This window comes from Paenibacillus humicola (assembly GCF_028826105.1).
Classification (GTDB): Bacteria; Bacillota; Bacilli; order Paenibacillales; family Paenibacillaceae; genus Paenibacillus_Z; species Paenibacillus_Z humicola.
This window is the reverse complement of sequence record NZ_JAQGPL010000001.1, coordinates 245,172-301,963: the sequence shown is the minus strand read 5'-3', so window position 1 is coordinate 301,963 and position 56,792 is coordinate 245,172. Positions and strand designations below refer to the sequence as shown.

Sequence of the window (56,792 nt, the reverse complement as noted above, 5' to 3'; positions counted from 1 at the left end):
GGAAGGGAAGCGTGTACTTCCACATGAGCTGCATTTGGTAATAACCGGGTTCCGCGGATCTTCTCAGCTTACCCGCCCAATCGGCGTGCAGTTTGGCAAGCAGTCTTCCAAAGCCGATCGCCAGCCGTTTTTCGCGAAAAATTTCGGAGATCGACTTGCGAAACGTTGTATAAGGCGGCAATTCTTTTAACAGCTTGACCGCGGGCGGCAGCAATGCCATAAATTCCCCTTTATGCCGGTAAAGCATTAAGTCGACCTCATAGTTCTCGTAATCGAAGCGGTTCAGCATGCCGGCAAGGCTCCGTTCGACGCCGCCGACCTCCATATCGTAAGAGGCAATGAGAAGCTTTTTCATTTCTTAAGCACCTGCCAGTTTCCGCCACGCCCATAGAAAAGGACGAAGCGGCACATATAGAAAATGCAGCGGCTTCGGCAAAGGAAGCGTATCGGCGTCCTCGGGATACGGGAAGAGGAAGCTGGCAATAAAGAGCAGCTTCTGCCTCGGCGTCAGCAAGTCGAACAAATACCGTTTATGATGCCGCTCCACTTCGACGGGAACCGGGGGTGTATGTAAATTAACCATGCGTTCCAAATAAAACAACGTATCTCGTGCCAACCGTCTTGAGCGCCCGGAGCCCGCTAACTTGCCAAGCTCCGGGCCCGCCTCGGCGTCAAGCAACTCCGAAGCCAGCACGATCGCCTGGCCTCCGGAGCGCAGGCAGAGGTTGTCGTGCAACAGACGAACAAGCTTGTCCGGATCCGGTTGCTGCTGCAGGAGCTGTCGGATGTCCAGCAGCCAGCGCAAGCGCGACCAGCCGTGCCGGGCTCCGTGGGAGACGAGGAAAAGAAACAGATCCTCTTTTCCCAAATAGTAGACGTGGCGGCCGATTGACGGACTCGTCCTTCTCCGCTCCCATAAGGCGTCAAAACCGGGATTTTTGGAAGGAGCCGGATTCAGCCGCCAGTGCAGCTCGATCTTGATACGTTTCTGCGGATGCGAGAAGGTCGTATGATGGTGCCTCCATTTCCAATCGTTCAGCAGGGTATGGATATAGTCGTCCTTGACATAGCCCTCAGCAGCAAGCAGCGCCTCGGCCCGCTGCAAATCCGAAATGGGAATAACCAAATCCAGGTCGCAGGAGGTCCGAAGCGAAACGTCACCGTAAAGATCCTTTGCGATAACAGGCCCTTTCAAATTAAGCGCCCGAATATCATGCTCGGCAAACAGTTTTCCAATCCGCTCGATTTCGCCGCACAGCTGCAGCATAAGAAACGTATTCACCCGGTAATCCCGATTAAATGTACGCTTGACGAAAGAAGGAATGCCTGTCGCCGTCAACTGTTTCAGTTTATAATGAAGATACGGTTCGACACGATGATGCCTGGCAAGATCGATGAACGTTTTCCAATTCGTCTCACTCAGCAAATGCTGTTCATTCTCGGCGACGTATTCCATATTTTCCGTTCTCAGGATGACCAGCAGAAGCTGCATCTCTATCGAAAATGCGTCCTGATCGAGAGTGAGTCGGTCTTCCATGGGCCTCTCCTTTGCATCATAACGAACAAAAATGACTTCGGTTGTTCTATTTAACGAACACCCTTACAGCGTACCACTGATCTTGGAATATTGTCAATGTGTAACAGATCAGATGTCCGGTAAAGCGTACAAAAACGAAAGCGAAGCGATTTGGAGGATGGTTTTGTTGAAAGAAATCGTCGTTGTCGGCGCAGGCGGCCATGCGAAAGCCGTAATCGATGTGCTAGAGAAAAGCGGCGGGCACCGCATTGTCGGCGTGCTGGACAGCTATAAGCCGGCAGGGACCGCATTTTTCGGATATGAAGTGCTGGGCGGCTATGAATGGCTTCACCGACATCACGTTTACGGCGGAATCGTGGCGATCGGCGACAATTGGACGCGGGCCAAAGCTGTCACCGATATCCGTACGATTTGCCCGACGTTTAAGTTCGTTACAGCCGTCCATCGGAACGCATCGGTCGCGAAAGGTGTCCGTATCGGCGAAGGCACCGTACTGATGGCCGGTGCCGCAGCTAACAGCGATTCGCAATTGGGCGCCCACTGCATTCTGAATACGCATGCATCGGTCGATCATGACTGTATCGTCGGCGATTTTGCCAGTTTGGCGCCGAACGCGGCGACTGGCGGCAATGTCAGGATCGGAGGCTACAGCGCCATCTCCTTGGGCGCCAGCGTGATCCACTCCATAACGATCGGCGAGCATTCGGTTATCGGCGCGGGTGCAACCGTCCTGTCCGATATCGAAAGCTACAGCGTCGCTTACGGCACGCCGGCCCGGGCAGTGCGTAAACGATCGGCCGGCGAACGTTATTTGTAGCAGCCGGCGGTAAATACCGTATTGGGCGGCGGCAGCTTTCGCAAGAGACAGCCGCTTCCGGCAGCTGATATCGTGCGGCCGCCGCTGATGCGGCCGAGATTCTTATGCGCTCCGCTGCCGCTGTGTCCCCCGAAAGCAGCTCCGTCCAAGACGACGCACTTCGCGGTCGCGCAAAGCAAAATCGCCAGTCATGAATCGGCTGAATGCAGCTTAGCAGGCACGGCTGCTCGCTTCTAGCGGCCGATTTTCGCGGCAGACAGCTGAAGCGTATGCTTGATACAGTCGATGACCCGCTGCTGATCCGCAGCCGTCATGCTGGAACCTGAAGGCAAACATACGCCGGTGCGGAATAACCGCTCGGATATGCTTTCTTCCGCTTGATCCGTATAATAGCGCGCGCCTTTGAAAAGCGGCTGCAGATGGAGCGGCTTCCAAACGGGACGCGCTTCGATATTTTCCGCGGCAAGGGCATCCAGCAGAGCGGTTACACCTGTCCCGGCCCCCTGCTCCTCAATGGTAAGCGCGGTCAGCCACCGGTTCGACCGGGTATTGCCAAGCTCCGGCATAAACTGGAATTCTTGCACATCGGCGAACGCTTCCCGGTAGCGCTCAAAAATAGCCCTTCTCGCATGGACGCGTTCATTCAGCACCTGCATCTGCCCCAAGCCAACACCCGCCAACAGATTGCTCATCCGGTAATTATAGCCCATTGCGCTGTGCTGATAATGAGGAGCCGGGTCGCGCGCCTGAGTGGCGAGAAACCGGGCTTGCCGAAGCGCGGCCTCGTCGTTGGAAACCAGCATGCCTCCGCCGGAGGTGGTAATAATTTTGTTGCCGTTAAACGAATACACGCCGAATCGGCCGATCGATCCGCTTGCTTGTCCCTTATAGGCGGAACCTAGCGATTCGGCTGCATCCTCAATGATCGGCACTCCATAACGGTCGCACAGTGAACCGATCTCCGCCATTTTGGCGCTTTGCCCGTACAAATGGACGACGATAACCGCTTTCGGCAGCTTCCCTTCACGTTTGGCATCGGCGAGCGCCATTCCGAGCGCTTCGGGCGACATATTCCACGTGTCCGGCTCCGAATCGATAAAGACTGGCTCAGCTCCTTCGTACAGGATCGGATTGGCGCTGGCGACGAAGGTGAGCGTCGAGCAAAACACGCGGTCTCCCCGTTCAACCCCCAGCAAACGAAGCGCCAGGTGGATCGCAGCCGTTCCCGAGCTGAGTGCAACCGCGCCTTTGACCCCCGCGTAAGCGGCGATTTCCGACTCAAAAGCGTCGACGTTCGGACCGAGCGGCGCGATCCAGTTGCTCGAGAAAGCTTCCTGAATGTATTCCAGTTCTTTACCGCTCATATGAGGGGCCGATAAGTAAATGCGGTCTTGCGTTGACATAGCGCTCATCCTCTGCTCATCGTTATCGTGATTCGCCGCTCCCTCGGAAAACCGGCATCGTTGCATGGTCGCCGCTGCTGATTCCTTCGGATTTTACGACCTTGATCAAGGTCATCCATAAAATTTTCATGTCAAGAAGAAAGCTCCGGTTGTCAACGTACCATGTATCAAGCCGGAATTTCTCCTCCCACGTAATCGCGTTCCGCCCGTTCACCTGCGCCCAGCCCGTAATGCCCGGCCGGACCAAATGCCGCCTGGCCTGCTCAGCCGTATAAAGCGGCAAATATTCCATCAGGAGCGGCCTCGGACCGACCAGGCTCAGATCGCCGCGAACGACATTCCACAGCTGCGGCAGCTCGTCCAAACTGTACTTGCGCAGAAAAGCGCCGAATGGCGTGAGGCGGATATGATCAGGCAGCAGCTTCCCGGAAGCGTCCTTTTCACCTGTCATCGTCCTGAATTTATATACGTGAACCGGCCTGCCGTACAGCCCCGGCCGCTGCTGTTTGAAGATGACGGGTGAACCGAGCCTTCGCCGGACAAGCATCGCGATGATGAGTGTAACAGGCAGAAAAACGAGAAGCATTGGGACCGTTACCGCCAAATCGAAGAGCCGCTTCATAAATGCGCCCCCCTCTTTTCATCACCGTAAATCGAGAGCCATTCCGAAATGCTCTCTGTAATATTAAACCCTCTGATTGAAAATTGACGGAAGATCGTCTGAGGCTCGGGACTGGCCCTTGTCATGGTTTCAAGAATAAGTTCGGACCAAGCCTTCGGACCTTTGTCAAGTTTAGCATAGGTCATTAATCCAAGCCCCATATCCGTGCTCACTGGCACTGTATCCGCCGCAATGCATGGGGTTCCTGCGCACTGAGCTTCCAACGTAACCATACCAAACCCTTCAAACAAGGACGGAAAAACAAAAATATCAAATGACTTCATCAACTGCGGGATATCGCCTCGTATACCGGCAAATCGCACATACGACTGGATTCCCAGCTCAGCCGCCGTTTCCTCCGCCGTCTTTCGCATTGGACCATCCCCGGCAAAAACGGCATAAAAGGTATGACCGTTTACAAGAAGCTGTTTTAAAATGTGAAGGATAAAAACTTGGTTTTTGGACGACGAGAACGTTCCGACATGTCCGATGACCGACGCGGATTCCGGAATTTCCAGCTGTTTTCTCACATCTATTCTGGAGCCGGGGCCGGTTTGAAGGAATGCTTGAACAGGAATTCCGTTGTGAATCACCCGTACTTTCCCTTCCTTAACAGGCTTATAGCCAAACAGAAACCATCCGGCCTCGTCGCTGCAGGCGCAATAATCGGTCGCTGCAAACTTAATTAAAGCTTTGAGAAATCGCAGCGTTATTGAGGCTTTTATGCCGTTTCCTTTATTCCAGTTCGTGCTGTGCGAATGACAAATGCGTACCGGTATTCGAGCCAGCTTGGCAGCCAAGGCGGGAAGCCCGCTTTGAAAATCGGTATGAATATGAACCGCCTTATAAGGGTAATTCTCCATTGCCTCCCTCAGCAGTTTCACATAAGTGAACGGTCCCGATTTCCCCAAGCTCGGTATATAAATGATTCGCCCCCCCATCGCCATGATTTCCTTATCGTATTCACATTCGTCTTCCCGATGGGATATGAAGTCGAATTGAAGCTTCGAACGGTTCAATTCCCGGTATACGTTCATAAGCAATGTTTCCGTACCACCCCGGTTCATGGCGCTGACGACGTGCAAAACGCGATCGGGTTGATAGCGTTCCATTATATTCAACTCCCTGCCTGCTACCAATGCAAATAATCACTGCCATATTGCACATTAAGCACGATCACATTCTCATAAAAGAAAAAAACCAGATAAACGAAAATCGTGATCAAATAAATCAGTTTCTGGTCTTTCTGCCGAAAAACTTTGATCACCCAGGATACCACAATAATTTGATAGATTGTGAAATAGATGGCCACCCGGGCAAAAATCCAGTTTTGCGTTGAAATGATCATTAGCACAACACCAATTAAGCTTAAATTTACGATAATGTCGATTTTGGGAAATAACAGCCGGAGCTTTTCTCTACCCAAATAAGCCGCTACAAGAGGTACGGCGTAAAAAATAACGCGCAGGATATTGGCGCCGCCTTCTTGAAAATTCTGATACTCGCTATAGCTTGTATCCTGAAGAGCGGAAAAAAGGACATCCTGAAACTGGTTGAATCCCGCTACGATGAGCACTGCTACAACAAGCAATGCGATTGTCGTCCCGGTCCAGGCTTTTCTTCGTACAAGGAAATAAATTGGAATCATAATCAATGCGCTTTGATGGAAGAAGGCGGCAATCAAAACGGTCAACATATACCTTTTCCAGTGGCCCTCCATCAAAAATTTCGTTGCAGCAAAAATGATAGCGGCGGCCATATATTGTCGGATTCCGTTCATGGAAACGATAAACGAGCCGGACGTAATAAAAACATAAACAGCCAATTCGAACAGCCGCGAATATTTATAGAGGACAAGAACAATAAACAGATTGGTAATCAGCGCCACGCTAAAAATAAATGCTTGAGGATCCGTGGTAAAGCTCTTCAGTAGTTTCTGAAAAAGATTAAAGCCGATATCTTTCTGCTGTGCGATGTAATTCCAGCTGAAATCGTTAATCTCATACGTGTGAATATAAAATACCGTATCACCGATATTATTACGCAAACCCGAAACCATAATTAGGACAAAAGCGACGGCAAATGCCATCAGTTTATTCGGGCGCACCAATGCAGGGGTCTGCGGATCGGTTACGGCAAAATATCTTGCGAAGAATGAAAACATGGAAGCAGTGGAGAGCGTTAACCATAAGATTGTCATCGTCAAGTCCCTCTAATCAGGAGCTGAAATTACGTTTTGCTTAGAATAAACCAATATAACAGCAAGCCCGGGAGGCAGGCCACAATCGTAAGCATTTTTGCAGGCGTATCCTTAAACCAATCTTTGTTGCGGGACAGCAGACTGCTTGATACGTAATGAACCGCTTGTCTATATTTGAAAGCTTGTCCTGCAAAGGGAAGCTTCATCAGCTCTTTGCGATAAAAGGCAAACCCGCGCGGGTTATTACGATATTGCTTAAACATATTTAACGAAGAACCGTCCGTTAAATATTCGATGCAGCATAACACTTTGTTCAGAAGGAGAAGCTCGTAATCCCGGTCAATCATGTAATATTTGTAAGCTAGACCAACGTATTTTTCTCCTGAAAAAACGGGATACGGAAACTGGCGTGTCAATGCCGTGCGGTAAACCAATTTTTTGTCCCCCGTCACCCCGTATTTATTGTAAAGATTGAACAAGGTCGATGACTTTAGATGCTCCGGCAATTTCGTGCCTACCCGTTCTCCGTTGCTGTAACAATCCAACCCCACAAAACCGCTGTATTGATCGCTGCCATGGTTTTTCCAAAATGTAACGATATGCTCCACGGCTTGATCCGGCATATAATCGTCGGAATCAATGCAAACGTTCAGTTCGGTGTCGATCAGCTTGTAAGCCGTGTTATGCGCCGCGTGCATGCCCTGGTTATTTTGATACACGTAACGAATCGGCACTTTTTTCTCGGCCGTCCACTGCTCTACCAATATACGCGTTTGATCGGTCGATCCATCATCGATAATTAGCCACTCGAAATCTTTACAGCTTTGACGTATAAGACTTTCGTATAATTGATGAAGGCAATACGCTCGATTAAACGTGGGCGTAAAGACAGTCAACGTACTCATGATTCACCTCAATCCATTTCCAATTATTTATTAGACATCGATGGCTTTCCTTCGAGTTGATCCTATAGTTGAGATAAATAAAAATCTTGCAGCCATCGGGCTGTCCCGCTGATCTCATAGCCGGTGCGGGTGAAATCGTCCGAATATATTGTTCTCGATTTCTGATGTTGGGAGGCATCCCGAATCATTTTTAAACAACGCTTAGGCTCGCGCAGCGAAAAAGATTGGATCAGCCCGAAACCAAGATCAACCTCTGTTGTGATGGTATCGGAAATAATACAGGTCAAGCCGGCTCTTTGAGCCTCAATAAGCGTCAATGGAAGGCCTTCATGAAGCGACGGAAAAACTATTACGTCAAAGCATTGAAGTAAACTGTCGACGTCGTCTCGTATTCCCAGAAAGCACATATCATCTTTAACCTTCAACTTGTCAGCAAATGTCTCCATTTCAGTACGAAGAGGACCGTCTCCTGCCAGCAAAAGCTTGCAATTGCCATGGATCAATTTGAATTCTGCAAAGCGTTCAATTAAATAGGCATGATTCTTTTGAGGCAGGAATCGGCCGACGTGGCCAATGACAAACGTATTTTCCCCGATTCCCAGCTCACTCCTGACATTAGCGCGTTTACCGGGATCAAAAGCGAACCGTACACCTTCAATGCCGTTTTTAATGATTTGAACTTCGGATTCCTTCCCCGGAAACATCCATTCCGAGGCCGTTCGCGAGCACGCCAAATAATTTGTGGCTAATGACGAAATCGACTTTCCCGCGAGCCACTTATAGGCTCGTACAGCTAAACCGCCCTCGCTCATCGTGTTGTGACTGTGCGCGATGCGTACCGGTACCCCTGTTCGTGCTGCAGCTCGTAGAACCAACCCGCTCATTTTGTCCATGTGAGAGTGAATGACTCGGTACTCCTTATGCTCGGCAAAAAAACGATTTAACATCTTAACATATTGAAAGTGGCCTACATCCGAAATATAAGGAATTCGATGAATATATCCTCCAAGCTGCTTAATCTCTTCGTCGAAAATACCAGGTTTGCTTGTCAAAAAATCAAATCGAACTTTCGAACGATCGATATTGCGATATAAATTCATTAACAGCGTCTCCGCCCCGCCGCGGTTCATATTGACGACCGCGTGCAATACAGTCACTGTACCGACCATTCCATTCGCTCCAATTTCGGCTGTCCCATGTACAGCTTATATATATTGCACAGTTCATCTAGGACCTGATTCAGGTTATATTTTTGTACGAGCTTTAAACTCTCTGATCCCATCCTCCGCCTCAATTCGGCAGATTCACACAACAGTCGGATTCGGGCAGAAAAATCTACCGCGTCGTGGGGATTTGCGATATAGCCATTTCGTTGATCGATGATGAGCTCGAGATGACCGCGGTTCCGTGCAGCAACGACCGGAAGCCCGCAAGCCATCGCTTCCATGACGTTGACTGGAAGCCCCTCCCTGAGACTTCCGGAAACGGCAGCATCGCACATCGGAAGGAGCTTGTCGATATCGGCGCGATAGCCGAGAAAATGTATCCGTTCGGCAACACCCAATTCGGCGGTAAGCCGTCTGCATTCATTCAGCATCGGGCCTTCGCCTGCAAGCAGCAGCTTGACCTGCGGCATTTCGTCCTTCAACCGGGCAATCGCTTCGATTAGCACACGCTGATTTTTATTCCGGTTGAACTCGGCTGCACAAAAGAGCAGCTGATCGTCGGGACTATAGGGCGAGTCTTCCCGAAGCCGAAGCTTTTCGGACAGCGAGACCGGTTGAAAGCGATCTGTATCAACCCCGACTCCATGGATATGCGCAATTCGTCCCGCATTAAATCTTCGGCTCACGGCCAGACTGAAATCTTCATTATTAATCGTGATCAGGCAATCCGTCAATCGAGCAAGCAGCTTTTCAATTGGATAATATAATAGCCAATTTTGAAGAGGAGCTCCCTTGCAGAAATGAAAACCGTGTGCGGTATAAATCACCTTCGTTCCGGCTTTCCTCGCTTCCCGAGCGGCCAGTCGGGCAAGCACGCCTCCCATCGGCGTATGGCAGTGAATCAAATCGTAATCCTGCTGTCGAATGATGCTCCGGAGCTGTTTGTACGCCTTCCAATTTCGGGAATGAAAAGGTGAGCGCGAAATTGGAAGGTTAAATTTTAGATCGGCCAAAGGAAGGTCCAGCTCACCGCTTGCTGCAACGTGCACTTCCCATCCGCACTGTTTAAACCATTTCAGCACCGGAAGATGGAAGGCTTTAAAATGATAATCAACGGTTGCGCAAAACAAAACTTTACCGTGCATAAGGCGATCTCCTTCCGGCACGAGGGCTGCATACTCGATCCGACACCTTTTTGACTCCTAACCCGTTACAGTCATCAGATCATGAGTCTTCGGCCTGTTGTTCGCAATATCCAGCAGCAGCTGCCTGAGCTCAAGTATGGGGAGCGTTTGATAAATACTGAGCATTTCCTCGATTTCTGCGAAATTCACTTCGGACGATTTGCCGATGTAAATTTTCGGGTAGACCTGGTTGTCGCGGATCTCACCGGCACTCAGGAGCTCTTCATACAGCTTCTCGCCCGGCCTCATACCCGTAAATTGAATGCCGATCTCTTCCACCGAGTAGCCCGACATGCGAATTACATTTTTAGCCAAGTCGACGATTTTTACCGGCTCCCCCATATCGAGCACGAATATTTCGCCTCCGCGCGCTAGCGCCCCCGCCTGAATGACAAGTCTCGAGGCTTCGGGAATAGTCATAAAATAACGGACCATATCGGGATGCGTCACTGTAACCGGCCCACCGTTCTCAATTTGTTTCCGGAAAAGCGGAATGACGCTGCCACGGCTCCCAAGCACGTTACCGAAACGGACCGCAACAAAGTTCGTCTGGCTGCTCCGGTCGATGTGCTGGATGATCATCTCGGCGATGCGTTTTGTGGCACCCATTACACTGGTCGGGTTAACCGCCTTGTCCGTTGAAATCATGACGAACGTTCCAACCTTCGCCAAATCGGCGGCTTTCGCGGCATTGAGAGTGCCGATGACATTATTCTTGACTGCTTCCTCCGGATTGCGCTGCATGAGCGGTACATGCTTGTGAGCTGCTGCATGGTAAACGACATCAGGCTTATGTTCATCCATGACGCTGACAATTTTGCTTTCATCCTGCAAATCCGCAATCTCAGTGTAAAATTGAATGCCGGAGTCGCGAAACATTGCTTTGAGTTCGATTTCGATCGAATAAATACTGTTTTCGCCATGGCCAAGCAGTACAAGCTTCTTCGGTTTGAAGCGGGAAATTTGCCGACACACTTCCGATCCGATCGAACCGCCTGCGCCCGTGACGAGCACGACCTTCCCCGTCACATAACCTGAGATGCTTTCTAAATCGAGCTCCACTGGCTCGCGGCCGAGCAAATCCTCGACTAGGACATCGCGGAACTGGCTGACCGATAATTTCCCGCTGGCCAGATCCTCCAGCATTGGGATGATTTGCGTTTTAGCCGACGTTTTGGCACATTCGTCGTAGATCGTTTTGAGCTGGTCTTTGCTGAGTGACGGGATGGCAATAACGATGTGCTCGATTTTAAACGTCCGGCACGTCAGTTCGATGCTCGCCGAGCTTCCGACGACCGGGAGTCCAAGAATATCCAGATGATGCTTACTGGGATTATCGTCAATAAATGCAACTGGAAGCATGTCGTTCTCCATGTTCGAAAGCAGCTGTCTGGCCACCATCGTCCCGGCCGCTCCTGCTCCTATAATGAGCGTTCGCTTACGGTACCCTTCCTTTTTCGAAAACAACCGCCCCCTGATTACTCGCCAGAAAAACCGGGAGCCTCCGATTAGCAGCATATGCAGCATCCAGGTCACAACCATCATGCGGAAATAAATATCCTGAATTAGAATAACCTGGACGAGTGCCCCCACCGCAATAGATAAGCTGACCGCCTTCGTGATGATGATTAGTTCACCCACGCTTGCGTACTCCCATGCTTTTTTGTACAGCTTGTACATAAACGCGAACAGATGATGACTGATTAGCAGAGCAGCAGAGGTGCAAACAATTGGGAATGAGAGCAAATCCAGCGAGGCGGTCACTAAAAAGCGGCTGAAAAAGATCGCAGAAAGCACAATGAACGAATCCATTGCAACTAACAGGGCCAGCCTTTGTTTATAAGCCAATTTTCGCCTCCCCCTTCTATTGTTTCGTTTTATCGAAAGCAATTGTGCTTTATAAAGAACGGCATTTCAAAAAAATTAGCCGGATACAGCTTGATTTAGAATTGCTCCGACCAAATTTGTTTTGCAAAACTCCAGTGCTTTCTTGGCTTCGATTGCACGAATCTGGTTTGTTTTTCCACATTTTATCACCAGAACGACGCCGTCGCATTTTCCAGCCAATGCATTGGCGTCTGCCGTACCGAGTACCGAAGGACAATCCATAACAATGAGATCGTAGTCCTTCTCCGCTTCCTCGAGCAGCGCATTCATCGATATCGAATCCAGCAGTTCCGACGCATCGTAAACAAGAGAGCCGCAAGTCAGTACAGACAATCCATCGATTTCCGTCTGGATGGCGGCCTCTTCCCTCCCCGATTGACCCATAAGAATATCCGTGAGTCCAGGTGCGGCATCGCTCTTAAATATGTAATGAAGGATCGGATTCTTTACATTGGCATCAACAAGCAATACGCGGTCCCCGCGCTGTGCCATCGATACCGCCAGATTGACGGCTGCCGTCGATTTACCCTCACCTTCTGAAGGGGAGGTGACAGCCAATGACTTCAGCTTTCTTCCGTTTGAAGCATAGCGAATATTGTTTCGAATCATTCGGTATTGTTCCGCCGCGACCGACCCCGGATGGCTGTCTGCAATCAGACAGCCGCTAATTGTAAAATGCGCTGGTTTGGACTGCTTACGAGCCAATCGTCTCACCTCGAATGTGCGTCTTCCTTTTCCGCTTATTTTTGCCGGACAAATCCTTCTTCCCCATTTCCTGAACCGTGCCCAGAACCGGAAGTCCCAGTAACCGTTCAATATCCCGGGATGATTTTACCGAATCATCCAGGGAGTCTAACAGAAACGTGAGACCGATTCCGAGAGCAATTCCGGCAAACAAGCCGATATAGATTGCTCTGTTGCTTCGAGGGTTAATCGGAGTAGGATCGGGCTCGGCCTTCGTTATAATTTGAATGCTTCGGAAACTAAATGTTGACGCAGCCTGGTCAGCAAAGGCAGACGCAGCTGCATTGGCAATGTCTGCCGCGGTTTTAGGATCCGGGTCTATGGCTGTAATAAGCGTGATTAAAGAATTGTCCAGACTCGATATCCGAATCTGGTTTCTGAGTGAATCGGGAGAGCGGTGTAAATTTAGTTCTTGAATGACTTGCTCCATGACAACCGGTTCCCTGGAGAACACCTTCAACGTACTAAGCATATCCGCACTGTCTGTTCGAATAACCATCCGGGCGGAAGAGGCATATAAAGGCGTCTCGGGAAGCGAACTGTAGACGGTGCCCAGGATTACGAACAAAAGCGTTGATATAACGACAAGCCAATACCGTTTCTTAACGGTATGAACAATTTCCTTCACGTTGATTTCCTTTACAGGTCCTTTACGACCCGGTGGATTTAACTCCGAAAACGCCTCGTTCATGATTTCACCCGCTCACCATGTTGTTTCTCTTAACGAACAATACCCTATCATTTTAGTTCTTTATATCGAACATGTCAAGCAAGCTGAACATGTCAAGCAAGCTGGAAGTAGATTGGTATCATGCTATAATAAAAGAACGAATACGACTGAGTAATGGGGTTACTTATGGATCCGAATGTAAAACTGTCAAGAAGGGCTTTTCTCAAAAAAAGCTGGTTTTGGATAGGAGCGCTGCTTGGCGCATCCGTAACCGGTCTCGGTTATTCGCATTTTATAGAACCTCGAATGATTAGCGTTGTTAATCGAACGCTTGCTTTTCGGCGGATTCCCGTGAGCTTTGCAGGCAAGCGGGTCATTCATTTCAGCGATGTTCATCTCGATTTTTATTTCGGCTTGGACCGTATGCAAAGATTGATCGAACAGATACAGGCGCTTTCCCCCGATATGATCTGTTTCACCGGAGACCTTTATCACAATCACGTTGGGAAAAGCGGGGCCGCATGCTCGATGCTGCTCAATCGTTTGAAAGCTCCTTTAGGCAAATGGGCTGTGCTCGGCAATCACGATTACGATGCCGGGGTCTCCAATGTGGAAAAAGTGCTTGTTGATGGCGGATTTACTCTTCTGACAAATCGTTCGGCAGTGATTGAACAAGGGAGCGATCGGATCCAAATCGCCGGAATTGACGATTTTTTTTTCGGGTCTCCGAACTACCGAACCGTCTTTGAACGGGTCGATTTAAATCGATTCACGATGCTGCTTGCGCACGAACCCGATTTTGCAGACCAAACGATTCGTTATCCCGTCGACCTGCAATTGTCAGGTCATAGTCATGGCGGTCAGGTTCGTCTGCCTTTAATCGGCCCTTTGGTGCTGCCCGAAATGGCGCGGAAATACCCGCAAGGATTATATAGGCTGGGAGAAGGCAAGCTTCTCCTCTACACAAACCGAGGTATCGGCATGTCGAACTATCCGTTCCGTTTCTTGTGCCGTCCCGAAATCACCGTTCTTACGTTATCGCGTCTAAACGAGGAGCGCCCCTAATTCACCAAAGGGGCGCTCTTGCTATCACTTCAGGATATTGTTACTCCTGATATCATTTGGCTTCGTCAATAAGGCGGCATTGATTAAACTATTGTTCTCCAGCAAATAGGGGGGCGCTCCGATCCCGGCATAAATCGTCGATATCCCGATTGTTTTTATATTGGCGTTTATACGATTGCCGATGAACGTTGCGCTCAGGATAGCGGACGGTCTGCTCTGTGCGCCATTGTTGTTTAGTTTAATCAATTCCGTTTTAGCCGAAGTCATATGCATCGCGTGAACGGTGTTATTCTCCAGCCAAACCCGCTTTACCGCTTGAATATTTAACGCCTGCGTATTTCCAGCCAGCTCGAATGTCGAATCCTTGATGACCAGGTTTGTTTTCGGGTTGTTTGCGGTCATACTGACGGCCGATATGGCGTTCGAATGAAAAGTGCAGCCTTGAAAAACGTATTTCCCTGGCTGGCTGACGTTAAGCGCGCCGAATTGTCCTTTCTCCGACCCCTGGAATTCACAGTTCGTGTACGTCCCCGGAGGTAGATCAAGGGAGAAATTCGTGTTGTAACCCGTCACCTTAAAGCCTTCAAAAATACTGCCTTCTGCGGAAGTTCCCGTAAAGGCACGCAGTGTCGGCTCGCCCTCAATCGATGTATTTTGAAGTAGCACCGGCTGCCCGAGAATTCGGAGTCCCGACTGGGATTTGCTATGATTAACCAATTTGATGTCCGAGCCTTTGACGCCAAACTTTGTGTTCGTATTGATCAGCAGCAAGGAATCCGAAAGTTCCATGCCGTTAATGGCAATCGTGGAGCCTGTAAAATGAGCGCTTCCATCATTCATCGTATTATCGATGAACACACCGTCTTTTTCGGCAATTAATCCGGTTCCGTCAAAATGATTGCGAACCGCCTTCGCTCCGCTGAACGGCTTGGAAACCGCCAATCCAATTTTTCCGCTGGAAGCCAAATGGTTATTCTCCACCCTGGCATTTCGGCCATCGAACAATACGATATCATATGCGGCGTTATTATAAAATTCATTGTTGACTATATTTATGTTGCTGTTTAAAAATCCGTTAACCGCGTATCCCCCTTCCACATCAATACCGGATTGAGGAGCGGTTCCTTTAATATCGTGAAAGGTGCTGCCGGTAATCGTCACGTTATTCGCTCCGCCGACGGTAATTCCCTGCCGCCGGTTATAGGCAAACTCCGAGTTTTTCACCACAACGTTGCTTGTCTGCTTGCGGTACCAATATTCAATATGAGCGCCTTTAGCTGAAGCTAAAGAGGTGTTGAACACCAGGTAACAGGACGCAGCGCCGTCAGGAATTGTGATCGAATCGCGCACTTTCGTGCTTACCTTTTTCAAAAAACCGCCATTCGCCTTGTAAAAGTAAATTTCGAATTGGGATGGAAGGCCAATGGCATTTGAAAGCTCAAAATGGGGATCCTTTTGTAATAAAGGGTCATTCAATTTGAATGAAGCAGCTGTTCGAATTTTTTTGCCGTTTGCAGTTACACGGCCAAGTTCGTCAATGGAACCGGCAACAAAATCGCCCGCATTGACCCCCTTGAGTCCTTTTCCGTAACCGTCCAGTATTAGGCCGTCCCCTGTAAAATTTAAAGCCTTTATCCCGTCAATCGTCAGATTTTCGGCACCCGCGGTATGGATACCGAAGCCGAATTCATGCGTTCCATAGCTTGAAGGAGCATCCTTCTTCGAATAATCGTGCGTATCTTTATCCCCGCGATAGGTTCCGCCGATCAGCGTGACATCATGGACCCCATATGCAATACTCATGATTTCATAATTTTCTTTTCCGTTCGTTTCCTTTTGAAGCACGGCGTCCGGTGGAAGCACGAACTGCATATTGGATACCATGCCGATGGAGCCGTCTTTGTCAATCAGATAGGTTCCCGAGGGCAGCTTGAAAGTGCCATATCCGTTTTTACTTGCCCACTCTAAGGCATCATTAATCCCTTTCGTCGTATCCGCTGCATCCGTACCGTCGTTATGTATGCCCCATCTAGAAAGCTCAACCACGTACGCTTTAGCAATGCCGGTTTCCGTCGTCCCTTCGCCGTATACATGAGTCACTCCGCTGCTGGGATAATCCGAAATCACCAAAAGTAAGGCAAGTGATAGGATGACAAGCATTAAAAATGATTTTCGTTTCATTCGTTTTCTCCTCTTCCGTTTTAACCCGCTTTTATTTTCTGCCGACCAGCAAAACGGCCAGCGGGCTTTTTTTGATCAGCATCACGATACAACCGGAAACAACAACCGTTAATGCTGTCGTTACAATAATCCCTAAACCATTCGAGAAGGGTAGAAGACTGACTTGCTCAATTCCCCTTATAACCGCAACATGAACTAGATAAATGCCGAATGAATGCTCGTACAGCCAAGAAAACAGATTCGATCTTCGTTTCATGCCCAGCTTCATTAATAACGCGATTGCGGAACAGGAAAACAGGACAACCGTAACCCTGAAATAACTATACAGTTCGTCACGCTGAAAAAAATCCATATTAAGGTAGGCATCAATTAACAACATTATCGTAAAAATTGCGAAAATCCCAATGAAGCGATAAAGCGGCACAAATTTTATCCATTTAACGAACGTCGGATAATGTTTGGCAGCAAGCAGCCCCGAAACAAAATATAAAAGCCACAACAGGAAAGTGGATTGAAAAGCTAAATTGCTCCAACCGAGCCATTCTGTCGGAATTTTACTCGCTATGATGAGAACCTGATAGATGCTGCAAACGAACAGCGTTACAAAAAATAATGAACCGACCGCTAGCTTTCCTATTCGGAGCCTTAAGAGCGCAGGGAGCAGAAGGAGCAGCTGAATAAGCAGAGGGATATAATAGAGCTGGTAGAACGGCCCGTTTCCGGTAATAAAAATCATAACGATTCCCTTAAAGTTTATGGGAAGCGGAGGAAACAGAAGAATGCCAATCATCGACCAAACGATGTACGGGATCACAAGTTCAACGGCCCTTCGTTTTAATAGAGCTGAATAACGGTTTCTTTTGCAGCTATAATAAACCAGAATCCCTGACACGAATAAAAACGCAGGTACACAAAACCTGCTGAGCTGATTGAATATCACGCTAATAAAAAGAGAAAACGGATCTGTCGATAGTTTCGTCATCGCAATCGTTGAAACGTGGATGGCAACGACGCCAATAATGCTGATCGCTCTCACAAAATCCAGCTCGGCCAACTTGTCCCGGTTCTGCAAATTCAATTTCCACCCTCCGTTCCGTTCAAATTCCGCCGCGTTCAGCCGGAAGCGCCTTTTTTAACAGGGATAACAATAACGCCTTGAAGTAAGCGAACTCTTTGTTATTCCAAAATAAAAGAAGGTAAATGGCATTAATCAATACGATATTGATCAGGCAATTTGCGACGAATGCCGAGAAGCTGTGATCGTGCTTTAGTGAATTTGTAGCCAAATAAGTGGCCGCTAGAGGAATGACGCCAATGGCCAAGTATTTGATATACATCTTGAAATATAGGCCGAGTCTCACTTTAAAAACATATTTGTACACCATTTTGGGCTTTACCCAGAAAACAACGCCGATGTTGCTGATCAAGGTCCCGATAAAAACCCCTGCCAGTCCGATCTTCTGTACCAGAATAACGGAAGCCAGGAGGTTAATTCCTGCCTCGAACACAGGAGCGAAGCGATCCTGATGATAGATTCCCCCGCCTTCCTTAAAGCGTTCGACTGAGCCGCGCATCAGGAAAAAATAAAAGTTGATCAATAGTACATTGATCGTCAATGGATCCAAAATTTGCTGATCGCCCAGCCATAGGTAGATAAAAGGGCTTAAAGTGTTGTATAACGAGATGGTCGCGAAGGATACGATCCAAAAATTTAAAAAAAACAACCGCCGGTGGGCATCGTACGCTCCAGCTTCATCTCCTGTCGCCAGCAGATTCCCGACGCTTGCCGTTACGCCTTGAAGCGCGTAAGATATCATTCCCTGCAAGGAGCCAATGACCAGCATATAGCTGTTATAAATCCCTACAACCGTCAAGCTGAGGTAAGAGGAGATGACCAAATTATCCGTTCCGAGCACGAGAATGCCGCCAAGTTTGTGCAGAAACAATGCTCGGATGTTACGCGACAGCGATCGCTTCTCTTCGGTTTCCAAACTTCCTTCGGTCGAATTCATCCACGAAAAACGACGCTTCACATAAAGGTTTAAAACCATAAAATAAACGGCATTAACCGCAATCTGAATCCAGAGATACAGACAAAAGTTTGGGTAGTGGACTAAAATGAGGTATTGAAGAACGGCAATCGCCAACTTGCTTATGACGGTTGCAATCGAAACGATATAACCGTCTTGTGCCACTTGAATAAGGCATAACTTATACGAAAATAAATAACTAAGCAGGGTATTCGCTAAAAATAACAGAAAATACATCTGCGCGTCGGCGATGTCCACTTCCTGCCTAATAAACAAACGGAGGAAAGGGAGTAATACCAGCCCCGCCATAAGAATAATGCCGCCGACAGCAAAATAAAAGTTCCGGTAATATCGCATATAGCCCATGACTTTCTCCCGTCGGCCTTCGGCAAACGGTTTGTATAACGAAAAAATAATTGCGCTGCCGATGCCCAGGTCAACAATAGAGAGCAAGCCGATAATGCTCGTATATAAGGAGCTGAGACCAAGTATTTCATTGCCAAGCGCCGTCAGCATCGCCTTGCGGACAAAGAACGCCGGGAAGGAACCGATGATAAACGTCAACAGGTTAACGAGCACATTTATGCTAGCTTTCTTGACTCTCACTCTATTTCCTCATTTCATCCCCGCGAATTACGCCTCGATAAGTTTGTAGACTTTAAAAATTTCCTCTTCTGTCCCAATCTGTTCGGCGGCCAGATGATTGCATAAATCGCGTCTTAGACCACCGTCATCGATTAACTCCTGAATGCCTGCCGATATTTCACCGGGTGTCATCCCGACTATTAAACCGTTTTCCCGGTTTTTCAATTGATTATGGACGGTTGTAAAATTTGTCGCCACAATGGGCTTCCTCAATACCCTGGCCTCTGCAATCGCGAGTCCGAAGCCTTCATACCGGGAGGGCTGTACATAAATATCGCATTGTTTCAGAAACCCGTAAGGGTTGTGGTACGTCCCCAGAAGTACGACGCGCTCCTCCAGACGAAGTCTGCGAATCATTTCGATCAGCTTGTCCCGCCAAGGTCCTTCTCCGATGATATACCATTTTAAATCATATCCCCGGTCGACAAGCAGACGGCATGCCTCTACCGCCAAATCGTACCCTTTGACTTCAACCAGACGTCCGATTGTAAGCAGCCGCAGACCCCGGAATCCGTCATTAAAGCTTTCTCCCTGCAAGGCCATGGACCGGATCAATTCGGGCGATACAATATCGTAAACAACCGTCGTTTTCTTTTGCGCCAATGGCATCTCGCGGACAAACACCTCTTTATTGACGTCGGAAACGGCAACGACTTGGTCATACTGCTCATAGTAAGGAGCATCGAACGAATTGTTATACGGGGCGGTCTTGTAATCCGTATTAACCCAGCAGAACTTTTTCCGTGACCGGACCTTTTCCGCAACAAAATAAGTGGGCATGCCTTGACTGTACGCAATGGCGGCATCATATTCACCGGCTAACCCTCCTACCCCCTTCGATAACCACTTCCAACTGATTTGGGAACGGTGCATGCGACTTGTTTTAGAAGGATTACGAAGGGCGAGCGATGCTCCAATCCGGGTATACAGCACTTCAAACTCTTTTTTTTTGATCAATTCAGGAATACCCGCGGCCATTTTCCCCAAAAAAGAAGGGGTCTCGAGAACCCGGACGCTCTTTGGAATTAAAGGCAAATACAGTCCCTTTTTTGAAAACATCAGCAGGTCGACCTCGTAGCGATTAAAATCAAATAACGACAACAGCGAAATGAGGCTTTTTTCCGCGCCGCCACTGCTTAAGGAATCGATCACGAACAGGATTTTCTTCATAGAAGATTCCGACCACCCATCAAGATTCTAATAAACTCGCCAAATACCGTTTGGAGAATGCGATCTTCTCCTCCAGCCGCTTTTTCTTCTCCTTAAAATCGATTCGTTCCGTGAGCCGTTCGCTCCGGGTTCCTTCGCCAATAAGCCGGGAACTTAAATTTAAGTCGTTCAGTAAATCTCTCATCCGCGTGTTGATTGCTTCTGTCCGGTTCACGATAAAAAATTCCGTTTCATAAATAATCGAAAATACGACCGCATGGTACGAGTTGGAGATGACAAGCTTGGCATCCCGGATCAGCGAAACGAAGGTGGAGGGGCCGTCATAGGTAAAATATCGGTCCGCATATCCAAGCTTGTTGGGATTGACGAGAAAAATCCGGTACCCGTATTTTTTCTTCAGCTTCAAAGCGATATCTTTGATCATTTGGCTGTTGTCGAAGTCGTAAATCAGTATGTAAGGTTCATCGAAGCGCTCCGCCCCGACTTGGTCCCATTCGCTGCTTGTCAATAAAAATGCAGGATCCAGCACATTGACCGCATCTTTTACACCCAATTCCTCCAGAATTTTAATTCCGCTTGATTCACGGACGCCGATACCGTTCAATCGTTCTACCCGCTTCTTTACCAGGGGCTTGTACTCGTCCGCGATTGTATCGGTTGCAAAGCTTGCGGCGTAGGACATTTTCGTTATCCCGTCGGGGATAAAATCAAGATAGAATGCCGGGTCCTTTCCATTTCGATGAAGACTGTTCCATATTTGGTCGCTGCCGCAAATGTATGCTTCAGCCTGCGGTGGAGCAGACTTCAGTTCCTCGTACGATGAATAGCGTGCAGGCGTTAGTTTCAAATATTGCTTGGTAAACGCGTCAAAGCTGCGCTTTCGCTTCAACCCTCTAATTCGAAACGGCAGCTTCAGCGTAATGTAAATCAACCGCGTGAACAGATTTCGTTCCCACTTCGGGCTGTTCACATTCGTCAATTTGTATTGGCTGCTTAAATAGCCCGGTCTATAATCGATAATTTCCACTTCATGTCCGCATTTCATTAAATACTTCATCAAAGCATAAGCCTGCAGCGAAGCGCCATGATTATAGACGTTATGGCAGGTTATGGTGCAGATTTTCATAATTCACGTCCTGACAGGTATGATAAAAACGAAGATTGTTCTTTTTAAAGAACGCAATAGTATTTTATAACGTAACATCCGCTTACATCAAGGTTTATTTCTTCAACAACTCGAAGTCGGATATTTGACAATAAATATAGCCGAAGATTAAAAATTTCAAATCGAGACAAACTATGGTCAAATCCATCGCAAAGGAGATCACTCATGCAGCAAAATCAGAACCAAACGCAAAATCAAACGCAGCCGCAAGCGGTGATGCAGACGCCGCCCCAAGTCGTGACGATTAAAGACGCGCAGTACCTGAAGGACCAATTGTCGTGGGAGCTGCTGGCGATGAAGAAATGCCGGCATTTTGCAGCCGAATGCTCCGACTCCGAAATCGCTCAGGCGATCGACCAGGCCGGCCAAATGCATCAGCGTCATTACGAACTGCTGCTTCGGCATTTGCAGAATGACAATGTGCAGCAAATGAAAAACGTTCCGCAGCCCCAATCCCAACAATAGACAGGAGGCGCCGCAAATGAACCAAAATCAAAATCAAAATCAAAACCAAATGCAAAATCAGAGCCAGAGCCAAAATCCGTCTCAGACGACGATTAAAAATCCGAAGCCGCCTTACGAGCCGCAGGTCAAAGGACCCGAGCTGAACGACCGCGACCGGCTCAACGATATTTTGGCGACGGAAAAATATTTGACCGACAGCTTCAACGTATCGGTCCGGGAAGCAAGCCATGCCGCTCTTCACGAGGACCTGATGATGATTTTGACGGAAACCCACCAGTGCCAGTACGGCCTGTTCGAGCTGATGTTCCGCAAAGGCCACTACAAGCTGGAAGCGGAGCAGCAGCAAAAAATTGATCAGGCTTACCAGCAGTTCAGCGGCTATTCCAGCCAATTCCCGTATCCGGGCGGCGCTCCGCTTCAATAGCCATACGTTGTCCGCCCACAAGGCGTCTCCGTAATGTGAATAACCTTGCCGGGGATATGTGGATAACAATTGAAAATTCCCGAAATTCTGGGGATATTTGCTGTGAAATTTGTGAATAAACCTGTTGATAACTTCGTTTCCGCGATAAATCCAGTCCCCCTTGGCGAAGCACTGGCTGGTCATTCGCGGAACGGAATATGGATCGGCAACGGGACATGCGGGATGCGCCGCCGCATAAAACCGGCAGGCGCTGTCTTTTGGCGGCGGAACGAGTTTCATTCCTTTCGATCCATCGCGTGAGGAAGGCGAAGAGATAACCTTTTCAATCATTGAAGAAGGCTTCGGACGCCCCGAGAGGGGTATCGAAGCCTTCATTCGATTACGGGCACCATGGCACCTCGCGCAAAATGACCCGCGGGAATCCGCTTACACAAACTCGTACCCGATTTGCGTCAACACGGAGTAATCTGGTAATTCGCTTATTTAAGCCGATGTCCATGAGTATGCCGGCGACCAGTTCAGCACCTGTTTCGCCAAATTGTTGCTGACGACCGCCTCCCGGCCTTCGAATGAGACGCGACGGTCCTTCAGCTCCGGAAAAAACCGGTCCAACAGCCGTTCGGTCGGCCAATCGCTTAGCGTGTCGTCACTCGTAATATTCAGGGCATGGAACCCGCCGCCGTCAAATCGAAGCGCGGCAATACCCGCCTGTGCAGCATCGCGGATGTCAATGTAGCTCCACAAAATGCGGGTGTACCGCTCCGGGTCGGTAACCGCGTGTTTTTCATATTCGTGAGGCGCGACGATCATGGAATACCGCAGCGCGATGACCTGCATGCCCGTACGGCGGTGAAACATCGCCCCCGCCAGCTCGCCGGCCTGTTTCGACAGCCCGTAGCATTCCTGCGGCAGCAGCGGATGCGCCTCGTCCACCGGCACATACTGCGGCGCGAAAGGCTTCGACGCCCATGCGAAGCCGTATGCCGACTCGCTTGAGCAGGCCGCGACCTTCGGGATGCCGAGCAGTGAAGCCGCCTCGAGTATGTGATAGGTGGACAGGACGTTGTTAGCGAAAATATGGGTGTTCGTATACCCGAGCGGCGCGGGGATCGCAGCCAGGTGCAGGACGGCGCCAGCCCCCTGCAGACCGCTCACGACTTGGCCGAAATCGGACAGGTCGGTTTGAATTTGCCTGCAGTTCAGCTTATCGGACCGCCTCTCATCCAATGAGACAACGCGGAAGCCCTGGTTCAACAATTCCTCGACTACCCGGACGCCCAGCTTCCCGCTTCCTCCCGTAACGGCGATGGTCTGCATGCAATCGCTCCTTCTCCGTTTTCTCAAATGCGCTTCTATTTTAAACCCGCGGAGGTAAAGGAACAAGGTGGTATTTTTTGAAACTATCGGTAGGGAAGGGATGATGTGAACCGGATCGGGCACAGTTTTGTTTGTCCTGCAAGAAGCTGTGGACACTACAAACTGTGGATATGTGGATATATTCGTGGAGAACCTTGACTTTCATGGGCCTTCTTACTGTGGGCGATGTGTATAACTCTGTGCATAATTCCGAATTGTTTCCGGCAGCCGCGGCGCGGAGTTCAACTTTGCCGATTTTCGTGGTACGCTTTTCATATATGCAGCATAACGGAAAGGGAGTGCGGACATGGGCTTGCCCGAAATCGGCGAAGCCGAGTTAATCGCGATGATGCGCGCAGGGACAGGCAAAGCCGCCGTCCTGTTCCACACCCCGTTCTGCGGGACGTGCAAGCTGGCGGAACGGATGCTCGAAATCGCGAAGGCGGCGTCCGTATCCGCCGACCTTTATAAGCTCAACATTAACTTCGCGCCGGCCGTTACGGCCGAGTGGAAAATTTCTTCCGTTCCGTCTCTGGCTCTCCTGAAAGACGGCAAGCTGCTCCGGCTGGAGTACACGATGCAGTCGGTCGATTATTTGTATGCGCTGCTGAAAACGCTGGACTGACTCCCGGCGCTTTCCATAGCAGCGGAATACAATTGACGACGGTCTCAACAAAGTTATCCTCAAACTTGTGCACATGCACGCTCGAACGGCAGCCCTTTACCTGGTGCAGTTTTACGCATTTATTCACTTATCCACAGTTTCAATCATCCACATGCTCGGAATGGAATCCCATTAAATGTTAACGCTGTGTATGAATTAGGCCGACTCCGCCCTAAAAGGAAGGCCGACACGGAACCGGACCTCATAAATAATGGAGAGCGCTCAATAAAAAAGGCTCGTCGTCCCGGATGTCCAAGCAGCCGGCATTGAATTCCGGCACACCGCCGTCGCCTTTTTTTGCATTAGTGCACGTCTTGGCAAAACGCCGCCGCTTTACGGGCACTGTGTTCCGGCTCGCCGCCCTTTTGCCGGCGTTGCGTTCCGGCTGAAGAGCGGCGAATCCCCATTGCGGGCGTTCCCTAAGAACGCCCGATTTGTTCTCCAGCCGGAACCGGGCTTACGATACGGCGCGTCTCCCTCTTTGGGCGGACGAAATCAGCAGCAAAATGCCGGAAAGCAAATGCAGCATCCATCCGACGATGGGGATCCATGCCAAAGCCGAAGTGATGACGCCAAGCACGGAGCCGTAGAACGGCTCTTTATTAAACCAGGAAAGCGTTAGGGTCACGAGGTGGAGAATAAACATGAAGCCCAGGAGCGAGTAACCGCTGGCGATGACGAGGCTGCCCCCAAGCAGCGGAATGGCTAATGCGAGCTCGAACAGTCCCGTAATCACCTTTAAGATTCTGGAGCTTGTCATGATGATCCCTCCAAATGGTTGTTGGCCTCCATTGTAACAAATCCGACACATTTTCAATAGCCTATTTTCGCTTCCTTAGGGATTATGATCCAACCTCTGTCTGCTTCTTATTCACATGAATGGAGATCGGCAGCTATTCTTTTCCCGCTTCAGCCGAGATTCGGCCACTGCCAAGGCAAAAGCCGGACGGCCTCGAACGGACGCCGGCAGCGCCAAAAGGGCGATTTTCTTCGGATCGAAGAAAAACCGCCCCTTGGGGACTAATGATTGTGGAGCCTAGCAGGATAAAGCGTTCGCCCGCTATACCCCTTTCGTCATGCCGCCGTCGACCAGGACCGTCTGGCCGGTCATGTAGCTGTTGGCCGGCGATGCCAGGAATGCCGCGTATCGCGCGAATTCCTCCGGGTTTCCGTAGCGGCCGAGCGGGATTTCCCGTTCGATGTCGGAACGGAACGACTCGTAACCGACGCCGGCCTTGGCGGCCCGGCCCTGGTCGAGTCCCCGTACGCGGTCCGTATCGAAGCGGCCGGGAGCCAGCGTATTGATCAGGATGCCGTCGCCCGACAGCTCGTCGGACAGCGTCTTGATCATGCCCTGCACGCCGAGCCGGAGCGTATTGCTGAGCAGCAGGCCCGGAATCGGCTGCTTAATCGAAGACGACGAAACGTAAACGATGCGTCCGCTGCCCGCCGGAAAATGAGGCAGCGTATGCCGGATCAGGCGGATGACGCTCATCAGATTAAGCTGAATCGCCGCCTCCCACTGCTCCTCCGTAATCGTCTTAAATGTTCCCGCCGGCGGACCTCCCGCGTTGCAGATCAGCGCGTCGATATGACCGAAGCGGTCGACGCTCGCCCCGATGAAACGCTCAATGTCGGTTGCGGAAGCCACATCGGCCTGAACAGCCAGCACCTCTCGCCCCGTTTCCCGTTCGATTTCCGCCGCGGTCTGCCGCAGCGTCTCCTCGTCCCTTGCGCAAATGGCGACATTCGCCCCTTCCCGCGCAAGCCGCATCGCGCACGCTTTGCCGAGTCCTTTGCTCGCCGCCGTGACGAGCGCAACTTTCCCTTGCAATCCTAAATCCATCTTCGCATGTCTCCCTTCCCTGCTATTCTACCAAAATTGCCGCCAGCTGGCTGGCCGTATCGCGCATAACCTGCCGGGGATAATGAAGGAATGCGGGCGGCGTAGCCGTCACGGTCCCGGCAAATCCCGTTTCCTTGAGCGCCGCCGCGACCGCCGGCCAATTCACGTCTCCCGCCAGCAGCGGCAGGGCGCCCGCGCCTTCGCGCATGTCTTTGGCCTGGACGGCCGCGAGCCTGCCGGCCATCAGCCGGATCCACTGCTCGGGAAACCCGAGCGGCAGCACGTTGCCGATATCCAGATAGACGCGCAGCGCCGGACTGTCCGCCTCGTCGATAAACCGCCGGAATTCGAGCGGGCTGAGCAGGAACCGGTTCCCCGGCACGTTCTCGACGCCGATCACGACGCCGGCGGCCGACGCCTCGGCCGCAAGCCGGCGCAGGCTGTCCATCGCGCGCGCGTACGCTTCATCGTACCCGGTGTCCGGCGTCACCATGCCGGGAACGACGAGAACCGTCCGTGCCCCAAGCCGATGCGCCGCCTCGATCATGAACCGGATCAGGTTCTCGGACTTTGCCCGCTCGTCGCGGCTGCCCGAGGTCAGCCGCCATTCGTTCAGCTGCGCGGTCGAGAGCGACGCGATTTCGACGCCCGCTTCATCGGCGCTGCGCCGGACCGCGTCCAGCTCCCCGCCCGTCATGCCGGGCTTCAAGTAGCTCTCCGGCTCCGGCCCGGCATTGCACTCCACAGCCGTGAAGCCGGCCTCGCGCGCCTCGGCCATCCACCGTTCCAGCGGCCAGAAGCGCCGGAACGCCCAGTCGTTGACCGCTTTACGCATGGCCGCCTTGTCCCGCGTCCTCCAGCCGGCCCGCCTGCTCCAGCCACCAGGCGGCGATATCGCTCCGCCGCATGAAGGCGACGCCCGGCCTCGCCAGCGCGTAGGCGATGAAGTCACGCAGCGCCGATGCGCGAGCAGCCTGCCCCATGATGCGGGCATGCAGGCCGATCGACATCATTTTCGGCGCCTCCTCGCCCTCTTCCCACAGCAGATCGAGCGCCCGCCGGCACGTCGCCAGAAAATGGTCCGGCGTGCCGAAGCCTTGGGCCAGCACGAAACGGGTGTCATTGTACGTTTTCGTATACGGAATGACGAGGTGGCGCCTGCCGCCGACCGACGTGAAATAAGGCAGGTCGTCGTTATAGGCGTCGGAATCGTAGATGAATCCGCCTTCCTCCACAAGCAGCTCCCGCGTGTGAACGCTCGGGCCGTAGCGGCTGTTCCAGCCGACCGGACGCGTCCCGGTCAGCCGTTCGATGCCTTCCACCGCCTTCGCGATCTCCGCGCGTTCCTCGTCCCGCGTCATCGTCCAAACCTCGGACCACCGCCAGCCGTGCGCCATCGTATCGTGGCCCGACTCGCGAATCCAGGCGGCCACCTCCGGATTGCGCTCCAGCGCGACCGCGCACGCCGATACGGTAACCGGCACCTGCTGCTGCTCGAAAATCCGCGCGAGCCGCCAAACACCCGCCCGGCTGCCGTATTCGTACACCGATTCGGCCGCTAAATCGCGGATGCCCGGATCCGTCGGCGCGCTGTCGTACTCGGTAAAGCCCTCCTGCCGGTTGTCGCCGGATGGAAGCGAATATTCCGCCCCCTCCTCGTAATTAAGCACCAGATTGACCGCTACGCGCGCGCCGCCGGGCCATCCGACCCGGGGCGCATAGCGTCCGTAGCCGACGAAATCGCGCGTTCCGCCAGGCATCCTTTTATCCGCAAACTCGCTCACACGCTCACCCTCTCTTCGCTTCCTGCCAGGCGATGCCTCCGCCGATCCGGCGTTTTTGCACGAAGCCGTTTTTATACGCCTGCGGATCGAGCTGGATGATGAACGCGCCCGGCTCCTCCCGCTCGATGATCCGGACCGTGTCCGCGGACCACCGCCGACGGACGACGGCCATGACGAGCCGCCGCTCTCCCTCGCCGCCCGCGACGGGCCACTCCGTCACGCCGACGCCCGCTTCGCGCAGCTTGTCCGCCAGACGCGAACCCGGCTTTGCCACAACTTGATACATGGAATACCCGAAGGCCAGCTTGCCTTCAAGCCAGCTTCCTGCGAGCGAGCCGACCGCATACCCGAGCCCGAAGGCCAGAAAACGCATCGGATCGTGCAGCTGCGTGACGACGAGCCCGAGAGCGAGCACGTTCAGCATTTGTTCGAAAAAGCTGGCCGCCGCGGCGATGTAACGGCTGCCCCGGACCAGAATGATCCACCGGCAGGTCATGACCGTTACGAACAGCGCTTCGAGGCCGAAAATAATCAGTAATTCGCCGACAACCGAGGACATACGCCCGCACCGCCCTATGATTCGATCAGATCAATCCTTTTTTGGTCAGAAAATCCTTGGCGACCTTCTCCTCGGATTCGCCCTTGTCGTCGACCAGGTAGTTCATTTCCTGCATTTCGGGGTCCGTGATTTGGCCGGCCAGCGCATTCAGCGCATCTTCCAGCTCCGGATATTTCTCGAGCGTGTCCATGCGGACGATCGGCGCCGCATTGTAAGGCGGGAAGAAAAACTTGTCGTCCTTCAAAATAACCATGTTGTTCGATTTCAGCTGCCCGTCGGTCGCAAACGCGTTGGTCACCTGGATCTGATTTTGGTTGATCGACGTATAGCGGAGGCCGCTGTCCATCGCCTTCACGTCCTTGAACTTGAAGCCATACCGCTCCTGCAGTCCCTTCCAGCCGTCCGGCTGGCGGTTCATGAACTCATGGTCGACGCCCAGCGTCAGCTCGCCCGCCACTTTGGCCAGGTCGGAGTAGGTTTGCAGGTGATATTTGTCGGCGACTGCCTGGGGCACCGCCAGCGTAAACGTATTGTTGAAGCCGAGCGGCTTCGTCAGCTTCAGCTTCAGCTCGTCCTGAAGGCGGCCGTTCACCAAGTCGTACACCTTCCGCGGATCGCTGACGGGGTCGGTGATTTTCAGATAGCTGCTGTAGATCGTGCCGTCGTATTCCGCGTACAGGTCGATATCGCCTTGGGTGATCGCCTTGTACGTGATGTCGGTGGCGCCCAGGTTCGATTTGTGCTCTACCTTCAGATCCGTCTTCGCTTCGATCAGCTGCTTCAGCATTTCGCCGAGCACGATGCTTTCGGTGAAATTTTTCGACCCGACGACGATTTTACCCGAAGATCCGCTTCCGGAGCCGCTGCCTCCGCACCCCGCCGCCACGACGGCGACAATCGCAACGAGCAGCGCGACCCATGTCGTTTTTCTCCGCATTGTTTCTTTTCCTCCCCAAAAAGTTGTCTATTATACGCCGGGCTTCGCTGCTAGCGCAGACCGGGCGGTATAACCTTGCGTTCGAGCGCGTGCAGCAGACGATCCGCGGCAAAAGCAAGCAGCGCACAGACGAGCGCTCCGCATACGATCATGCTCGTATTGGTGCGGTTGATGCCCGTGAAAATAATCGTGCCGAGCCCGCCCGCCCCCGCCAGCGACATGACGGCCGCCGTGCCGATCGAGACGACGGTGGCGATACGCACGCCGGTGAGCGCGACCGGGAAGACGATCGGCAGCTCAACCTTGAAGAGCGTCTGCCAGACGGTCATGCCCATGCCCTTGGCCGCCTCCACGAGACCGGCATCCACCGTGCGAAGTCCGGTGTAGACCGACTGCACGATCGGCAGCAGCGTATAGAAGAACAGGACGGAGACCGCCGTCGTCGTGCCGAGGCCGAAAAAAATCATCATAAATCCGATAAACGCGAGCGTCGGGATCGTTTGAAACGTGTTGACGATCCAGAGCACCGGCCCCGCCAGCGCTCTCCAGCGGAAAATGGCGATCGCGAGCGGAACGCCGGCCAGCAGGCCGAATGCGACGGCCAGCAGCGCCATGCGCAGATGCTCCAGGCTCAGCTCTGCGATTTGCCCGTAATTGTCGGCGATATAGGAAATAAACTGTTCCATCGGTGCGGCCCCCTTTCGATTCGTGACGCGGACGTTCTCATGCCTTGGCCGCCGCCTCCGTGCGGTTTAGCTTGCGGCCGAGGAAGCCGAGCATGGCATCGGCCGCCAGCGCGATTACCGTCACCGGGATGCCCCCGGCGAGAATGTACCGGTTGGAAAGCGTCGTAAACCCGGCCATAATCAGGTCGCCAAGACCTCCCGCGCCGATATAGGCGCCAAGCGTCGCCCAGCCGACGACCATGACGCTCGAGATGCGGATGCCGCTCAGGATGACCGGCAGACAGGCCGGAATTTCCACCTTAAAGAGCAGCTGCAGCGACGTCATCCCCATACCCTTGCCCGCTTCGATCATCGCCGGCGGAATGCTGCGGACGCCGGTATACGTGCTGCGCATGATCGGCAGCAGCGCATAGAAGAACAAGGCGGCGATCGTCGGTTTCGTGCCGATGCCGATCAGCGGGATCATGAGCGCCAGCATCGCGAGCGACGGTATCGTTTGAATCATGCCGACGACGTTCATGATCAGCTCCGAAACGCGCGGCACGCGCGTAAGCAGAATGCCCGCCGGGAGCGCGACCAGGATGGCCAGCGCCAAAGCGGCGCCGGACAAATACAGGTGCTGCCACGATTTGACCAGCATTTCCGACCATAATTCCTGCGTGCTCATTGCCAGTCCCTCCCCTTTTTCGTTAGGATATCTGCTCCTGATCCTGATTCTGCTCCTGACCCTGTTCCCGGTTCAGCCGTTCGACCAGCCGCTCCCGCGTCAAAAGGCCGACCGGCCGGCCGGACTCGTCCCGTACCGTCAGAAGGGCGGCATCCGCGACGAACATCGTCCGCATCGCCTCCTGCACCGTGCAGCCCGCCTCAATCGACGGGCAGCGCTCCGGATCCGGACGGGAAGCGTCCCGCCCGCCGAGCGGAAGCATCAGCTCCCGGATGCCGGCGTCGGCCGTCTCTTCCTTCGGCCGGTACCGGCCCATAAAGCGCTCGACGAATTCGTCCGCAGGCCGCTTTAGCAAATCGTCCGGAGTTCCGTGCTGCAAAATCGTCCCGTCCTTCATCAGCACGATCCGGTCGGCCAGCTTCAGCGCTTCCTCCATATCGTGGGTGACGAACACGATCGTCTTCGACAGCTTGACCTGCAGCTGCTTGACCTCCGCCTGCAAAATGTCCCGTGTGATCGGGTCGAGCGCCCCGAACGGCTCGTCCATCAGAATGAGGTCCGGCTGGGCGGCCAGCGCCCGCAGGACGCCGACCCGCTGCTGCTGGCCGCCGGACAGCTGGCCCGGATACCGGTCGCGGTACTGGTCCGCGTCCATGCCGACCAGCGGCAGCAGATCGTCCACGCGCTGCCGGCGCTTCTCCTTCGGCCAGCCGAGCAGCTTCAGCACGACCGCGATATTTTCGCCGATCGTCATGTTCGGGAACAGGCCGATCTGCTGGATGACATAACCGATGCCCCGGCGGAGCTGCACGGGATCCTGCTTCATGATATCTTTGCCGCTGACATAGATCGTGCCCGATGTCGGCTCCTGCAGCCGGTTGATCATTTTAAGCGTCGTCGTTTTGCCGCAGCCGCTCGGACCGATCAGGCAGACGAATTCGCCGGGCTCGACCTCCAAATGAAGCCCTTTGACCGCCGTACCTCCCCCCGGATATACTTTGCTGACGTTGTCAAACCGGATCATATGGCACCATCCTTTCTAGAAATCGTTATCGTAAGGCTTACGGTGGATAAAAAGCCCCTGCCCCGGCGTGCCGACGAACCGGCCGCGTTCCACGACCGGCTGCCCGCGAACCATTGTCAGAACCGGGCCTCCCTGCACTTTGTGCCCCTCGTAGACGCTGTAGTCCACGTTCATGTGGTGGGTTTTCGCCGATAAGGTTCGCTTCAGCCGCGGGTCCCAGACGACCAGGTCGGCGTCGCTCCCTTTCGCGATCGTCCCTTTGCGCGGATACAGTCCAAACAGCTTGGCGGCAAAGGTGGATGTCAGCCTGACGAAATCGCGAATATCCATTCCCCGCTCGACGACGCCGTAATGGTACAGGAGCGACATCCGGTCCTCGATGCCCGGCCCGCCGTTCGGAATGCCGGTGAAATCGGCCGGATCGGCCAGCTTCTGCTCCATCCGGTACGAGCTGTGGTCGGAGCCGATCGACTGCAGAGCGCCGCCGCGGATGCCGGACCACAAGGCCGGCTGATGCTCCTTCTCCCGCGGGGGAGGCGACCAGACGTATTTGACCGCTTCGTCGAGCTCCCGGTCCAAATAGCCGCTGTCGATGAACAAATACTGCGGGCACGTTTCGCCGTATACCGGCTGCCCGGCCGCCTGCGCCCGGCGGATTTCGTCCAGCGACTGCCGGCATGAGACGTGGGCGATATAGAGAGGCGTGCCGGTCAGCTCCGCCAGCCGGATAATGCGCGACGCCGCCTCGCCTTCCAGCTCCGGCGGCCGGGTCAGCGCATGATGCCGGGGAGCGTTCTCCCCGCTCGCCAGCGCCCTCGCGATCAGCAGCTCGATCACGTCGCCGTTCTCGCAGTGGGCGAGCGCGACGCCCCCCGCTTCGCGGATGCCTTCCAACGCGAGGTACAACTCGTCGTCCCTGAGCTGCAGCGAATCTCGGTAAGCCATAAACAGCTTAAACGAGGTGACGCCTTCCGCCGCCGCCGCTTTCATATCCCGAAGCACCGCTTCCGAAGCGGAGCGCACTACCAGATGAAAGCCGTAATCGACGACGGCCTTGCCGGCCGCCCGGTTCTTCCACGTGCCGACCGCGTCCAGCATCGGCTCGTCCCGGTCCGGCCGGCAAAAATCGATCACCGTCGTCGTCCCGCCCGCGGCGGCGGCGATTGTCCCGGACAGCCAGTCGTCGGCGGTAACGGTGTCCTCCCAGCGCGAGTCGAGATGGGTATGCGGGTCGATCCCGCCCGGAAGCACCCAGCAGCCGCCGGCATCGACAATCCGGACATCCGGCGACCGCTGCGCCAGATCGGAGCCAATCTCCGCAATCCGGCCGCCGTCGATCAAAATATCCGTTTTCTTCACCTCGTCCGGCGTCACGACAACGCCTCCTGCGATAATCGTTCGAGCCTGTCCCATAAGCTGTCTCTCCTTTGTGTCCGCAAACTTCATATGAAGGCCGGCTGTTCGTTCAAATAGAGCTGAATGAGATGCTGCAAATTTTCCTTACCCGAGCGGATATGCGTTTCCATCGCGCGCTCCGCCTCTTCCGCCCTGCCCTCCAGCATGCAGTCCAGAAGCTTTAAATGGTCCTGCACGATACTTTGGGCCCAGTCCTTCCGGTTATAGTCGATCCGGCGGATGATATGGATCTGCTGATTCGTCCGCTGGATCTGCTGATGCAGAAAGTGATTCCCGCTTGCGGCCGCGACCGCCTCGTGGAACGCTTCGTCGTCGGCGATCATATAGAGGCCGACCGTTTCCTCCCACGTCTGCGGCATGGTCACCCATTTGTCGCGAAGCCGGAGCAGTCCGGTCCGATCCGGCTGGCCGCTCGCCAGGCGGACGGCCATCTTCTCCAGGGTGACGAGCACCTCGAACATGTCGCCGATTTCCTTGACGGTGAAGCTGCGCACGTAATAGCCCTGGTTCGGAATCATGACGACCCAGCCTTCCTGCTCCAGCCGGCGGAGCGCTTCCCGCACCGGCGTCCGGCTGCATTCGAAATGGGCGGAAAGCTTCGCTTCCGTCAGCCGCTGGTTCGGCTTGACGTGCAGATGAACGATCTGGTGCTTCAAATATTCGAAAATGTTGTTTTTGGCGGCTTCAAGTTCCACAAGCTTCATCTCCTTTAAGCGCGATCGAAGGAACTGGATAATGTTGCATACGATATGGGATACATAATTGTATACAACCGAGAGCAGCAATATGGATGTCATATAAAATAACATATATGACTATGTAAATCTAGTGGCAATGTCATTTTATCGCGAAATTTGTCGTTTGTAAACGGTTAAATCGTTTTCTATCTGACATAAATTTTTCCTTTTTGATGCGTCCGTCGGATTCATGTCATCAAAACTATCATTAAATCCAGATTTCCCCATGGACCTGACCGACCGTACAACAAAAAATGGAACGTCTATGGCCCGTCCCGCTCATCCTCGGGCCTTAAGAGTCCCGCCTAGCGGCAGGACCCGAGACTTTCTGCGTTTGGTCGGATGTTCCGACGGCCGATCCGCTTATTGTGCCAACGCCTCCGCGCTCTGGCGCTTTCCGTATTTGCACTTCAAAGCGCGCGCATCCCGCATCTCCACTTATTAGTATAAAAACGAATACTATAGCACATGAATGTGCGTACTTACCATTTCGAGATGCACGCGTTATAGTTACAAATGTAGACGACAACCAATCGAAACACCTATACAAGGAGGAAATGAAGATGATGAAAGAAACGATGAAAGCGGTAGGGTTAACAAATTATTTGCCGATCGATCATCCGGAAAGCCTGATCGACGTCCTGCTGGAGAAGCCGGTTCCGGCCGGCCGGGACATTCTCGTCAAGGTGAACGCGGTTTCCGTCAACCCGGTCGACACCAAGGTGCGCTCGCCGAAGGACCGGACGGAAAGCGCCCCGCGGGTGCTCGGCTGGGACGTCGCCGGCGTCGTCGTGCAGGCTGGGCCGGATGCGACGCTGTTCAAGCCCGGCGACGAGGTGTTTTATGCAGGCAGCATCGCACGGCCGGGCGGCAACAGCGAGTTCCACCTCGTCGACGAGCGCATCGTCGGCCGGAAGCCGGAGACGCTTGATTTTGCACAGGCCGCGGCGCTTCCGCTGACGTCAATTACCGCGTGGGAAGGCTTGTTCGACCGGCTCGGCATTTCGGTTAATCCCGCCGATAACGCCGGCAAAACGATCCTGATCATCGGCGCCGCCGGCGGCGTCGGCTCGATCGCGACGCAGCTGGCCAAATACGCCGGACTGACGGTCATCGGCACCGCTTCCCGCCCCGAATCGGCCAAGTGGGTCAAGGAGCTCGGCGCGGATCATATCATCAGCCACTACGAAGATTTCGTGCCGCAGCTGAAGGCAATCGGTTACGAGCACGCCGATTACATCTTCTGCCTGAACAGCACGGAGAAGCATTGGAAGCGGATGGCGGACGCCATTGCGCCGCAAGGCAAAGTGTGTTCGATCGTGGAAACCGACGAGCCGCTCAACATCACGCTGTTCATGCAGAAAAGCGCCACGTTCGTCTGGGAATTGATGTTTACCCGCCCGCTCTTCCAGACGGCGGACATGATCAAGCAGCACGAGCTGCTCGGCAAAGTGGCGCGGCTGGTCGACGCAGGCGTCATCCGGACGACGACAAGCGAAACGATCGCGCCGATTAACGCCGCGAATTTGCGCAAAGCGCACGCGATGCTGGAATCGGGCCGGACAGTCGGCAAAGTGGTGCTCGAGCGTTTCGAGTAAAGGCCCGGGCGGCTCGGCGTACGACTGCTGGGTGAGCAGATGGCCGTTCTTCCCTCGCCGAGCGGCCCTCAACGGCCGATACATACCGTTTGGATTCCGGCCGTTCCGTCCGCCGGACTCGATTGCGACGAACAACGTGTACAGCCTTCGTGAACAACCTTCGCCGGACGAAATAAAGCCTTCAACCTCTCGACTTCGCTTTATTCGAGGATTAAAGGCTTTTTCGTGTGAGAATAGGGTTGCCGACAGGCGGGCAGCGCGCCCGCTAGATAACCAGCATCGCCGCGCCAACCGCGCCGATGACCAGAATGACCGTCTGGAACGCGCTTTGCCGGATGCGCGGAACGACCTTGGCGCCGACGAGCGTGCCGGCCGCAATGACCGGCAGCGTCCAAGCGTTTATCGACAGCGAGCGCCCCGTAATCATGCCCAGCTGGACGAAGAACGGCACCTTGATCAGATTGACGGCCAGGTAGAACCAGGCCCCCGTCCCGACCACCGCCTCCTTCGGCAGCTTTTTGCCGAGCAAATAGATCGACATGACGACGCCGGATACGTTGCCGATCATCGTCGCGAATCCGGCGAGCACTCCCATCCCGGAGGTGAACAGCCGCGATTTCGGCATAGCGCGGTCGAACCGCACGCCCGCCCGGTCCTTCAGCAGCTGGAACGCAATCAGCACCAGCAGCATGATGCCGAGGAACCGGCGGATCAGACCGTCGTTGGCAAAATACAGCAGCGCATAGCCGCAGCCGAGGCCGATCAGCACCCAAGGAGCCAGCGAAACGAGGTGCTTCCACACCACATGGCGGCGGTACAGAATAACGGCCGCGAGATCGGCCGCGATCAGCATCGGAAGCAGCGTGCCGACGGCTTCCTTCGCGGGAAACACCTGCGTCATCAGCATCGCGTTGAAGATGCCGAGCGTGGCAATGCCGGTTTTCGCGAACCCGCAGCATAATGCGGCCGCCAGCACGATCGCAATCTGAAACAGCGATAATTCCGCCATCGCCGGCTCAGGTACCGATTCGCTTGAACTTGCGCACCTGTTCGGTGATCGCCACTTCCGTCGGCAGGCGCTCCACGCTCGACGCTCCGAAGAAGCCGGCGACGCCCCGGGTGCGGCTCAGCACATAAGCCGCATCCTCCGGCTCGGAAATCGGACCGCCGTGGCAGATGACGATGACGTCCGGATTCACCGATTTGCCTGCATCGCTGATCCGCTGGACGACGTCGACGGCTTCGTCCAGCGTCAGCGCCGTAGAGGCGCCGATGCTCCCTTTGGTCGTCAGCCCCACGTGCGCGACCAGCACGTCCGCGCCGGCCGCCGCCATTTTCCGCGCTTCATCCTCGTTGAACACGTAAGGCGTCGTCAGCAGATCCAGCTCGTGCGCCTTGCGGATCATCTCCACCTCGAGGTCGTAGCCCATGCCCGTTTCCTCGAGGTTTTGCCGGAACACACCGTCGCACAGGCCGACGGTCGGGAAATTTTGCACGCCGGAGAAGCCCATTTCCTTCAGCTGCTTCAAGTAGACGTCCATCACCCGGAACGGGTCGGTGCCGCACACGCCCGCCAGAACGGGCGTATGCTTCACGATCGGCAGTACCTCGGCCGCCATTTCAACAACGATTTTGTTGGCGTCGCCGTAGGGCATCAGACCGGCGAGCGAGCCGCGGCCCGCCATCCGGTAACGCCCCGAATTATAAATGATAATCATGTCGGCGCCGCCCGCTTCCGCGCATTTGGCCGACAGGCCGGTTCCCGCGCCGGCTCCCACCAGCGTGCCGCCGTCCGCCAGCTGCGCCTTCAGTCGGAGCAGCGCTTCCGTTCTCGATATCGCCATGTTCAACTCTCCTTTATTCGCCGACCGTCTGACGGTCCGGGGACGAATACGCGATGATCATCCGGCAGGGCTCCCAGCTCGTGACCCTCGCATTGTGCGGCACCCCGCGCGGGATCCGCAGCATCATGCCCGGCTCCAGGTGGAAGGTCTCGTCGCCGAGCGTATGATCGCATTCGCCGGAGAGGACGAAGATGACCTCCTCGCAGTTGGGGTGATAATGCCGGGTGTTTTCTTCTCCCGCGTTAATGTACACCATGCCGAACGTCATTTCCGCATCCGGATCGATATCTTTGCCGCAGAGCCACTGGATTTTGCCCCAGCCCATGTCGAGCACGCGGTGCTCCTCGTTTTTGCGGAGGCTTGTAATCGTCGCCATATTCGTTTCTCCCTTTCCTGTTGGATTGCTGGCCGAATGCCGCTGTTTACGTTTATTTGTTTTGGGCAAGCCTAGCCTGATAAGCTTCGTTGATCTCCTTCGTAATCTGCTGGTAGGTCGGGTCGTTCTGAATGCTCTGGATCAGCTTATCCCAGTCCTCGATCTTCGCTTTGCCCATGATGACCTGCGTCTTCATGTCGTTCATCTTCTTGGTGTAATCGGCGCCCATCTTGATGTCCGTCTGCGAGACCAGGCCGATTGCCACGTCCGGCTTCGCGACCTTCGCGCGCTCGTCGATGACCTGCTTGTTCCGCTCGAACACTTCCTTCGTCATGCCCGGCGCGAACGCGTACATATAAGGATCGTAATGCATGAAAATTTTGCCGAAGGCGCCGACGCCCACGCTGTCCTGAACCGCCTTTTCCGTCGTCACCTTGATCCCGTTCTCCTCGTTGTAGTGCACGCCTTTGATGCCGTACAGCGCCAGCGTGCCGCCTTCCTCCGACGCGCCGAAATCGAGCAGAGACAAAATTTTCTTCACCTTCTCCTCGGGCACCTTCTTCGGAATCGCGAGCACCCCGATATAGCCGCGGTACTGCGGTACGTACGGGACGCCATTGTAGGAGAGGGACGAAAGCGGCAGCCAATCCACCTTCGGATCGCGCTTCCATTGGTCGTACGTCCAGCGCCACTGCGCCTCGATCGTCTCCGCCGTCGAGCCGGCGCTTCCGCTCGTGGCCATATCCCAGTATTGGCTGTCCTTCATGACCGCGTAATCCGGCGGGACGAGCCCTTCCGCATACAGCTTATGCTTGAACAGGATCGATTCCCGCATGCCCGGATCGAAGTTGGCGTCGATCAGCTTGCCGCCGACGTCCTTCCAACGTCCGTTCGAGCCGGTGAAGACGCCGTCGAGCACGTCGCTTCCGCGCATCGTGTAGCCGTAGGTGGGCGTTTTGCCGTCCGGCTTTTTCTCCTTGAACGCTTTGAGCATGTTGTAAAAATCGTCGATCGTCTTCGGAACCGGAAGTCCGAGCTTATCCAGCCAGTCCTTGCGGACGTTGACGAAGACGAACCCGTTCAGCGGGCGCGCCACCGGGATGACATAATTTTTGCCGTCGATCTTCGTATTGTCCCAGACCGATTTCGGGTATTCCATCAGGTTCGGGTAGCTGCTGAGGAAAGGCGACAAATCCCAGAACGCCCCCTGCTTCACCATCTGCTGGAACAGCGGATTGGTCACGTCGTCCAGCTTCAGCAGGTCCGGAAGGTCGCCGGAGCTGAGCACGACGTTCAGCCGGTCCAGGTAATCGGAGGAGTTAGCCGCCGAAACCCACGTGATGTCCAGCTTCGTATTCGTCCGCTTCTCGAATTCCTTCAGCACCGGATTATCCGCGGAAGGCGGCTGCGCGATCGTGAAATCCGACATGATCTTGATCGTCGTCGGCGCCTCCTGCTTGCTGCCGCCATCCGTTCCGCCGGATGCCGCATTCCCGTCGCCGTTTCCGCCTCCGGAGCCTCCGCATGCGGATAATAACGTGCCAAGCACAAGTGTCATCAGCAGCGCGATTGTGATTTTTCTGTGTTTCAACCGGACACCCATTCTCATTTTGGTCAAGCCCCCATCGTTTCGAATGAAAGACGATTGCCTTGCATTGCGCGTTTGACTTTCTTCCTGCGGTTAGCCTTTGACCGAGCCCAGCATGACGCCTTTCGTAAAATGCTTCTGCAGAAACGGATAGACGCACAGGATCGGCAGCGTGGAAATGACGACGGCCGCCATCTTGATCGTCTGCGTCGGAATCTGCTGATCCGACACCATCTCCACGGCCGTGGCGCCGCCCGTCGAGGTCGAAGAATCGACGAGCATGTTGCGCAGCACGATTTGCAAAGGCACCTTGGCGAAATCGTTAATATAGAGCACGGCGGTAAAAAACGTATTCCAGTACGCCACGGCGTAGAACAGGCCGAAGGCGGCGAGCGCCGGCGCCGAGAGCGGCAGCACGATCCGGAAGAAGGTGCCGAGATCCGTGCTCCCGTCGATCATCGCGGCCTCCTCAAGCTCGACCGGAATGTTGTCGAAGAAGCTTTTCATCAGGATGACGTACCAGCCGCTCGTCAGCACGGGCACGATGAGCGACCAGACGCTGTTGATCAGACCGAGCTCCCGGACGACGAGATAGGGGGGGATGAAGCCCGGGTTGAACAAGAGCGTCAGCACGATCCCAATCAGAATGAAGCGCCGTCCGCGCAGCCGCTTCCGCGACAGGCCGAAGGCGATCGCCGATGTGACCATCAGACTGAGCGCCGTGCCGACCGTCGCCAGGAAGGTGCTGACCCCCGTCGCTTTCAAAAAAGCGGAGGTCGAGAACAAATAATCGTACGCCGACGTCGACCAGTGGACCGGAAACAGGATAAACCCGTTCTTGTCGGCGAATTCGTGCGGGTCCGTGAAAGAAACGACAAATACGTAATACAGCGGGAACAGCGTAATCGCTCCGATAATGCCGAGAACGCCGTAATTGCACGTATTAAACAGGCGCGATCCCAGGCTTTCTTTCATGCTGCGGCCTCCTTTCTTCTCGGTGTGCGGCCTGAAACGGTCAAAACACGCCTTCCTCGCCGAACTTTTTGGCAAGCCGGTTCGCCAGCACGACGAGGACGAGGCCGATGACCGATTTGAACAGCCCGACCGCCGTACTGTAGCTGAATTGGCCATTCTGGATGCCGTTCCGGTAGACGTAGGTTTCGAACACGTCGGCCACGTCCGTCACCGCTCCGTTCATCATCAGAAAAATTTGCTCGAAGCCGACGTCCATAATGCTCCCCAGCCGCAAAATGAGCAGGACGATGATGACGTTGCGGATGGCCGGAAGCGTAATGTGCCATGTCTGCCGGAGCCGGTTCGCGCCGTCGATTTTCGCCGCCTCGTACAGCTGCGGATCGACCGCCGTAATCGCCGCGAGAATAATGATCGTCCCCCAGCCCGTTTCCTTCCAGATGTTCTGCAGCGTCAGCAGCACCCAGAACAAATTTTTGTTGGTCAGGAAATCGATCGGGTGGAACCCGGCCTTCTCCAGCAGCATGTTGACGATGCCCGACGACTGCGACAGCAGGAGGAACGTGATGCCCGCGATGATGACCCACGACAGGAAGTGGGGCAAATAAACGATCGACTGAATCGTCCGTTTGAACGCGCGCTGGGCGACCTCGTTCAGCAGAAGCGACAGCAGAATCGGCAGCGGGAAGAAAAAGATCAGGTTGAGCAGGCTGATCATCATCGTGTTGCGGAACAGCAGCGCGAAGTCGGGATTCGAGAAGAAGCGGACGAAATGCTCGAGGCCGACCCACTGGCTGTGCAGCATCCCCATGTAAGGGGAATAATCCTGGAACGCGATGATGACGCCCCACATCGGAATGTATTTGAACATGATGAAATACAGGACGCCGGGTAAAATAAGCAGGTATAAATATTTGTCGCGCCTGACGTCGAGCCACAGTCTTTTACGCGCCGTGTTCTCGCCGGAATCGGCGGTCCGGTTCAGCTTGGCGGTCTGAGCGTCCACGGCCATTACCTCCCGATTGCGTTGTCATGAAGCTCCAGTCCTTTTCTCAGAAAAGAAAGGCAGGTCGCCATCCCGTCCATGATTCCGCCCCCGCTCTCCTCGTCGGCGGATATCCAGCCCGTATAGCCGGTGTCCCGGATGGCCTTGAAAATCGGTCCGAAATCGATCGCTCCCCGTCCGAGCACCCGCCACTCGCCGTCTTCGAAATCCTTCATGTGGAAGTTGTCGATAAACGGCGCGAACGCCGTGATGACTTCGGCCACGTCCTCGATACCCGACTTCACCAAATGCGCGGTATCGATCGTGAGACCGACGGCGCGGTCCTTCACCCGCTCGAAGAAAATATCGAAGTCGTCGCGGTACATGACCGGCTGGTCGTAATGATGGTGGAGCGACAGGGCGATTCCGCGCTGCGCCGCCGACTTGCCGAGCTCCGAGAGTATATCGGCATAGCGGCGAATATCGTCCGCGGTCACGTTCTTGCGGGATACGCCGTGACAGTATACGACCCGTTCGGTGCCGATCCGCTCGGCGAAGGCGAATAACGATTCGAGCTGCGCGCGGCTTGCCTCGTCGAGCGAGCCGCCCGTTATCAGCGCAGCGCCGGCGCCCGGCAGCGTCCCATAACGTGCCATGAAGCGCCCGGGATCGGCCAGATAAGGCGCGTACTGCCCGGCCTTCAGCTGCAGCCCGTCATAGCCGGCGGAGCGGTATCCGCCAAACAGCTGAGTGGTTTCTTCGTCCGTCTGCGTCGGCCTGGAGAAGGCGTACTTCACGCTCATACGAGCACTCCATGGTCAAGCGTAACGGTGCGCTTCTCCTCGGCCGAACGGTAGGCGGCATCGAGAATCGCGACCGTCTTCAGATTGTCCCGGGCGCTGTTGGGCGCTTCAGCTCCGGTTTCGAGCGACGTCAGCAGATGATTGAGGCCTTCGAACGTGGCGATTTCCCGGGAGATGTCGTTGCTCCACGTCCGTTCCGGCGCTTTCTGCCCTTTGCGGAACAGCTCCACGGAGCGGTGGCCGCAGACAAGCGTGCCGGTTTCGCCGATGACAATCATTTCCGTACGCGGATGGGCCGACGAGAAGCTTTGCACATACGTGGCGAACGCGCCGTTCTCGAACGCGACCTGTACGGTGGCATCCGTTTCCCCGGCGCATTCGACCGCCGAAGAGGAGCTCATCAGGCTCGTCACCGAAACCGCCTCCGAGCCGAGAATTTGCCGGAAGCCGTCAAACCAGTGAATCCCCATGACCGAGAGCGCGTGACGCTCGCACTGCAGGCGCCAGCCGGTGTCCTGACGGAAGAAGAGGTTGTTGAAAATAATTTGGGTCACCTTGCCGATCTGCCCTTCCGCCACGATGCCCTTCACAACGTCGAACGTAAAATGCCGGCGGAAGTTCTGGTTCACGGATACCGGCACCTTCAGTCCGGCCGCCTTCTCGGTAATATCGATCGCGTCGCTCAGCGTATCGGAGAACGGCTTCTCGACGAACAGCGGAAGGCGCGCGTCCAGCAGCGGAAACACCACCTGCTTGCGGATGGACGTCGGCGTGCAGACGACAGCGGCGTCGACGCCGCTTTCCCGGATAAAATCGTTCAGATCGGAGAAGCGCAGCGGGATGCCGTATTGATCCGCCTTGCGCGTTAGCGCCTCCGCGTTCAAATCGCAAATCGCGGCCACTTCCACCCGCTCCGGATGTGCCTTATACCCTTCCAAATGGAGCTCCGTCACGCCGCCGGCGCCGATAAGACCTACTTTGAATTTCCTCATAACCCGCTTCATCCTCCCGGAAAATAAAAATGATTGCTGCCGCCGCTAAGCCTGCGGCCGGCCGGACAGCATCGCAAGCAGCAGCTCCGCCGCCCTGTCCGCAAACGCCGGATCGTTGATGTTGCAGTCCATCTCGTGGACCGGAATGCCGCTCTTCACATGGCGCTTGATGGCATCGAAGCAGGCGCGGTCGGCGGCCGGGTCCCAGAACGGCTGTCCCGGACTGTCCAGCAGCGATACGCCGCCGAGCGGCAGCAGGAACGCGACTGGCCCCACGCTCGCATTCGCCTTTTCCGCCAAAATGGCGCCGATCCGCGCATTCTCTTCGGCGGTCGTGCGCATGAGCGTAATATTCGAATTCCACACATACAGGTTCCGATCCGCATAGCGTTCCGGCACCGTCTCGCGGGCATGGAAGTTGACCATGTCCACGCACCCGGGCACGATGACCTGCGGGATGCCCCGCCGTGCCGCCGCGTCGCCCCGTTCCCGCCCCGCCGCAAACACGCCGCCGGCGATTTCGTCGGCCCATTCGGTCGTCGTGATGTCAAGCACGCCGCTGATGTAGCCGCCTTCAACCAGGCTTTCGAGCGTCTGCCCGCCCACGCCGGTACAGTGGAAGACGAGCACCTCGGTATCCTCTCCCTCGAGCCGCGACCGGGCCCGCTCGACGCAGGACGTCGTATTGCCGAACATGCTGGCCGCGATCAGCCGCTTGTCCCTGCCCCCGGCGGCGTCGGCCTCGGCCATGCCGCAGATCGCCCCCGCCGCCCGGCTGAAGATTTGCCGGCTGATTCGGTTGACGCCCGCGACGTCGACCACGGCCGGCATCATCACGATATCCTTCGTGCCGATGTAGCCCCGCGTGTCGCCGGCCGCGACGGTGGAGACGATCAGCTTCGGGAATCCGACGGGCAGCGCCCGCATGGCGCTGCTCGCAACCGCCGTCCCGGCCGTGCCGCCCATCCCGATGAGGCCGTCGATTTCGCCCCGGTGCACCGCTTCCGGCACGACCTTGGCGGCTCCCGCCGCCATCGCAAGCATCGCCTTCCCGCGGTCGCCCTGCGCAACCAGCTCCGCGAGGCTGGCGCCTCCCGCTTCGGCGATCGTCTCGCGGCCGATGTCGGGCGCCAGCCCCGGCTCGCCGATCACGCCCGTATCGAACACGCGGACGCGGAAGCCTTTCCGTTCGATCTCGCCCTTCAGGAAGGCGAACTCTGCGCCTTTCGTATCCATCGCCCCGATCATCCCGATCGTCCGCTGCATATAACCCCTCCTTTTCCCGTTTCGTATCCATCCTTTCGGACGCCCTTGAATCAACCAGGTATATTATGAGTTGATTAGACTTAATTAAATTCAACCTAGTTGAATCAAGATCATCTTACACCATCCGCATCTATTGTGCAACCGCTTTCTTCTACTATTTTAATGCTGGACTTCTTGCTTATAAACATGTATATTTAGGAAATATGCCAGTAAATTCGGCCATTTCCTTGCTAACTCAACCAGGTTGATTTATATTATACTTATAATCATCGCCTGTTGAGAGAAAGAGGGAAACCATGGAATTAGGGAAACGAATCCGGCTGATCCGCAAGGAACAGAAGCGAACCCAGGAAGAAATCGCGAAAATGTGCGGGTTCACGAAAAGCATGCTGTCCAAAATCGAAAGCGGCGGCGCGATGCCCGCGGTCTCCACGCTCATGAAAATCGCGGAAGCGCTCGGCGTGAAGGTCTCGGATCTCCTGGAGGAGCAGTCCAGCAACGATACTGTGATGGTTTCGGCGGGGCAGTACGAGGATATTTCAAAATGGATCAAGACGAACAAAGGCTACTCGTTCTTCGCCTTCGCTTCGACCCGTCACAATAAAATCATGCAGCCTTACATTTTCGTGGCCCGCCGCGGCGAAATCAACGCGCATACCTTCTCTCACGCGGGCGAGGAATTCATTTATGTCATCTCCGGCACGATGCGCTACAAGGTAGGCAATACCGAATATGAGATGAACGCGGGCGACAGCCTGTATTTCAACTCCCTGCAGGAGCACATGGTCGTCCCGCTGTCGGAAGAAGTGAAATATTTGGCCGTCTTCACCGAGCATCAGTTCAAATCCGGCGACGAGCCGACGTAATGCGCGCTGCCGGCGAAAACGGCAAGAGGCCTTCCAATCCCAGCGGATTTGGAAGGCCTCTAACGTTTCCGGCGTTCGTGCCGCCGCCGCTTAAGCGAACGACGAGAAGAGCTCCATGCCCAGATAGGCGAACAGCAGCCCGAGCAGGACGGAAGACGCGGCGTAAACCCCGGCTTTTCCCTTTTCCCCATTTAGCGCCAGCAGGCACGTTTCGAAGCCGAAGGTGGAGAAGGTCGTATAGGCTCCGCAAAATCCCGTTCCGGCGACCAGCCACAGCGTATCGGATATCTCATGCTGCGCATGCAGCGAGAACAGCGCCCCCAGAATAAAAGAACCGGTGATGTTAATCACCCAGGTGCCCCACGGAAATCCGGCGGCTTTCCCTCCGGAAGCGAGCCATCTGCCGAGGTAAAAACGGGAAAACGTTCCCGCGATACCGCCGAGACCGATAAGCCAGATCATGCCGTTCCCTCCTTCCTTCGCGGCCGGGCAAGCCGGATGCCGGCGTACGTCAGCAGCAGCCCGCCGGCGATGCTGGCCAGCACGTATAACACGGCGGCAGCCCATTCTCCCTGCTGCAGCAGGCCGGCCGTCTGGACCGAGAATGTGGAGAACGTGGTGAAAGCTCCCGTCATGCCGGTTCCGAGTCCGAGCCGGATTTCCGGACGGAGCCGCCACCGCTCCGCCGTTACGGTGAACAACCACCCCAGAAACAGACAGCCCAATAAATTAATGATCAGCGTGCCAAGCGGGAAACCGTTCGAAGCCGAGGGAATCGCTTCGCCGAGCGCATACCGCAGCACGGTTCCGATAAAGCCGCCGGCCGCAAGCGCAGCCACATTCATCGTCAACGTCCTTTCCTCCAAAAAATAAACGCCCGCCGGCACAAAAAAAACTCCTACCAGCACAAAAAAACTGGTAGGAGTCATCAGCGCAAGGCGGTTATGGCGAACTCCATCGCCGATTCAGTTCAGATTCATTTTAGTCCAAAAACCGAAATCGCGTCAACAATTGTTTACATTCTATACGAATAAGTCTATCGTCCGCGATGAACGGACTTGATATACTGATCATAAGGCATCCAGACTGCTTTCCCCGATCGCTAAAAATAAGGAGATGAAGCCGTAATGAAAGCGAAATCTTTACAGATCCCAAGCGCCGGCGCCGTCATCGAGCGCACCGTCATCGAGCGCCGCGAGCTTCGCGAGCATGATGTCCTGATCGATATCAAATATTCGGGGATTTGCCACTCCGACATTCACCAGGGCGAAGGGGACTGGGGCGACGGCATTTTTCCGATGGTTCCCGGACACGAAATCGTCGGACTCGTCGCCGCGGTCGGCCCCGGCGTCACGACATTTTCCGCCGGCGACCGGGTCGGCGTCGGCTGCTTCGTCGATTCCTGCGGCGAATGCGAGTACTGCCTGGCCGGCGAGGAGCAGTATTGCAAAAAAGGCGTCGTCTCGACCTACAACGCGATGGACTATGACGGGAACCCCACGTACGGCGGATACAGCCAGAACATCGTCGTCACCGAGCGTTTCGTCGTCCGCGTACCGGACAAGCTCAACCTGGACGTCGCCGCGCCGCTGCTGTGCGCCGGCATTACGACCTACTCGCCGCTTAGACATTGGCACGCCGGTCCGGGCAAGAAGGTCGCCGTCGTCGGCATGGGCGGACTCGGGCACCTCGGGGTGCAGTTCGCGCATGCGCTGGGCGCGGAAGTAACCGTGCTCAGCACCTCCTTAAGCAAACAGGAGGAAGCGTTTAAGCTGGGCGCCGACCATTACTATGCCACCCGCGACCCGGAGACATTCACCAAATTGGCCGGCTCGTTCGACCTCATCCTAAATACGGTATCGGCCAACCTTGATATGGACGCTTACCTGTCGCTGCTGCGCATAGACGGAACGATCGTGAACGTGGGCGCCCCTGCCAAACCCGATACCTACAGCGCGTTCTCGCTCATTATGGCCCGGCGCAGCCTCGCCGGATCGCTCGTGGGCGGAATCCGGGAAACGCAGGAGATGCTCGATTTCTGCGCCGAGCACGGAATTGCCCCGTTGATCGAAGTTATCGGGGCCGATCCGGAAGAGGTCCAGCATGCCTGGAAGCGCGTCAAGCAATCGGATGTCCGCTACCGATTCGTAATCGACACCGCGCAGCTGAACCGCGACTGATCAAGAAGCCCGCCGCAAAATAAACGAAACCCGCCGGTCAGACGGTGAAGTCTGACGGCGGGTTTTCGTTATTTCAGCGCCCCGGCACCGATGTCGTTCAATACGTCAGGTTCCACTGGGCTCGGATCGCGTCCAGCGTGCCCATAATCGCGACCGTCTCGCCGATCGGCATGACCGGGCTCTCCGCCGCCCCCGTGCGCAGGCATTCCATCGCTTCGAGCGCCTGGAAATTTTGCCCACGGAACGTCCGGTCATCCCGGAACGTGACGGGTTCCTCGTTGTGCACGTGAAGCGTCGCCGTCTTCGCCGCCAAAAAGTCGGGCACATGAATTTTGCCCTTCGTGCCGTACAACCAGGCGTCGTTGACCATCTGCAGCCGGACGGCGCCATGCAGCGCGGCCCTCCCGCCGCCTTCGTAGTCGAAAATGACCGAATACTGCTCGTCCACGCCGGTTTCCCCGATATGGGCGGAGCTGACGATCCACACCGGCTGCGCCCCGAACACCATCGAAGCGAACGAAACCGGATAAATGCCGGCATCGAGCAGCGTGCCGCCGCCGAGCTCCTTGTTCAGCAGGCGGCCTTCCGGATTCCAGCCGGCATCGAAGCCGAACTCGGCTTTGAGCAGCTTGACCTCGCCGATCCGCCCTTCCGCCAGCCATTCCCTGACCTTGACGATCGCCGGCAGAAACCGGGTCCACATCGCCTCCATCACGAACAGGCCGCGCGCTTTGGCCTCGTCCGCGATTTCCCGCGCTTCGTCCGCATTCATCGTAAACGGCTTTTCGCACAGCACGGCTTTGCCGCCGCGCAGGCAGGCCAGCACGCTGTCTTTATGAGTCGGATGAACGGTGCCGACGTAGACGATATCGATTTCCGGATCCTGCGCCAGCTCCTCGTAGCTGCCGTAAGCCCGCGGAATGCCGAATTTGGCCGCAAACGCCTCCGCTTTTTCCTTGGACCGCGCCGCCGCGGCGCACACCTTGGCGCCGGGAGCGTTTACAAGCTCGCCCGTAAAGCTGTTCGATATGCCGCCGAGCCCCAATATGCCCCAGCGAATGATGCGTTGTTCCTGTTCCGCCATGATCTCCATCCCTCCGCCCCATATTTTAAAAGCTTGCTAGTTCCTGTGTTGTCCAGAGCCGCATCAGCGGCCCGTTCCGTCCGTAAACCGGATCGGTCGAAGGCAGCGGAACCGCCCGGATTTCCTCCAGCGCGCGCGGCCGCTCGCCTTCCGCTCCCTTGCGCAGATTGCAGCTCATGCCGTCCGGATAGGCGCCGGCCACGAGCAAATCGCCGCTCGCGGACAGCCTTTTATGCCCCGTCCCCGCGGGCAGGATGACGACGTCGCCCTTTTGCAGCTTCACCGTCTCGCCCCGCTCCCCGCCGAGTTGAACGACGGCATATCCGCGTACGATGCCAAGTACCTCATGCGCATCGCTGTGGTAATGATGAAAGGAATAAATGCCGTTCGTCCAGCTGTTCCGCCAGTTATTCAGGTTAAAGATGCGCTCGATCGACTCCGCTTCCTCCGTCAAAGCGCCAGGGTAAAGCACGACGGGCAGCCCGCTGTTCGGAATTGTCCCGTCATCCTGGAATCTCCAGATTTTCGCCTCCGTTTGCCGCATCACGAATCCCTCCCATTCCTGTCGGACCTAGAGTTCGTTACGACTCTATTAAAATGTACCCTAACCGCCTTTAATAGAAAAGAGGCCGCGGTGAAATTGTCCGAAGCGGCGGCTCCGGACAGCAAAAAAGCCGCTCCCGCAAGCGGGAACGGCTTTTCGCCTCAATCGATTTTGGTGACGTTCTCGGCCTGCGGTCCGCGATTGCCCTGCACCACGTTAAACTGCACCCGCTGGCCTTCATCGAGCGATTTGAATCCTTCGCCCTCGATTGCGCTGTAGTGGACGAAGACGTCATTGCCGCCTTCAACCTCGATAAACCCAAAGCCTTTTTCGTTATTGAACCATTTTACTGTACCTGTTTGCACTGCATAACCTCCAAAATAGTTTAACGGTTTTATTATGCCGTTAAATAAAATATTTATACCTCCGCACCTAATCCATCCGCTTCCTGCATCCAGCAATTGGCGTTCTGTTTTTTCAGATATCGTCTTCGGGTATGCTACAATGAAAGACAGCGGCAATCGTTTTCCGTGAGTACAATCGGTGTCATACAAAGGAGCTTGTTAATGAGCGATTGCTTAAAAAATAAAGGCTGGCGAAAATTGATCTCTCCTTACGAGAAATCGTGCCTCAAGCGGAGCGTCTGGCAAATATCCAGCACCTTTGCCTTCTTCTTTCTTTCCTGGTTCGCCGCCTATTGGAGTCTTTCCGTTTCCTACTGGCTTACGCTTATATTGTCCATCGTATCCGGCGGCTTCTTGGTCCGGATCTTTATTATTTTCCATGACTGCTGCCACGGCTCCTTGTTCTCGAATCGGATCGCGAACGAGGTGATCGGCACCGTTTCGGGCATATTGACCTGTTGTCCGTTCTACCAGTGGAGGCACAGCCATTCCATCCATCACGCCACCAACGGCAACCTGGACCGGAGGGGGACAGGCGACATTTGGACCTTGACCGTTCAGGAATATTTGGCTTTGCCGCCGATCAAACGGCTGGGCTACCGGCTGTACCGGAACCCGCTCATTCTGTTCGGACTGGGTCCGGTGTACGTCTTCTTGATTCAATACCGGTTCAATCGGAGCCAAGCCCGGATGAAAGAACGTCTGAATACGTATGCCGTGAACGCCGGCATTCTTTTCCTTGCCGGAACGTTATGCTGGGCAATCGGCTGGAAAGCGTTCGTATTGGTTCAGGGACCTGCCTTTCTGTTCTCCGGGCTGGCCGGCTTCTGGCTGTTCTACGTTCAGCACCAATTCGAGCATACGTATTTTGAAAAAAACGAAGACTGGGACCACGTTGATGCAGCTCTTGCAGGGAGCTCCTTCTACAAGCTTCCGCGCATTCTGCATTGGTTTACCGGGAACGTCGGCTATCATCATATTCATCACCTCAGCCCCCGCGTCCCGAACTACTATCTGGAACGGGCTCACGAGGAGAATACGATGCTCCAAAGCGCGTATCCCATCACCTTGCGGTCCAGTTTTCGATCGATTCGTTACCGGATTTGGGATGAGAACCGGAAGAAGCTGATGGGCTTCGGCTACATTAAACGATTCAAAATGAAAAACGAGAGTATCTGACCCCGCATTTACGGCAAGCTTCCTATCGGGAGTCCGTCTCGCGATACGTAAAATAATCGAAATCCGCGTGCGTTCTGCGGCCGCTCAGGTCCTGCGCGCAAACCCCGATAAAGGCTCCGGTGAAGCCCTGGTCGAAGCGGAAGCCGGCCGTCACCGATTCGGCGTGCTCGTCGGAAATTTTGCTCGCGTCGAGCACCGGACCGACGGCCGTCCAGCTTTTGCCGTCGGGAGAGTAATGAAACTGCAGCCGCTCATGATCCAGCGACGCCTTCAGATAGACGCGCTCCCAGCCTTCCACCGAGACCGGAGCTTCCAGCGGCTCGTCGTATTTGCCGCGGTCGCTCGACATGATGCCGAGGCATTTTCCCCGTTCTTCGTCGCGGCTGATATACAGGTAATAATAATTTTTCGTATTGTAATAATAAACGAGCCCGGCCAATTGCTGGTACGTCTCCGGCTCAAATTCCACGGCCGTCTCCGCTTCGGCGGCGAACGCCTGCTGCCTGCGGGCGATCAGGCTCTGCCGCTGCGTCGAATAGAGCGACTCCCTCCCCTTCAGCCGCAGATAGCCCGGGCGCTCCTTGAGCGTCGCCCAGTCATCGCCGACCGGCTCCCGCAGGGAATTCAGGTGGATGCCAAGCGTATCGCCGTCGAAATGGTCCGTTTCCTGCTCCGGCGCAAACGGATGCTCCGGCAGGTCGGGGGCCTGCACCTCCGCATGCGGGCTGTTGCCGCCGCCGGCCAGCCGGAGCCAGCCGTCCGCCATCCACTCCATGCGCTGCAGCGCCGTTTCCCGGCCGAGGTTGCAGTTCATCGACGGCCGCAGCGGCCGCCCGCACAGATGGGCGATGTACAGCTCGCCTCCCTGCGTTTCGACCAGACTGGCGTGACCGGCCCGCTGAAGCTCAAGCTCCGGCTTTCCGGCCGACGTCAGCACCGGACCCTCCGGGTCGACCTCGTAAGGGCCGAACAGCGATAGCGAGCGCGCGACGGTGACGGCGTGTCCGGCGCGGGTGCCCCCCTCGGCGGTCATCAGGTAATAGAAGCCGTTATGCTTATACAGGTGCGGACCTTCGGTCAGCCCGAGCGGCGTTCCGCGGAATAGATTATAGACCGGTCCCGTCAGCCGCCGTTCCGGTACGGAATATTCCTGCATCAGGATGCCGCCGAAATGATTTTTCCCTTTCCGGTGATCCCATACCATATTGAGCAGCCACTTGCGGCCGTCGTCGTCGTGGAACAGGGACGGGTCGAAGCCGCTGCTGTTCAAATAAACCGGGTCGGACCACGGGCCTTCGATCGAATCGGCGGTGACCAGATAGTTATGCGCGTCCTTGAACGGGCCCAGGTGGCTTTTCACGTCGGTGTAAATCAAGTAAAACATGCCGTCCGCATAGGTTAAGCACGGCGCCCACACGCCGCCGGAATCGGGATCGCCGACCATATTCAGCTGGCTCGTGCGCGTTAACGGATGGGTGAGCAGCCGCCAATTCCGCAGATCCCTCGAATGATGGATCTGCACGCCGGGAAACCACTCGAACGTCGAGGTTGCGATATAATAGTCGTCTCCCACCCGAAGGATGGACGGGTCGGGATTAAATCCGCGCAAAATCGGATTCATAATGCTGGACATCGTAAACAGCCCCTTTTCCGCAGTGTAACCGCTTTACTCAAATGATAGGTGATCATACTAGAATTATCAAGGTCCCGCTTGCTGGAATTCAAGCGCTCAAAATAAGTTCTCGGCTCATCTTGAAAACTACCGGCCTGCTATGTCACAATCAATGAGGGACGAACTAGACAACGCAATCGATAGAATCGATTCCAAAACGAGGAGGACATGAATCTTGAGAACGATCAAGCTCGGAGTCAGCGAACTGGAGGTTCCGGTGATCGCGGTCGGCTGCATGCGTATTAATTCGCTCGATAAGGCCGGGGCGGAACGCTTTGTGCAGACGTCACTGGAGCAGGGCGCGAACTTTTTCGATCATGCCGATATTTACGGCGGCGGCACCTGCGAGGAAATTTTTGCGGATGCTATTCATATGAACGCGGATATCCGCGAGAACATTATTTTGCAGTCCAAATGCGGCATACGCAAAGGGATGTTCGATTTTTCCAAGGACCATATCCTGTCGTCGGTCGACGGCATCCTGAAGCGGCTGAAAACCGATTACCTCGATATTCTGCTGCTGCACCGTCCGGATGCGCTCGTCGAGCCCGACGAAGTGGCGGAAGCGTTCGACACCCTGCACAGCTCGGGCAAGGTGCGCCATTTCGGCGTGTCCAACCAAAACCCGATGCAGATGGAGCTTCTGAAGAAATCGGTGAAGCAGCCGATCGTCGCCAATCAGCTGCAGCTCAGCATCACGAATGCCACGATGATCTCAAGCGGCATTAACGTGAATATGGAGAACGCCTCGGCCGTAGGCCGGGACGGCAGCGTGCTCGATTACTGCCGCCTGAACGATATTACGATCCAGCCGTGGTCGCCGTTCCAGTTCGGCTTCTTCGAGGGCGTGTTCCTCGACAATCCGAAATTCCCGGAGCTTAACAAGAAGATCAACGAAGTGGCGGAGAAATACAGCGTGACCAACACGACGATCGCAATCGCGTGGCTTCTGCGCCATCCGGCCCAAATGCAGCCGGTCACCGGCACGATGAACCTCGAGCGTCTGAAGGACTGCTGCAAAGCGGCCGACATTCGCCTGACCCGCGAAGAATGGTACGAAATTTACCGCGCTGCGGGCAACGTGCTGCCGTAAGCTTCGCGCCGCGGCCGGTAAACGCTCTTAGGCTTAGCCGGCAGGCGCGCCTTAAACGCAGCAAAGCTGAGCAACCTCCCGTCTGTGAAGACGGAGGTTGCTTTTGTTTTGGCCGAATTTTGGAACAGCCTTGGTATCCGACCCCATCAAATTGAATCGTCTCCAGAAAACCGTTCCTCCCCTGCCGCTCCTTACGTTTCCGCCAAAGCGACGAACAAGTCGATTTCGTTGTCCGGCTCCTCCGGCCGGTAGCGCTCGTCCCAGACTTCGATATCGAAACCGGCCGGCCGCCGCGCCTGCTGCCGCATCCATTCCCCGTACAGCTTATCGTAAGACGTGCCAAGCTGGGATTCAGGGCCCCTGTGCGTATACGCCAAATAATCGCTGGCCGGGAACGACCGTAACGTGAGGCCTTCCGGCAATGTCGAATGCTCCGCAACCTGGTACCCGATCAGCTGGGTAAAGGCAACCGTATGCGGATTAAATCCCGGCTTCATCGGATAAACCTGGATAAGCAGGACCGCGTCCGATACCCGATGCGATAGCGTGTCCCGGCAAGCCAATACGCGGTCATACGCCTTCTTGCCCAGCTCTTGTTCCTCGATCTGCGGCAGCGTCGCCTCATAAGCAACACCCGCCACCATGAACGAATCTCTCTTAACCACGGCAGGTTCTGCAAACATGTTCATCACCCTTTTCGCATAATTTTTTTTGGCGTCATCCTTCGGATTCCGGGTCGGCCAGGCCGCAATTTTTCATCCACAGGAGCAGCCCCTTTAGTGAATCCAGGTTTCCGTATGATACGCTTTCATAAAATCGAGCAGCTTCTCGAGCACCTCGACGCCTGCCGTCTCCGCTTCTTTCGCCGTTTGCAGCAGATGGATCGCCTTATCCGCTTCCGCCGGATCCTTCGGCGAGCCCCCTTGCGGAAAAGGAAACATCCGGCGCAGCTCATTGAAAGCCTCAGCCGCGGCGGCAAAATGCCGGCCCGCTTCCGCCGCCCTGCCCTGCACCGTGCGTTCCACCACGTTGGAGCCGTTCCACTGCCTCGCCAGCAGCTCCAGAAAGCGGACCGCATGCTCCCTTGCATCCGCGACGACCGCCGTATTATAGGCGTTGCCCTGCTCATCCGCGGCTCGACGCTCCATGGCCCCAATCCAGGCGTCATACCCCGCAAGACCGATGGCAAAGCGGTTTTCAAAAATATGCGTCCATTCCCGTCCCCGCTCGTGATCGACGATCATGTCGAGCGCCATGCGCAGCATCTCGTATTTGGAATGCGGCAGGCTTTCCACGATTGTGGTCACGAACAGCAGATCGATTTTCGGATGGGCGAATTCCTCGTACGTGATCGTCCCGTCCTTGGCATTATCCTTCCCGTAGAAAAGACGGCGCTCGTCGTCATAACCGTAAATAAGTCCGAATTCCGGAGTAAACAGGTCGAATGTGATGGCGGGAACGCCCCGGTCGATCGATGCCTGCACCAGCGCGATCGTTTTCTCGACCTTGTCCGGAGGGACAGGACATACCGGATCGGCCAGACAGCCGGTAAAACCGAGATTGCACAGATTGCGCCTCAGAATATACCCGCCGGGAAACGAGGTCGGGCCTGCAATGTTAATGCTGACCGGGTCGATGTTCATCCGGAACGCGTGCCCGGTGTAGCCCATCACTTCCGATAACGAGAGGTATTTCTTGTCCGTATAGCTGACCGCGCCGTATATGGCTGCGGCCGCAGACGTCCATGTGCGCGTCCAATCCTTGTCGTCAGGCAAACGAATTCGGCCTCCTTCAGCCTTATAAATGAGGGGGAGAGAGCACCTTACGCCGCGGCAAACCGAGCTCGGAGCGTCTTTGCACGTACAGCGAGATGGTTTGGCGAATACGCTCCTTCTGCAGCTTCGCACGGGAGCGGGACAGCGAATTATAGACGCCTGCACTCGTCGTCTGGAACATTGCCGCGATTTCGGCTGGCTGCAGCTCGCCGAAGAAACGCGCTTCGAAGATGGCCCGCTCCCGCCCGCTCAGGCAGTGCAGGATCAGCCGGATATTTTCGAGCAGCTCCCGGCGCATCAGATGCTCCTCCGGATTCAAGCTGTGTCCGGCTTCCTCCGAAGCGTGGCGAGCCAGATGGAACAAAATGCTGTCGACATCGCTCCAGTCCACATGACCGGCGGACCGGTCCTCATCCTCCGCCGCGTTCGCCGGGGCGAAGCTGGTAAACGGGCGTTCCCGGCCGAACGGCCCGCCGCGCCTCAGCTTCATGTTTGCCTGGTTGCGCACGATGCGGTGAAACCAGGGCCGAAACCGGCTTGTATCCGCCAATGTGCCGAGATGCAGGAAAGCCCGGATCAGCGCCTCCTGCACGATATCCTCCGCCAGATGCGCGTCCTTCGTCAGTCCTCCCGCGAGTCCGAGCGCCTGTGCGCGATGCCTCCGCACCAGCTCCCCGAACGCCTCGCGATCGCCCGAGCGGGCCCGTTCCACAAGCTCGCTCTCCGGGCTTCCGTCCTGTTCCTGTCGTGCATACGTCGTAAGCGCCGCCTCCGGCTTCACATTCATCCCCCCATACTCCAGATGCCGGCCGCCGCGAAAATCTATCACCAGAAGAATAAAAAATATAGCGCTCCCTTAACCTTACCATAGCCATCCGCATCTGTATCCGCTTTCTTGCGGGATAAGAGCAGCGACTCAGGCCGTCTCCTGCGGCTTGGCGGTGATGTTACGTGCCGGCTCATCGCCGCCAAGTCTTTAAGGCCGCCCCAACGATTGCCGCTTTTTTTCACATACGCCGCGGGCGAAACTGGAATAAGGCAGGAAATTTTCTGAGTGAATTATCATTTTTCGCCCCCCCTTATAATTCGGGACAGCTTCGATCCTTTATAGGGAGAGGAATTATTTAGGAAGAAAGGAGCCGGAATGAAAAAATTATCGATTGCAGCCGCAGTCATGATCGCCTGTACTTCGCTTACCGGTACGGGCATCAGTGCAACGACGGCGGTTTTTAAAGATGTTCCGGAAACAAGCCCTTATTTCACTTATATTCGCGACCTGCAGGCACTCGGCGTAGTGAATGGCATTACCGGAGGCGAATTCGCTCCGCAGCAAACGCTGACCCGCGCTCAGTTCGCTAAATTGGCCGCGACCGCTTTTCAGCTGAAGGATTCGGGAAGCCCTGCGCCTTTCACGGATATCCGGGGCCACTGGGCTGCCTCCAGCATACGAGCCGCTTATCAGGCCGGTATTGTAAACGGCACGTCCGATACGACCTTCTCGCCGAATGAGCCGGTCAAACGGGAAGAAGCCTCCGCCATGATCTGGCGGTATGCGCAGAAGCAGGGGCTCTCTTCC

57 protein-coding genes, 1 pseudogene and 1 riboswitch (2 of these 59 cut by a window edge) are annotated in these 56,792 nt (G+C 55.0%); of the genes and pseudogenes, 11 read left to right on the top strand and 47 right to left on the bottom strand.

Going from position 1 to position 56,792, the window contains the following annotated elements:
- Nucleotides 1-355 carry the 5' end (the start) of a glycosyltransferase gene (locus PD282_RS01440; protein ID WP_274648620.1) on the bottom strand. The gene continues 842 nt to the left of window position 1, outside the view, so 355 of the gene's 1,197 nt are visible here — the first part of the coding sequence; the start codon lies at nt 353-355; its stop codon lies off the left edge, out of view.
- A gap of 3 nt (nt 356-358) precedes the next feature.
- Nucleotides 359-1,537 carry a nucleotidyltransferase domain-containing protein gene (locus PD282_RS01435; protein WP_274648618.1) on the bottom strand — a complete coding sequence of 393 codons (1,179 nt, stop codon included), beginning with the start codon at nt 1,535-1,537 and terminating at the stop codon, nt 359-361.
- Between the two features lie 166 nt (nt 1,538-1,703).
- Between PD282_RS01435 and PD282_RS01430 the strand changes: the two genes are divergently transcribed.
- The gene (locus PD282_RS01430; protein WP_274648617.1) at nt 1,704-2,354 is read left to right on the top strand and encodes an acetyltransferase; all 651 of its coding nucleotides are present in this window, start codon (nt 1,704-1,706) and stop codon (nt 2,352-2,354) included.
- A 233-nt stretch (nt 2,355-2,587) separates the two neighbouring features.
- Here PD282_RS01430 and PD282_RS01425 read toward each other — a convergent pair whose 3' ends face one another.
- The 10 genes from PD282_RS01425 to PD282_RS01380 form a co-directional block, all read right to left on the bottom strand.
- Nucleotides 2,588-3,757: an aminotransferase class I/II-fold pyridoxal phosphate-dependent enzyme gene (locus PD282_RS01425; RefSeq protein ID WP_274648616.1), complete on the bottom strand. Its 1,170-nt coding sequence runs from the start codon at nt 3,755-3,757 to the stop codon at nt 2,588-2,590.
- A gap of 22 nt (nt 3,758-3,779) precedes the next feature.
- Complete coding sequence (locus tag PD282_RS01420) at nt 3,780-4,379, bottom strand: sugar transferase (protein WP_274648615.1); 600 nt, start codon at nt 4,377-4,379, stop codon at nt 3,780-3,782.
- The gene (locus tag PD282_RS01415) at nt 4,376-5,530 is read right to left on the bottom strand and encodes a glycosyltransferase family 1 protein (protein WP_274648614.1); all 1,155 of its coding nucleotides are present in this window, start codon (nt 5,528-5,530) and stop codon (nt 4,376-4,378) included. The genes PD282_RS01420 and PD282_RS01415 overlap by 4 nt, the downstream gene beginning before the upstream one ends.
- Before the next feature lie 20 nt (nt 5,531-5,550).
- Nucleotides 5,551-6,618 carry an EpsG family protein gene (locus tag PD282_RS01410; RefSeq protein WP_274648613.1) on the bottom strand — a complete coding sequence of 356 codons (1,068 nt, stop codon included), beginning with the start codon at nt 6,616-6,618 and terminating at the stop codon, nt 5,551-5,553.
- Nucleotides 6,619-6,647: 29 nt separating this feature from the next.
- Entirely contained in the window at nt 6,648-7,523 is an 876-nt protein-coding gene (locus tag PD282_RS01405) for a glycosyltransferase family 2 protein (RefSeq protein WP_274648612.1), read from the bottom strand.
- Nucleotides 7,524-7,585: 62 nt separating this feature from the next.
- Entirely contained in the window at nt 7,586-8,692 is a 1,107-nt protein-coding gene (locus PD282_RS01400; protein ID WP_274648611.1) for a glycosyltransferase family 1 protein, read from the bottom strand.
- Nucleotides 8,677-9,834 carry a glycosyltransferase family 4 protein gene (locus PD282_RS01395; protein ID WP_274648610.1) on the bottom strand — a complete coding sequence of 386 codons (1,158 nt, stop codon included), beginning with the start codon at nt 9,832-9,834 and terminating at the stop codon, nt 8,677-8,679. Before PD282_RS01395 ends, PD282_RS01400 begins: the two co-directional genes overlap by 16 nt.
- A gap of 57 nt (nt 9,835-9,891) precedes the next feature.
- Complete coding sequence (locus tag PD282_RS01390; RefSeq protein ID WP_274648609.1) at nt 9,892-11,721, bottom strand: polysaccharide biosynthesis protein; 1,830 nt, start codon at nt 11,719-11,721, stop codon at nt 9,892-9,894.
- A 75-nt stretch (nt 11,722-11,796) separates the two neighbouring features.
- Nucleotides 11,797-12,465, bottom strand: coding sequence for a CpsD/CapB family tyrosine-protein kinase (locus tag PD282_RS01385; RefSeq protein ID WP_274648608.1), 669 nt, complete (start codon nt 12,463-12,465; stop codon nt 11,797-11,799).
- A complete protein-coding gene (locus PD282_RS01380; RefSeq protein ID WP_274648607.1) occupies nt 12,455-13,195 on the bottom strand; it encodes a YveK family protein in 741 nt (246 codons plus the stop codon). The genes PD282_RS01385 and PD282_RS01380 overlap by 11 nt, the downstream gene beginning before the upstream one ends.
- A gap of 165 nt (nt 13,196-13,360) precedes the next feature.
- Between PD282_RS01380 and PD282_RS01375 the strand changes: the two genes are divergently transcribed.
- Nucleotides 13,361-14,239, top strand: a complete 879-nt coding sequence (locus tag PD282_RS01375) for a metallophosphoesterase (protein WP_274648606.1) — start codon at nt 13,361-13,363, stop codon at nt 14,237-14,239.
- A 24-nt stretch (nt 14,240-14,263) separates the two neighbouring features.
- On the opposite strand, the gene PD282_RS01370 is transcribed toward PD282_RS01375, so the two are convergent.
- Genes PD282_RS01370 through PD282_RS01350 form a run of 5 tightly spaced genes read right to left on the bottom strand, consistent with a single transcriptional unit; the run spans nt 14,264 to nt 21,391 of the window.
- The gene (locus tag PD282_RS01370) at nt 14,264-16,420 is read right to left on the bottom strand and encodes a right-handed parallel beta-helix repeat-containing protein (protein ID WP_274648605.1); all 2,157 of its coding nucleotides are present in this window, start codon (nt 16,418-16,420) and stop codon (nt 14,264-14,266) included.
- Between the two features lie 31 nt (nt 16,421-16,451).
- Nucleotides 16,452-17,498, bottom strand: a complete 1,047-nt coding sequence (locus PD282_RS01365; RefSeq protein ID WP_274648604.1) for an acyltransferase — start codon at nt 17,496-17,498, stop codon at nt 16,452-16,454.
- 19 nt (nt 17,499-17,517) lie between these two features.
- Nucleotides 17,518-19,056 (bottom strand): lipopolysaccharide biosynthesis protein, encoded by a 1,539-nt coding sequence (locus PD282_RS01360; protein ID WP_274648603.1) that lies wholly within the window; start codon nt 19,054-19,056, stop codon nt 17,518-17,520.
- A 27-nt stretch (nt 19,057-19,083) separates the two neighbouring features.
- Entirely contained in the window at nt 19,084-20,265 is a 1,182-nt protein-coding gene (locus PD282_RS01355; RefSeq protein ID WP_274648602.1) for a glycosyltransferase, read from the bottom strand.
- 19 nt (nt 20,266-20,284) lie between these two features.
- Entirely contained in the window at nt 20,285-21,391 is a 1,107-nt protein-coding gene (locus PD282_RS01350; RefSeq protein ID WP_274648601.1) for a polysaccharide pyruvyl transferase family protein, read from the bottom strand.
- A gap of 204 nt (nt 21,392-21,595) precedes the next feature.
- Here PD282_RS01350 and PD282_RS01345 point away from each other — a divergent pair, with 204 nt between their 5' ends.
- Nucleotides 21,596-21,895 (top strand): hypothetical protein, encoded by a 300-nt coding sequence (locus tag PD282_RS01345; RefSeq protein WP_274648600.1) that lies wholly within the window; start codon nt 21,596-21,598, stop codon nt 21,893-21,895.
- Nucleotides 21,896-21,944: 49 nt separating this feature from the next.
- On the top strand, nt 21,945-22,319 hold the full coding sequence (locus tag PD282_RS01340; RefSeq protein WP_420832336.1) for a spore coat protein: 375 nt from the start codon (nt 21,945-21,947) through the stop codon (nt 22,317-22,319).
- Between the two features lie 483 nt (nt 22,320-22,802).
- Here the strand turns inward: PD282_RS01340 and PD282_RS01335 are convergent, their stop codons facing one another.
- The gene (locus PD282_RS01335; protein ID WP_274648598.1) at nt 22,803-23,636 is read right to left on the bottom strand and encodes an NAD-dependent epimerase/dehydratase family protein; all 834 of its coding nucleotides are present in this window, start codon (nt 23,634-23,636) and stop codon (nt 22,803-22,805) included.
- 346 nt (nt 23,637-23,982) lie between these two features.
- Here PD282_RS01335 and PD282_RS01330 point away from each other — a divergent pair, with 346 nt between their 5' ends.
- On the top strand, nt 23,983-24,300 hold the full coding sequence (locus PD282_RS01330; protein WP_274648597.1) for a thioredoxin family protein: 318 nt from the start codon (nt 23,983-23,985) through the stop codon (nt 24,298-24,300).
- Between the two features lie 496 nt (nt 24,301-24,796).
- Here the strand turns inward: PD282_RS01330 and PD282_RS01325 are convergent, their stop codons facing one another.
- From PD282_RS01325 to PD282_RS01275, 11 genes and pseudogenes are all read right to left on the bottom strand, one after another.
- Nucleotides 24,797-25,099 carry a hypothetical protein gene (locus PD282_RS01325; RefSeq protein ID WP_274648596.1) on the bottom strand — a complete coding sequence of 101 codons (303 nt, stop codon included), beginning with the start codon at nt 25,097-25,099 and terminating at the stop codon, nt 24,797-24,799.
- Nucleotides 25,100-25,399: 300 nt separating this feature from the next.
- A complete protein-coding gene (locus tag PD282_RS01320) occupies nt 25,400-26,185 on the bottom strand; it encodes an SDR family oxidoreductase (RefSeq protein WP_274648595.1) in 786 nt (261 codons plus the stop codon).
- Between the two features lie 22 nt (nt 26,186-26,207).
- Complete coding sequence (locus PD282_RS01315) at nt 26,208-27,020, bottom strand: sugar phosphate isomerase/epimerase family protein (RefSeq protein ID WP_274648594.1); 813 nt, start codon at nt 27,018-27,020, stop codon at nt 26,208-26,210.
- Entirely contained in the window at nt 27,013-27,969 is a 957-nt protein-coding gene (locus PD282_RS01310; RefSeq protein ID WP_274648593.1) for a polysaccharide deacetylase family protein, read from the bottom strand. Before PD282_RS01310 ends, PD282_RS01315 begins: the two co-directional genes overlap by 8 nt.
- A 4-nt stretch (nt 27,970-27,973) precedes the next feature.
- Nucleotides 27,974-28,528 (bottom strand): DUF2179 domain-containing protein, encoded by a 555-nt coding sequence (locus tag PD282_RS01305; RefSeq protein WP_274648592.1) that lies wholly within the window; start codon nt 28,526-28,528, stop codon nt 27,974-27,976.
- 25 nt (nt 28,529-28,553) lie between these two features.
- Entirely contained in the window at nt 28,554-29,465 is a 912-nt protein-coding gene (locus PD282_RS01300) for an ABC transporter substrate-binding protein (protein WP_274648591.1), read from the bottom strand.
- 50 nt (nt 29,466-29,515) lie between these two features.
- Complete coding sequence (locus PD282_RS01295) at nt 29,516-30,151, bottom strand: ABC transporter permease (RefSeq protein ID WP_274648590.1); 636 nt, start codon at nt 30,149-30,151, stop codon at nt 29,516-29,518.
- A gap of 37 nt (nt 30,152-30,188) precedes the next feature.
- Nucleotides 30,189-30,818 carry an ABC transporter permease gene (locus tag PD282_RS01290; RefSeq protein ID WP_274648589.1) on the bottom strand — a complete coding sequence of 210 codons (630 nt, stop codon included), beginning with the start codon at nt 30,816-30,818 and terminating at the stop codon, nt 30,189-30,191.
- A gap of 301 nt (nt 30,819-31,119) precedes the next feature.
- Nucleotides 31,120-31,842 (bottom strand): annotated as a pseudogene (locus PD282_RS01285) (ABC transporter ATP-binding protein); the annotation flags it as partial.
- A 15-nt stretch (nt 31,843-31,857) separates the two neighbouring features.
- Nucleotides 31,858-33,255, bottom strand: a complete 1,398-nt coding sequence (gene hydA / locus PD282_RS01280; RefSeq protein WP_274648588.1) for a dihydropyrimidinase — start codon at nt 33,253-33,255, stop codon at nt 31,858-31,860.
- 29 nt (nt 33,256-33,284) lie between these two features.
- Nucleotides 33,285-33,953, bottom strand: coding sequence for a GntR family transcriptional regulator (locus tag PD282_RS01275; protein WP_274648587.1), 669 nt, complete (start codon nt 33,951-33,953; stop codon nt 33,285-33,287).
- Nucleotides 33,954-34,558: 605 nt separating this feature from the next.
- On the opposite strand from PD282_RS01275, the gene PD282_RS01270 reads away from it, so the two are divergent.
- A complete protein-coding gene (locus PD282_RS01270) occupies nt 34,559-35,593 on the top strand; it encodes a zinc-binding alcohol dehydrogenase family protein (RefSeq protein WP_274648586.1) in 1,035 nt (344 codons plus the stop codon).
- A 265-nt stretch (nt 35,594-35,858) separates the two neighbouring features.
- On the opposite strand, the gene PD282_RS01265 is transcribed toward PD282_RS01270, so the two are convergent.
- The 9 genes from PD282_RS01265 to PD282_RS01225 all read right to left on the bottom strand — a co-directional run bounded on the left by PD282_RS01265 (nt 35,859) and on the right by PD282_RS01225 (nt 44,419).
- Nucleotides 35,859-36,602, bottom strand: coding sequence for a sulfite exporter TauE/SafE family protein (locus PD282_RS01265; protein ID WP_274648585.1), 744 nt, complete (start codon nt 36,600-36,602; stop codon nt 35,859-35,861).
- A 7-nt stretch (nt 36,603-36,609) separates the two neighbouring features.
- Entirely contained in the window at nt 36,610-37,437 is an 828-nt protein-coding gene (locus PD282_RS01260; RefSeq protein WP_274648584.1) for a phosphoenolpyruvate hydrolase family protein, read from the bottom strand.
- Nucleotides 37,438-37,450: 13 nt separating this feature from the next.
- Complete coding sequence (locus PD282_RS01255; protein ID WP_274648583.1) at nt 37,451-37,813, bottom strand: cupin domain-containing protein; 363 nt, start codon at nt 37,811-37,813, stop codon at nt 37,451-37,453.
- 52 nt (nt 37,814-37,865) lie between these two features.
- A complete protein-coding gene (locus tag PD282_RS01250) occupies nt 37,866-39,404 on the bottom strand; it encodes an extracellular solute-binding protein (RefSeq protein ID WP_274648582.1) in 1,539 nt (512 codons plus the stop codon).
- Between the two features lie 90 nt (nt 39,405-39,494).
- Entirely contained in the window at nt 39,495-40,376 is an 882-nt protein-coding gene (locus PD282_RS01245; RefSeq protein ID WP_274648581.1) for a carbohydrate ABC transporter permease, read from the bottom strand.
- A 40-nt stretch (nt 40,377-40,416) separates the two neighbouring features.
- A complete protein-coding gene (locus PD282_RS01240) occupies nt 40,417-41,385 on the bottom strand; it encodes an ABC transporter permease (protein WP_274648580.1) in 969 nt (322 codons plus the stop codon).
- The gene (locus tag PD282_RS01235; protein WP_274648579.1) at nt 41,385-42,161 is read right to left on the bottom strand and encodes a sugar phosphate isomerase/epimerase family protein; all 777 of its coding nucleotides are present in this window, start codon (nt 42,159-42,161) and stop codon (nt 41,385-41,387) included. Before PD282_RS01235 ends, PD282_RS01240 begins: the two co-directional genes overlap by 1 nt.
- Nucleotides 42,158-43,153 carry a Gfo/Idh/MocA family protein gene (locus tag PD282_RS01230; protein ID WP_274648578.1) on the bottom strand — a complete coding sequence of 332 codons (996 nt, stop codon included), beginning with the start codon at nt 43,151-43,153 and terminating at the stop codon, nt 42,158-42,160. Before PD282_RS01230 ends, PD282_RS01235 begins: the two co-directional genes overlap by 4 nt.
- A gap of 45 nt (nt 43,154-43,198) precedes the next feature.
- A complete protein-coding gene (locus PD282_RS01225; protein WP_274648577.1) occupies nt 43,199-44,419 on the bottom strand; it encodes a Tm-1-like ATP-binding domain-containing protein in 1,221 nt (406 codons plus the stop codon).
- A gap of 296 nt (nt 44,420-44,715) precedes the next feature.
- Between PD282_RS01225 and PD282_RS01220 the strand changes: the two genes are divergently transcribed.
- A complete protein-coding gene (locus PD282_RS01220) occupies nt 44,716-45,285 on the top strand; it encodes a helix-turn-helix domain-containing protein (protein ID WP_274648576.1) in 570 nt (189 codons plus the stop codon).
- 90 nt (nt 45,286-45,375) lie between these two features.
- On the opposite strand, the gene crcB (PD282_RS01215) is transcribed toward PD282_RS01220, so the two are convergent.
- On the bottom strand, nt 45,376-45,747 hold the full coding sequence (gene crcB, locus PD282_RS01215; RefSeq protein ID WP_274648575.1) for a fluoride efflux transporter CrcB: 372 nt from the start codon (nt 45,745-45,747) through the stop codon (nt 45,376-45,378).
- On the bottom strand, nt 45,744-46,130 hold the full coding sequence (gene crcB, locus PD282_RS01210) for a fluoride efflux transporter CrcB (protein WP_274654964.1): 387 nt from the start codon (nt 46,128-46,130) through the stop codon (nt 45,744-45,746). Before crcB (PD282_RS01210) ends, crcB (PD282_RS01215) begins: the two co-directional genes overlap by 4 nt.
- Nucleotides 46,131-46,197: 67 nt before the next feature.
- Nucleotides 46,198-46,256: riboswitch (Fluoride riboswitch) on the bottom strand.
- Nucleotides 46,257-46,412: 156 nt separating this feature from the next.
- On the opposite strand from crcB (PD282_RS01210), the gene PD282_RS01205 reads away from it, so the two are divergent.
- On the top strand, nt 46,413-47,465 hold the full coding sequence (locus tag PD282_RS01205) for an NAD(P)-dependent alcohol dehydrogenase (RefSeq protein ID WP_274648574.1): 1,053 nt from the start codon (nt 46,413-46,415) through the stop codon (nt 47,463-47,465).
- 97 nt (nt 47,466-47,562) lie between these two features.
- Here the strand turns inward: PD282_RS01205 and PD282_RS01200 are convergent, their stop codons facing one another.
- The 3 genes from PD282_RS01200 to PD282_RS01190 all read right to left on the bottom strand — a co-directional run bounded on the left by PD282_RS01200 (nt 47,563) and on the right by PD282_RS01190 (nt 49,458).
- Nucleotides 47,563-48,549: a Gfo/Idh/MocA family protein gene (locus PD282_RS01200; RefSeq protein WP_274648573.1), complete on the bottom strand. Its 987-nt coding sequence runs from the start codon at nt 48,547-48,549 to the stop codon at nt 47,563-47,565.
- 25 nt (nt 48,550-48,574) lie between these two features.
- Nucleotides 48,575-49,093, bottom strand: a complete 519-nt coding sequence (locus PD282_RS01195) for a cupin domain-containing protein (protein WP_274648572.1) — start codon at nt 49,091-49,093, stop codon at nt 48,575-48,577.
- 161 nt (nt 49,094-49,254) lie between these two features.
- Nucleotides 49,255-49,458 carry a cold-shock protein gene (locus PD282_RS01190; protein WP_274648571.1) on the bottom strand — a complete coding sequence of 68 codons (204 nt, stop codon included), beginning with the start codon at nt 49,456-49,458 and terminating at the stop codon, nt 49,255-49,257.
- 201 nt (nt 49,459-49,659) lie between these two features.
- On the opposite strand from PD282_RS01190, the gene desA reads away from it, so the two are divergent.
- On the top strand, nt 49,660-50,676 hold the full coding sequence (desA, locus tag PD282_RS01185; RefSeq protein ID WP_274648570.1) for a Delta(5) desaturase DesA: 1,017 nt from the start codon (nt 49,660-49,662) through the stop codon (nt 50,674-50,676).
- A 22-nt stretch (nt 50,677-50,698) separates the two neighbouring features.
- On the opposite strand, the gene PD282_RS01180 is transcribed toward desA, so the two are convergent.
- On the bottom strand, nt 50,699-52,309 hold the full coding sequence (locus PD282_RS01180; protein ID WP_274648569.1) for a glycoside hydrolase family 43 protein: 1,611 nt from the start codon (nt 52,307-52,309) through the stop codon (nt 50,699-50,701).
- A 214-nt stretch (nt 52,310-52,523) separates the two neighbouring features.
- On the opposite strand from PD282_RS01180, the gene PD282_RS01175 reads away from it, so the two are divergent.
- Nucleotides 52,524-53,441, top strand: coding sequence for an aldo/keto reductase (locus tag PD282_RS01175; RefSeq protein ID WP_274648568.1), 918 nt, complete (start codon nt 52,524-52,526; stop codon nt 53,439-53,441).
- 191 nt (nt 53,442-53,632) lie between these two features.
- On the opposite strand, the gene PD282_RS01170 is transcribed toward PD282_RS01175, so the two are convergent.
- From PD282_RS01170 to PD282_RS01160, 3 genes are all read right to left on the bottom strand, one after another.
- The gene (locus PD282_RS01170) at nt 53,633-54,124 is read right to left on the bottom strand and encodes a GyrI-like domain-containing protein (protein ID WP_274648567.1); all 492 of its coding nucleotides are present in this window, start codon (nt 54,122-54,124) and stop codon (nt 53,633-53,635) included.
- Between the two features lie 93 nt (nt 54,125-54,217).
- Nucleotides 54,218-55,216 (bottom strand): hypothetical protein, encoded by a 999-nt coding sequence (locus PD282_RS01165; protein ID WP_274648566.1) that lies wholly within the window; start codon nt 55,214-55,216, stop codon nt 54,218-54,220.
- 22 nt (nt 55,217-55,238) lie between these two features.
- On the bottom strand, nt 55,239-56,003 hold the full coding sequence (locus PD282_RS01160) for an RNA polymerase sigma factor (protein WP_274648565.1): 765 nt from the start codon (nt 56,001-56,003) through the stop codon (nt 55,239-55,241).
- A gap of 357 nt (nt 56,004-56,360) precedes the next feature.
- Here PD282_RS01160 and PD282_RS01155 point away from each other — a divergent pair, with 357 nt between their 5' ends.
- Nucleotides 56,361-56,792: the beginning of an S-layer homology domain-containing protein gene (locus PD282_RS01155; RefSeq protein WP_274648564.1), read on the top strand. 2,916 nt of this gene lie beyond the right edge of the window; the window shows 432 of its 3,348 coding nt (coding positions 1-432); it begins with the start codon at nt 56,361-56,363; its stop codon lies off the right edge, out of view.

What these genes read in the sequence shown, in the direction of transcription:
- PD282_RS01435 (WP_274648618.1), bottom strand. Translation starts at nt 1,537, where the DNA reads ATGGAAGACCGACTCACTCTCGATCAGGACGCATTTTCGATAGAGATG.
- PD282_RS01425 (WP_274648616.1), bottom strand. Translation starts at nt 3,757, where the DNA reads ATGTCAACGCAAGACCGCATTTACTTATCGGCCCCTCATATGAGCGGT.
- PD282_RS01420 (WP_274648615.1), bottom strand. Translation starts at nt 4,379, where the DNA reads ATGAAGCGGCTCTTCGATTTGGCGGTAACGGTCCCAATGCTTCTCGTT.
- PD282_RS01415 (WP_274648614.1), bottom strand. Translation starts at nt 5,530, where the DNA reads ATGGAACGCTATCAACCCGATCGCGTTTTGCACGTCGTCAGCGCCATG.
- PD282_RS01410 (WP_274648613.1), bottom strand. Translation starts at nt 6,618, where the DNA reads ATGACAATCTTATGGTTAACGCTCTCCACTGCTTCCATGTTTTCATTC.
- PD282_RS01405 (WP_274648612.1), bottom strand. Translation starts at nt 7,523, where the DNA reads ATGAGTACGTTGACTGTCTTTACGCCCACGTTTAATCGAGCGTATTGC.
- PD282_RS01400 (WP_274648611.1), bottom strand. Translation starts at nt 8,692, where the DNA reads ATGGTCGGTACAGTGACTGTATTGCACGCGGTCGTCAATATGAACCGC.
- PD282_RS01395 (WP_274648610.1), bottom strand. Translation starts at nt 9,834, where the DNA reads ATGCACGGTAAAGTTTTGTTTTGCGCAACCGTTGATTATCATTTTAAA.
- PD282_RS01380 (WP_274648607.1), bottom strand. Translation starts at nt 13,195, where the DNA reads ATGAACGAGGCGTTTTCGGAGTTAAATCCACCGGGTCGTAAAGGACCT.
- PD282_RS01375 (WP_274648606.1), top strand. Translation starts at nt 13,361, where the DNA reads ATGGATCCGAATGTAAAACTGTCAAGAAGGGCTTTTCTCAAAAAAAGC.
- PD282_RS01370 (WP_274648605.1), bottom strand. Translation starts at nt 16,420, where the DNA reads ATGAAACGAAAATCATTTTTAATGCTTGTCATCCTATCACTTGCCTTA.
- PD282_RS01355 (WP_274648602.1), bottom strand. Translation starts at nt 20,265, where the DNA reads ATGAAGAAAATCCTGTTCGTGATCGATTCCTTAAGCAGTGGCGGCGCG.
- PD282_RS01350 (WP_274648601.1), bottom strand. Translation starts at nt 21,391, where the DNA reads ATGAAAATCTGCACCATAACCTGCCATAACGTCTATAATCATGGCGCT.
- PD282_RS01345 (WP_274648600.1), top strand. Translation starts at nt 21,596, where the DNA reads ATGCAGCAAAATCAGAACCAAACGCAAAATCAAACGCAGCCGCAAGCG.
- PD282_RS01340 (WP_420832336.1), top strand. Translation starts at nt 21,945, where the DNA reads ATGCAAAATCAGAGCCAGAGCCAAAATCCGTCTCAGACGACGATTAAA.
- PD282_RS01335 (WP_274648598.1), bottom strand. Translation starts at nt 23,636, where the DNA reads ATGCAGACCATCGCCGTTACGGGAGGAAGCGGGAAGCTGGGCGTCCGG.
- PD282_RS01330 (WP_274648597.1), top strand. Translation starts at nt 23,983, where the DNA reads ATGGGCTTGCCCGAAATCGGCGAAGCCGAGTTAATCGCGATGATGCGC.
- PD282_RS01325 (WP_274648596.1), bottom strand. Translation starts at nt 25,099, where the DNA reads ATGACAAGCTCCAGAATCTTAAAGGTGATTACGGGACTGTTCGAGCTC.
- PD282_RS01320 (WP_274648595.1), bottom strand. Translation starts at nt 26,185, where the DNA reads ATGGATTTAGGATTGCAAGGGAAAGTTGCGCTCGTCACGGCGGCGAGC.
- PD282_RS01315 (WP_274648594.1), bottom strand. Translation starts at nt 27,020, where the DNA reads ATGCGTAAAGCGGTCAACGACTGGGCGTTCCGGCGCTTCTGGCCGCTG.
- PD282_RS01305 (WP_274648592.1), bottom strand. Translation starts at nt 28,528, where the DNA reads ATGTCCTCGGTTGTCGGCGAATTACTGATTATTTTCGGCCTCGAAGCG.
- PD282_RS01300 (WP_274648591.1), bottom strand. Translation starts at nt 29,465, where the DNA reads ATGCGGAGAAAAACGACATGGGTCGCGCTGCTCGTTGCGATTGTCGCC.
- PD282_RS01295 (WP_274648590.1), bottom strand. Translation starts at nt 30,151, where the DNA reads ATGGAACAGTTTATTTCCTATATCGCCGACAATTACGGGCAAATCGCA.
- PD282_RS01290 (WP_274648589.1), bottom strand. Translation starts at nt 30,818, where the DNA reads ATGAGCACGCAGGAATTATGGTCGGAAATGCTGGTCAAATCGTGGCAG.
- hydA (WP_274648588.1), bottom strand. Translation starts at nt 33,255, where the DNA reads ATGGGACAGGCTCGAACGATTATCGCAGGAGGCGTTGTCGTGACGCCG.
- PD282_RS01270 (WP_274648586.1), top strand. Translation starts at nt 34,559, where the DNA reads ATGATGAAAGAAACGATGAAAGCGGTAGGGTTAACAAATTATTTGCCG.
- PD282_RS01265 (WP_274648585.1), bottom strand. Translation starts at nt 36,602, where the DNA reads ATGGCGGAATTATCGCTGTTTCAGATTGCGATCGTGCTGGCGGCCGCA.
- PD282_RS01260 (WP_274648584.1), bottom strand. Translation starts at nt 37,437, where the DNA reads ATGGCGATATCGAGAACGGAAGCGCTGCTCCGACTGAAGGCGCAGCTG.
- PD282_RS01255 (WP_274648583.1), bottom strand. Translation starts at nt 37,813, where the DNA reads ATGGCGACGATTACAAGCCTCCGCAAAAACGAGGAGCACCGCGTGCTC.
- PD282_RS01245 (WP_274648581.1), bottom strand. Translation starts at nt 40,376, where the DNA reads ATGAAAGAAAGCCTGGGATCGCGCCTGTTTAATACGTGCAATTACGGC.
- PD282_RS01240 (WP_274648580.1), bottom strand. Translation starts at nt 41,385, where the DNA reads ATGGCCGTGGACGCTCAGACCGCCAAGCTGAACCGGACCGCCGATTCC.
- PD282_RS01235 (WP_274648579.1), bottom strand. Translation starts at nt 42,161, where the DNA reads ATGAGCGTGAAGTACGCCTTCTCCAGGCCGACGCAGACGGACGAAGAA.
- PD282_RS01230 (WP_274648578.1), bottom strand. Translation starts at nt 43,153, where the DNA reads ATGAGGAAATTCAAAGTAGGTCTTATCGGCGCCGGCGGCGTGACGGAG.
- PD282_RS01225 (WP_274648577.1), bottom strand. Translation starts at nt 44,419, where the DNA reads ATGCAGCGGACGATCGGGATGATCGGGGCGATGGATACGAAAGGCGCA.
- PD282_RS01220 (WP_274648576.1), top strand. Translation starts at nt 44,716, where the DNA reads ATGGAATTAGGGAAACGAATCCGGCTGATCCGCAAGGAACAGAAGCGA.
- crcB (WP_274648575.1), bottom strand. Translation starts at nt 45,747, where the DNA reads ATGATCTGGCTTATCGGTCTCGGCGGTATCGCGGGAACGTTTTCCCGT.
- crcB (WP_274654964.1), bottom strand. Translation starts at nt 46,130, where the DNA reads ATGAATGTGGCTGCGCTTGCGGCCGGCGGCTTTATCGGAACCGTGCTG.
- PD282_RS01205 (WP_274648574.1), top strand. Translation starts at nt 46,413, where the DNA reads ATGAAAGCGAAATCTTTACAGATCCCAAGCGCCGGCGCCGTCATCGAG.
- PD282_RS01200 (WP_274648573.1), bottom strand. Translation starts at nt 48,549, where the DNA reads ATGGCGGAACAGGAACAACGCATCATTCGCTGGGGCATATTGGGGCTC.
- PD282_RS01195 (WP_274648572.1), bottom strand. Translation starts at nt 49,093, where the DNA reads ATGCGGCAAACGGAGGCGAAAATCTGGAGATTCCAGGATGACGGGACA.
- desA (WP_274648570.1), top strand. Translation starts at nt 49,660, where the DNA reads ATGAGCGATTGCTTAAAAAATAAAGGCTGGCGAAAATTGATCTCTCCT.
- PD282_RS01180 (WP_274648569.1), bottom strand. Translation starts at nt 52,309, where the DNA reads ATGTCCAGCATTATGAATCCGATTTTGCGCGGATTTAATCCCGACCCG.
- PD282_RS01170 (WP_274648567.1), bottom strand. Translation starts at nt 54,124, where the DNA reads ATGTTTGCAGAACCTGCCGTGGTTAAGAGAGATTCGTTCATGGTGGCG.
- PD282_RS01160 (WP_274648565.1), bottom strand. Translation starts at nt 56,003, where the DNA reads ATGAATGTGAAGCCGGAGGCGGCGCTTACGACGTATGCACGACAGGAA.